This window comes from Nocardia sp. NPDC050412 (assembly GCF_044458825.1).
In the GTDB taxonomy this organism is placed as follows: domain Bacteria; phylum Actinomycetota; class Actinomycetes; order Mycobacteriales; family Mycobacteriaceae; genus Nocardia.
In genome coordinates, this window is record NZ_JBITIJ010000015.1 from 92,173 (window position 1) to 149,843 (window position 57,671).

The following is a 57,671-nucleotide window of genomic DNA, read 5'->3' on the forward strand; positions in this document are numbered from 1 at the left end:
CATTTTTTCTGCAGTGCGCGCGTGGGGGTGCGGTGGGCCGGGACCTCGTGCGGCCGCCCCCCCCCGCGCGGGCCCCCTGGCGCGCGCGCCCGCTGCGGATCGGGCGCCCTCGACCGAGTTCCCATGATGTCCGAATCGGCCAAACCACCTTCGGCCAACCGGACCCGCCTATCCCCCTGCCCCCTCCCCCGAAAACCCGAGCCCCCTTCGTCCCACCGCGCTGAATCGCCTCCGGCCACCCGAGATCCGGCCTCCGCCGAATCACCCTCGGACCCCTGTCGCCCCGATCCGGACTCGCCCTCCCCAGATTCCTCCGCCCCGGCACGACCGAGCCGTGCAGCGTTCCACCGCTCCCGATCTCGACCCGACTCGATTTCACCCGCCGAGAATCCGTCGCTCCCTCGATCGTCCTCGGACCACTGGCCGCGGCCCGACTCGGACTCGCCCGACCGGAAATCAGCAGCCTCCGGACCGAACTCGGACAACCAAGGACCGCCCGACCGGGAAGACCAAGAACCGGCATCCACCGAGTCACCCTCGGACCACTGCACCCGGCCTACTTCGGATTCATCCGAACGAAACCCGTCGGCGTCCGAGCCACCCTCGGACCACCGGCCACGCCCTAGCTCCGGCTCCCCCGAACGGAAACCGGCGGCCGCCAAGTCGATCTCGGACCGCCGACTGCGGTTCCGCTCGATACCACCCGGCCGGAGACCGGCGGCCTCCGAATCGCTCTGAGACCACCGCACCCGATCCGGCTCGGGCTCACCCGAGCCAGTAGAGGGCGGGATGGGTGGGCGGCCTGAGGCGGAGAGTAGTTCGTTCAGGCGGCGGCGAGCCTCGGTTACGGGGTCGGGCCGCGTTGGATCTGGTGCGGGCCGGGTGGGATTCGAGGCTGGGTGCCGAGGGGGCATCGGATCAGAAGTCGGCGGGGACCTCGGTGGCCGCGCCGTCGGCGGTCACGTCGGCGCCGATGCCGAGCTTCTCCTTGATCTTCTTCTCGACCTCGTCGCGGATGTCGGTGTTCTCCAGCAGGAACTTGCGGGCGTTCTCTTTGCCCTGGCCGAGCTGGTCGCCCTCGTAGGTGTACCAGGAGCCGGACTTGCGGATGAAGCCCTGCTCGACACCCATATCGATGAGCGAGCCCTCCTTGGAGATGCCCTGGCCGTAGAGGATGTCGAATTCGGCCTGCTTGAACGGCGGCGAGACCTTGTTCTTCACGACCTTCACGCGGGTACGGTTACCGACCGCATCGCTGCCGTCCTTGAGCGTCTCGATGCGGCGCACATCCAGGCGCACCGAGGCGTAGAACTTCAGCGCCTTACCACCGGTCGTGGTCTCGGGCGAACCGAACATCACGCCGATCTTCTCGCGCAGCTGGTTGATGAAGATGGCGGTGGTGCCGGAGTTGTTCAGCGCACCAGTCATCTTGCGCAGCGCCTGGCTCATCAGACGCGCCTGCAGACCGACGTGGCTGTCACCCATCTCGCCCTCGATTTCCGCGCGCGGGACCAGCGCGGCCACCGAGTCGATGACGATGATGTCGATCGCACCCGAACGCACCAGCATGTCGGCGATTTCCAGCGCCTGCTCACCGGTATCGGGCTGGGAGACGAGCAGCGCGTCGGTGTCGACGCCCAGCTTGCGGGCGTAATCGGGATCGAGCGCGTGCTCGGCGTCGATGAAGGCAGCGACGCCGCCCGCGGCCTGGGCATTGGCCACCGCGTGCAGTGCGACGGTCGTCTTACCTGAGGACTCCGGACCGTAGACCTCGACGATGCGGCCGCGCGGCAGACCGCCGATGCCGAGCGCCACGTCCAGGGCGATGGATCCGGTCGGGATCACCGAAATGGGCTGGCGCGCCTCCTCACCGAGACGCATGACCGCGCCCTTGCCGAAGCTCTTCTCGACCTGAGCCAGCGCCAGCTCGAGCGCCTTATCACGGTCGTACGCCTGTGGTGCCATATCCTGATCCCCTTTTCCGCCGGGTAAGTCTCGTTCGTGGTTGGCGCCCACATTAGAGGGCGGCACCGACAAGTTCTGACGACCAGCCTAGACGAACAGGTGTTCGAGTCAAGCGACGCGCCCGACAACACGCGCCCCGAATTCTCCGACACGGCAACCGCCGCGCTACGGCCGATCGCGGCCGATCGCAGCCCTTTTTCCGAGCGCTGAACCGATCTTCACCGCACCAGTGAAATCCGATCACTGTCCAGCAACGTCTGCGCCTGCTTGTACACCCGCAACGCGGGCGTCACCTCCACATCCGTGATCCCATCGAGTGCACCCAGCCGCTGCGTGACATACCGGTAGAGGTGCGCGGTATCGCGACACATCAGCGACGCCATCAGATTGGTCGGCCCGGTGGTCGCGGCAATGAAGACGATCTCCGGGTGGGTCGCCATCGCGGTGCCCACCGCCTCGAGATCCGCCGGTCGCGCGCGCAGCCACAGCGCCGCCCGCACGGCGTACCCCATCCGTTCGATCGCGAAATCGAGATCGAAGTACAGCACACGAGATTCGACGAGCTCGGCCATGCGACGCGCCACTCGCGTTGCGGTCCAACCGATTTCGGCGGCGATCTGGGCGTACGGCGCGCGACCGTCGCGACCGAGCAGCACCAGCATCGCCTCGTCCTGCGCCGAAAGTTCCACCGGCGCTTCCGGTCCCGTATCGGCCCGCCACAGTGGCCGCGTGCCGAGTTCGCGCAGTTGCGCCGCGGTGAACAGGTGCCCGAAATGCGGCCATTCCTCGTCGAGCGGGAAGCGGTGGATCACCTCGTGGGCCGTCAGTCCGATCACCTGACTGGCCTGGGGCAACGTCTGCATCAACAGCTTGTCGCGCCGCTCGACCGAGCGCGGCCTGCTCACGCAAGTCACCTCGGATCCGGTGGACAGCAGGGTCACCCAGCTCAGATCCGGAAAGCGGGCCAGCGATTCGGCCAGCCGCGCCGCCTTGTCCGGAGTCGACCGCAGCCGGATCACCCAGCGCGCATGCCCGAGCGGCACCGCGTTGACCTGCCCCGACACATGCAAAATGCCGCGCTGCCGCAGCGATCGGTAGCGCCGCGCCACCGTCTGTTCCGAAACCTCGAGGATGGCGCCGAGCTTGGCGAACGGGATGCGCGCATCGGTCACCAGCGCGTGCAGGATCTGCTTGTCGAGGACATCGAGTATGGAGGAATCCACGCCATCTTCGAATTGCACAGGAGGAATCTAACGCACATTGCCGTGTGACTATGTGGATATCAACGCCTGCCGCACTCTGAGTGTCGATATCATTCGAATCGCCTCGGAGGCTCCCGTGAGGAAATGGCTGCCCTTATTCGCCGCGTGCCTGGGCACGCTGATGCTGCTCATCGACGTCACCATCGTCAATGTCGCGCTTCCCGACATCGCCGCCGATCTCGGCACCGGCCTGTCCGGACTGCAGTGGGTGATGGACGGGTATGCGCTCGCGCTGGCCGCGCTGCTGCTGGTGCTCGGTTCACTGGCCGATCGGGTCGGTGCGAAGCGCGCTTACCTCGCCGGACTGGTGGTTTTCGCGCTCGCCTCGCTGATCTGCGGGATCGCCGATACCTCGGCGAGTCTCATTGCGGCGCGGGCACTTCAGGGCATCGGCGGGGCCGCGATGTTCGCGACCACCCTGTCGCTGCTGCACTCCACCTACACCGGCCGTGATCGCGGTGTCGCCTTCGGCGTCTGGGGTGCGGTATCGGGTGCGGCGGCTGGAATCGGCGTGGTGCTCGGCGGTGTGCTCACCGAGGCACTGTCGTGGCGTTGGATCTTCTTCGTCAATCTGCCGATAGCGGTATTGGCGATCGTTTTGACCGCGATCGTTTTCCAGCCGTCGCCGCGGCATGCGGATCGGGCCATCGACGTGCCGGGCATGCTGGCGTTCGCGACGGCCGCGACGGCGGTCACCTACGGTGTCATCCGCGGCGGCGAACACGGCTGGTCCGATGGTCCTACGCTGTTCGCACTGGCGCTCGGCGCGGTCGCACTGCTGGCCTTCGTATTCGTCGAATCCCGCAGTACTGCAGCGATGTTCCCGCTGGCCCTGCTCGGCAATCGCAACTTCGGGGCCACCCTTGTCTCCGCGTTCGGGCAGACGTTCGCGGCCTTCGCCGCCACTCCCCTGATTTCGCTCTGGCTGCAGCAGCAGTTGCATTTATCGCCCATGCGCGCCGGACTGGCCATGCTGCCGATGGCGGCGACGGCATTCGTGGTCGCCGGTGCATTCGGCAAACTGCTGCACGACGTTTCGCCGAAATGGACGATCGGCGCCGGCCTGGTGCTGGTCGGCGTCGGCACCGGGTTGATGACCATCATCGATATCGGATCATCTTGGGCCGCATTGGTTCCCGGATTCGTGGTGATCGGCGCGGGTATCGGCATCAACGCGCCCGCCCTTGTCGCGGTGGGGATGGCGGCGGTGCCGCCGCAGCAGGGCGGGATCGCCGCAGGTGCGGTGAATACCGCACGGCAGCTCGGCCTCGCACTCGGCGTCGCGGTGCTGGGCACCGTATTCCGTGAAGTCGCCGATGACAGTCGGCCGATGACATTGTCGCGGTTCGTGGATGGGTTGGATGCGGCGTTCGCAGTCGCGGCCGGAGTCGGAATCGTATTCGGCGTGATCGCATTCGGGCTGTTCCATCGTCAACGTCAGGTTGCCGACGTCCCGGCTCAGGCGCAGACCGTGGTCGTCTGAGCACCGAACCGGCGTCGCCCTCATCAGACCCGGCAGGCCGGGCACCCCACACGGGGTGCCCGGTACGAGCGCGCCGCACTCATCGATTACTGCTGCGGCAGAACGGATTCGTCACCTTCCGGGCGCGGGCCGAAGATGCGGCGTTCGGAGTCGTCGATGCGGACATCGTTGATGCTGGCCTCGCGCCGCGACATCAGACCTTCCGGGGTGAACTCCCACTGCTCATTGCCGTAACTGCGCCACCACTGGCCGGATTCGTCATACCACTCGTACTGGAAGCGGACCGCGATGCGGTTGCCTTCGAACGCCCAGAGATCCTTGCGCAGTGCGTACCCGTTTTCGATGGACCACTTTCGGGTGAGGAAATCGACGATGGCGGCGCGTCCGGTGAAGAACTCGTCGCGGTTGCGCCACACCGATTCCTCGGTGTACGCGGCGGCGACGCGCTCGGGATCCCTGGTGTTCCAGGCATTCTCGGCGGCACGCACCTTGGCCTTGGCAGATTCCAGGTCGAACGGCGGCAGCGGAGGTCGCATTTGCGATTCCCTTCTCGGGTATGAGGTCAGGGGTTGACCGGGGAGAGTTCGGCCGGACCCCAGCGGAGCTGGCCCGCGCCGTGGACTTCGACCACTTCCGTAATGGTGAAGTCGATCGAGCACTGTGCTCCGGCAGTGAAGGTTTCGGGTGCCCAGGACAATTCGGCGGTTCCGCTGAGTTGAAGGGTTGCGCCGGTGGTCCAGTCCGGGACCAGAATGCCGCAGCGTGGGTTCACCGCGATGTTCCCGAGTGTCATGAACATCGAATTGCCCTGATAGTCCGGCCATCTCAGCCGCGTAGGTGAAAGCACCTGCAGGAAATTGGGATTCCCGCCGCGATGGGAGGCATCGGCATTGCCACCGGTATCCGCGGTGGCGATGAAGAAGGCATCCGCCGCGGCGATCAGCGCGCGCTGTCGCGCATCGAGTTCCGTGCTATGTAGGGGCGCTGGTAGGTCGATATCGGGGCCATACGACTCGATCTGCCTGCGCGAGATGTACTTCGGACAGTTCGAATACACCTGATCGACGGTAATCAGCAACCCCGCCTCGGTTGGCACCGCCGATCCGTTGACGCGCATTCGCCTTCGCCGCTGCGGCTGCAGCGCAATCATGCCGATCCGGGCAGGACGAGTCAGCGCTTCATGTAATGGATCTCCAGCGGCCGGAAAGGCATCGATCGCGATCGTCCCGGCGTCGATGACATGCACGAACCCCGGCGGCCCGACCACGGCGCCTGCCCACACCCGTCCCTCGAGGTCCGTGGCGCCGATCACAACCATCGGTTGCTCAGCCAGGAAACCCGCTGCGATATCGGGGATATCGGCACGAATCATCCGTCCCACCCGATCGGCGATATGCGCCTGGCCCATTCGCTGCTGCACGGCGACCTCGCCCGAATGAAAGTGGCTCATCAGGATCCTCCTGACATGTTCAATAGCGTTCGGGCTCAGAAGAATCCACAGGTCGGAGCGGCACCGCTGGGCGCGGGAGCGGACTCGGCGCCCGTGGGTGCGTAGACCTCGAGGCGGATACCGTCGGGATCGGTGAAGAAGATGCCGCCCGAGGCGACGCCCTCGCCGTGCGCGACCACGCCATTGTGGGCAAAACTCACCGAGAGTTCCCGCAGCAGCGCCTCGATCGAACGCACCTGTTCGATGGTGTCGACCTGGAATGAAAGATGATGCAGGCCAGGGGTTTCGGCGGAGAACGTGCCGTTGGACTGCTGCCAGAGGGTCAGCACGAGCTTGCCGTTGGCGCCGAGGAAAGCCCAGCGCTTGTCGTCGTCGGCACTGGCAGCGAGCTGCTCGAAACCGAATGCGCGGCGATAGAAGTCCACCGATCGGTTCAGGTCGGAGACATTCAGGCCGATGTGCCCGGTAGCCAACTCGGGCGCGATAGCTGTCGTCATCGTGATCCTCCTCGGAATTTATAACTTCTCAAGATAGTTTTGACAGTTAGAACATAACGGGCGGCGATCTGCGCGTCAACCTCTAAACTCAAGTTAGCTAGTTAGAACGGTGGTGTTTGCGCTGGAGACGAAAAGGAGATCGTTACCCTCAGGTATGCCCGATCCACGCCCCCACCTCGGTGAACCGCTGGCACTCGACCTGCTGAACACCCGATGGAACCAGGACGGACCACAAGATCTGCTCACCGATGTCACGGGCCTCGGCACCTGGCTCACCACGGCCGGGCTCGACGATCGCGCGAAGGCGGACGAACGGACCCTGCAGGCGGCACTCGCCGCCCGCACCGCCATCTACGATGTGGTGAAACATGCCTCGCACACCGCGCTCAACGAAGTGCTCGACCACGGCCGGATCCGACGCACCCTGACCGATACCGGGCCCGCCGATATCGTCGACGTACCCGAAACCGCCTGGCTCCCCGGCTGGCTCGCCGCGGACAACCTGCTGGGGCTACTGGCCGAGGCACCCGACCGGATCCGCCAGTGCGCCCATCCGGACTGTGTGCTCTTCTTCTACGACACCTCGAAAAACGGCACCCGCCGATGGCATTCGATGGCGACCTGCGGCAACCGCACCAAGGCCGCACGCCACTACGCGAAAAAGAGCTGAACTCAGAAGAGTTCGTCGAGCAGTCGGTAGTAGTCCAGTCGCCACCGGTCCGGCTCGGCGAGCCCATAGGCAGCGTAGAACGCGCGCAATTCGTCGGAACCGAAATCCTCGAGCAGATCGCGTTGAGCCAGGGCCAGGTCGCGGTATCGATCCGCAACGCCCAAGCCACCGAGGTCGATCAACAGACCACCGGCCAGCACATTGGACGGAGTGAAATCACCATGCGCGATAACGAGATCCTCCTCCGGTGGACGATCGGCGAGCAGTCGTTGGTAGATCTGTTCCGGCGTCAGCCCTCGATTGTCGTCGTCGAAGTCGTCGACATCGACCAAACCCTCGAGCACACGGCGCCGCGCCTGCGCCAGCATGACATCCAACCTGCCATCGAACGGGCAATCGGCGACGGGAATGTCGTGCAGACGCCGCAGCAGTTCGCCCATGACCGCGCCCACCGATTCTGTCGGCTCGGCGGCCAGACTCGGCCGACCCGCGTCGGTGAGAACCAGGACATCTGCTTCGAACACAGCAATGTCCGGTAGTTGAAGCCCCTTGCCCCGCAACCAATTCAGCCGCGCATATTCGGCCGCGGCCCGCGGCCCCCGCTTGACCCAATACGCACCATTGACGTGCGCAACACCGCCGCTCATACCCTCGTGTTCATCCGACCAGGCGGGATTGTCACCCAGCACTGCGGCGACCTGCGGCGGCAAGGTCGTGGGCAGGTCGTCGAGGAAGTCGAGAGTGGTGCGCGTGGATTCGATCAGCTCGGCATCCCCCTCGACGACGCGCAGTTTCAACGCCTCGGTGAGCCGCGCCCTCGCCTCGGACATTCTGCCCTGTTCGGCGAGGGCCTTACCCAGGTGCTGCAGCGCGAAGGAAAGGACCTCGGAATCGCTGGCTCGGTCCACAGCTCGGCGATACAGCGTTTCGGCGGTGACGGTGTCACCCCAGTAGCGGTAGACATCGCCGAGGTTGATCCAAACCGACATCCGACGATAGTCACTATCGGCGAGTTCGAGGGCGCGATCGAGGTGATCGAGGGCCTCGGCGTAGCGGCCGAGCAGCATCAGCTCGATGCCGATCTTGCGGAATTCGGCGAAGTCGACCGGCCGCGACGCCGCGACGCGAGCGGCCAACTCCCCATGATCGGTGGGGATCATGCGCAGCCGCTCGTCGAAGCCGTAACCGTGGTCAGTCACCAGCGTGATCTCGGTATGTCGAAGTCGGTGCAGAGCGCACGCCACACGTCACGCGGGTCGATGCCCGCCTCGATGGCGGCGGCACCCGTCCGCCCACCCAATGCCGGGATGGTGTGGTCCCTGAGCAGCGCATCGCCACGGGCCACACCGAACTCGGTGTGCAACAGCTCCTGGAACTCGGTCAACCGCACCGTATTCAAGATACTCGCGCCGATGCGGCCGCTCACTCGGGCCGTTCGATCGGCGGGCGGGATCGGCTCGGAAATGGCCGAACAGGCGCTAGTGGGTCCGCACACTGAGCACGTCGTGACAGATGCGGATGGGGTCGACGACATCTGCGATACCCGCGGCTGCTCGTTGCGCGGCCGCCCGATAGCCGGGTGTATTGAGCAGGTCGAGGACCGCAGAGCGCACCGCATCAGCGGTCAGCGGTCGGACCAGGATCGAACTGCCTTGGCGGGCAGCGCGATTGGCCAGTTCCCACTGGTCGCCACCGCCGGGGACCGTCACGATCGCAACACCCGCGAGCAGAGATTTCGCGAGCAAACCGTGGCCACCGCCACCAACCACCACCGAGGCGTGCGTGAGCAGTTCGTCTTGGCGGCCGAGTCCAGCGGTTGCCCATGGCGGCAGATCGGCAGGCGGAGTGTCGAGCATGGAAATGGCCACCCGGACACCCGCTCCGTCCAGCGCGTCCAGCACGGTTTCGACCATGCCCGCGACACCGGTATGCGCGGTCGACGGCGCCACCATGACCAGCGGCTCGTCGCCGGGCGGTGGTTCGAGGATTTTCGGAGTGGGCTCCCACAGCAGCGGGCCGACGACGTGGGTGTGCTCGGGCCAATCGGGGCGCGGCACCTCGAGGGCGGGCAGGGTGGCGATCAGGCGGGCCGCCGGACCCGGATCGGTGGCGGGCAGTCCGACACTTTCACGGGCCTGCTCGCGCTGCCGCACACCATTGCGAATGGCGCGGGCGGTCATGGTGCGCAACATGCCGTCACGCAGGCGGCCGCGCACCCCCTCCCCAGGCGCGAGGCCACTTCCGATGGGCGGCAATGCTTTCGACGGTAGATACAGCGGATGCGGCGATAGCTCGACCCACGGCACCCCGAGTCGCTCGGCAGCCATCCCGCCACCCGCGGTCAGCACATCCGACACAACGAGCTCGGGAAGCATCGCGCTCAAATCGGGCAGGATTTCGGTCGAAATATGCGCCGCGCGCTCATGAATGCGCTGACCGGCATCGCTGTCGTCGTCGACCGTGCGCGGCGCGAGCCCCTTGAGTCTGCGCACCGCGACGCCCGCCCGCTTGGCGGCGTCGAACCAACGCGGTCCGGTGAACAGCACCGGATCGTCACCGGCGGCCAGGAACCGTTCGCACAGCGCCAGCGCCGGAAAAGCATGGCCGGGATCCGGCCCGGCAACAACGGCAACACGCATGCGGCCAGCCTGCCACATCGATCTCGGAACTCGGTGCGACGCCGATCGGGTTCGGGAGAGCAACCGATGTGCCCCGCGCCAGCGTTCATCGAAATACCATTCGGACGCAACCGGAATGCCTGCTGGTCCGCACCACTCCGCCTGGATAGACCGATTTCAACACTTCCCCACCCATCCGTTACCCTTGCTCAACAACACCGGTCCGGGTGGCGGAATGGCAGACGCGCTAGCTTGAGGTGCTAGTGCCCTTTATCGGGCGTGGGGGTTCAAGTCCCCCTCCGGACACAGACAAGACGTTACGTCACCCGTTCTACCTGCGGTTATGCAGAAAGGATCAGGTGACAGCTTCGAGCCGAATCAGTGCATAACCGCAGGTGGGGAACTCTGTGGGGGTTCAATTCGGGTTCAGCTGAGAGAATCCTGAGAAACCGACACGTCGGCCAGGGGAATCATGGACAGTCATATCACGGAAGTCGTTCCGGCTCTGGGGAAGTCGGTTGCGGCCTTCACAATCTGGGATACGGCGGTCCCGCTCGCTACGCCGATCAGAAGGGGGCTTTATGCGGAACGCTCGACCGTCCCTGGTCGACGCTCACACGCCGGTCGCATGACAGGCGAGATCAACGGAACTCAGCGTCGTCGTCCCGCACCGATCAGGTCAGCGCGTCCGTCGAGGCATCTGCAATCATATCGACGGACGCATTGCGTGGTATCTGCTCAAACGCCTCAACCGCCGCCTCGAGGAACTCGGCGTATCGGCGTGCCCAATCCCGAGCGCCGACGTTGTACGAGTGTGCTGCGGCAACGCTCGCGCCACCCATGGCGGCTCTGTTCCGAAGCCGAAGGAGTTCGGTCCACGTTTTCTCGAGAGAGTAGGGAGTGCCTGGCCACAACTCTCCTCCACCGATGCTTCCCATTATCCGTTTCAGGTCGTGCGCGATGCGAATCATGGTCTCCGCAGGCTCGGACTCGATCGTCCGCAGGACCGAGGAATCGCTATACGAGAAGTCTTTCAACGCACTCCGACCTCCGACTCGCTTGGAATTCTAGGAACTCAGCCGCCGGAATCCTGCCTACCGCCGCCACCTGGGGCGCGACCTGGATGATGCGCAAGCGTTCCGGGCCGGTTGTTTGGGCGTCAGGGGGCTCCGAATCGGGGATGTTGGAGGCTTGCGAGTCGAGTTCAAGGGGCTCCACCAGTGGTGGTGTGTCCGCAGGAACTGCGGAGACGTCGCGGGCGAAGTCCTGGGCTTGGCGCTCCATCTCGGCCTCGGTGCCAAAGGCTGCGACCCTCAGTCTCTGCACCTACGCCAGCATGGCGCGTGCTGGTGAGGAATTGTCAAACCCTGTGGATTCGGTGAGTTTCAGGCGACCTCCGTTCCGGTGGTGTCGGCCGCGCCGGCTGTCGACGCTGGTGTGATGTCGCGGGGGCGTTCGAGCAGCTTGCCCTTGTGGAAGAGCGCGCCGGCACGGACGAGGGCGACGAGTTCGGGTGCGTTGACCTTGCGCCAGCGGGTTTGGGCGGAATCGATCAGCTTGTAGGCCATAGCGATTCCCGCCGCCCGCGAGCCCGGCCCCTTGGTGACCTTGGTCCGAAGACGAACGGACGCGAAGGTCGATTCGATGGGGTTTGTGGTGCGCAGATGGATCCAGTGCTCAGCCGGGTATCGGTAGAACTCGAGCAGCACATCGAGGTCGTCGACGATCTTCGCGACTGCTTTGGGATATTTTGCGCCGTAGTCGATTTCGAACGCTTTCACCGCCAGTTGCCTCTTGTCGATGTCCTCGGCCATGTAGATATCCTTCATGGCCGCGACCGCCCCGGGACGGTGGTCGAACTGCCCGATGTCGAAATAGTCGCGACGATGGACGCCTCGACAATGAACTTCTCCGGCTATAATATAGTGGGCGCTCAGTTTAATAACTGGAAACGCGGCAGGACGCGAGACAGGAAGGGTTCCCTACCGGGACGCCGGACCGATGACGACCCTGACGCCGGAACCGTGCCGGCCCGGACGCTAGTTAGACGAAATCAACGAGGTCACAATGGAATTCGATGGCAAGGTAGTTGTCGTCACCGGAGGCAGTCGAGGGTTGGGCCAAGAGATGGCCCAGGCCTTCGGCGCCGAGGGCGCCCACGTTGTGGTGACGAGCCGAAAGGTCGCCGACTGCGAGGTGGTGGCGAAAGCCGTCGAAGCGCTGCACGGGCGGCGGACACTGGCCGTGGCGTGCAATGTCAGTGAGTGGGCGCAGTGTGACACCCTGATCGACAGCGTGTACCAGGAATTCGGTCGGGTCGATGTGCTGGTGAACAACGCCGGACTGTCACCGCTGTACCCGTCGGTCGATCAGGTCACCGAGGCGTACTTCGACAAGGTGATCGGCGTGAACCTGAAAGGTCCCTTCCGGTTGGCATCGGTTATCGGTGCACGGATGGCGGAGAGGGGCGGTGGCTCGATCGTCAACATCTCCTCGATCGAGGCGATACGCCCGGATCCCAATGCGATTCCTTACGCGGCCGCCAAAGCCGCGCTGAACAACCTCACCGAAGGCTTGGCACAGACGTTCGGGCCGACCGGCGTCCGAGTCAACGCGATCCAGTGCGGGCCCTTCCTCACCGACATCTCCCAGGCGTGGACCGACGAAATGCGGGTGCAGTTCGACAGCCAGGCGGCGCTGCGCCGCTGTGGAAAGCCTGACGAGATCATTGGAGCGGCATTGTATCTCGCAAGCGAAAAGGCATCGTTCTGCACAGGTGCCGTACTTCGGCTCGACGGCGGGGTCCGATGAGCAGCGTCTGCGCGACCGCGAGCTTCGGGATTCCCGGGGTCGAGTTGTCCGCACTCGCCGGCTGGATGGATGCCAATGGCCTTGGGTGCGGGCCATTAACCGACATCCGCGCCATCGGGGGCGGCACTCAGAACATCATGCTGCGATTCACCCGCAGCGCACGGGAATTCGTACTGCGCCGAGGCCCGCTACATCCGCGCGCGACGACCAATGACAACCTGCGCCGGGAGATGCGGCTGCTGGCGGCGTTGGCCGACACCGCCGTGCCACATGCCCGGCTGATCGCCGCGTGCCTCGACGAATCAGTGCTGGGCGAGTCGGTGTTCTACCTCATGGAGCCGCTGGCCGGTTTCAACGCAGCGGTCGAGTTGCCCGTACTGCACGGCTCGGACGCGGGCGTTCGCTATCGGATGGGACTCGCGGCCGTCGACGCGCTGGCAACACTGAGTACGGTCGACTACAAGGCGGTGGGGCTGGCCGATTTCGGGCACCCCGAGGGCTTTCTCGAACGTCAGGTGCCGCGCTGGCTGCGCGAACTCGAGTCCTATGCACAGCTGGACAATTACGACGGACACGGCCTGCCCGTCGAGTCGGTGGCCGAGTGGCTTACTCGCAACCGGCCGTCCAGCGGCCCGATCGGGATCATGCACGGCGACTACCACCTCGCCAACATCATGTTCGCGCCCGATGGGCCGCAGGTGGCGGCGATTGTGGACTGGGAGATGTGCACGATCGGCGATCCGATGCTGGATCTGGGCTGGCTGCTGGCGACTTGGCCGGAGCCGGATCGGCGGATCGACATCATCGGCTCTGCACTCACGGGCGCAGGCGGACTGCCGCCCGCGTCGGAACTCATCCGACGCTACGGCGAACGCACGGGCCTCGATGTGTTGGCCGCAGACTGGTACGCCGTGCTGGCCTGTTTCAAACTCGGAATCATTCTGGAGGGCACCCATGCGCGGTCGTGCGCCGGGCTCGCCTCCGTCGATGTGGGGCAACGGCTGCACACCAATGCGGCGGCTCTGTTCGCCCGAGCACACCACCTGATCGACCACAACTGATCGTATTCACGAATCGAGGACCGATATGGCATGGGATTTCTCCACTGACCCCGAGTTCCAGAAGAAACTGGACTGGATCCGGGACTTCATCCGCGCCGAAGTGCTTCCGCTCGAGACTCTGAGCCTGGATTGGGCGCAGCTGCGCCGTGCCATCGCACCGCTGCAAGAGCAGGTGAGGCAGCAGGAGTTGTGGGCCGCGCACCTGGACCCGGAACTGGGCGGCCAGGGCTATGGCCAGGTCAAGCTCGGGTTGATGCACGAGATCATCGGCTCCAGCTGGGTGGCACCGCTGGTGTTCGGCAATCAGGCGCCGGATTCCGGCAACAGCGAAATCCTCGCCGCCGCAGGCACTTTTGAGCAGAAGGCACAGTACCTGGAACCGCTGCTGGCCGGCGAGAAATACTCGGCCTTCGCGTTGACCGAGCCCGGCCACGCGGGTTCTGACCCGACTCGCCTGTCTACCACGGCCTTGCGCGACGGTGACGACTGGATCATCAACGGCCACAAGTGGTTCGTCTCCAACGCCTCGACGGCGGATTTCATCATTGTCGTCGCCGTGACCGACCGGGAGGCCGAAAAGCACCGGCGCGCATCACAATTCATAGTTCCGATCGGCACGTCCGGGGTACGGATCGTGCGCGACCTGGCTACCATGGAACATCCGATCATCCAGCCGAACCACTACCCCTCGCACGCCGAGGTGCTGTTCGACAATGTCCGGGTACCGGCCACCGCGCTGCTCGGCGGCATCGGTGACGGCTTCCGCATCGCCCAGAAACGGCTGGGGCCAGGCCGCATCCACCACTGCATGCGGTGGATCGGGCAGGCCAAGCGGGCCTTCGACATGATGTGCGAACGCGCCGCCTCGCGCGAACTCCACAATGGTGTGCTGGCAGAAAAGCAGACCGTCCGGAACTGGATCGCCGATTCGGCTGCCGAGATCCAGGCCGCGCGCCTGATGACGTTGAACGCGGCATGGATGATCGACCAGCACGGTACCGCGGCCGCCCGCAAGGAGATCGCGTACATCAAGTACTACGGGGCGAAGGTGCTACACGACGTCATCGATCGCGCGATCCAGGCACACGGCTCACTCGGCTACTCCGCCGACTTGCCTCTGGAAGGGATGTACCGGTCGGCGCGCGCGGCGCGCTTCTACGACGGCCCCGACGAGGTACACCGGGACAGCGTCGCCAAGCTGATCCTGCGCAACTACACGCCTCCGGCGACAGGCATTCCCACCGAGCACCTACCCACTCGTCGGGCCGCGGCCCAGCAACGGTTCGCGGAACTGCTCACCGCCACCGCCGGCTGAGCGCTCAGGCCGAAGAAGCGGCAAACGAGTAGCTATGCGGCCCCAGGCGCGATGATTACGCACGCGAACCTGAACGCGCTTTGCCTGTCACTCATCAGTGCTTTTGTCCTGCCGACGCGCCGATGTGGTCTCGGTCGCGATACCGCTGTTCCACTCTGGTGGCATCGGATCAGCGGTCCCACGGCTGTTCTTCGGCGGTCCGACGGTGAAGCTCGGCTCCGTGGGCGTGGCGACCTCCGCAGTCGAGGTGCGGGTCGGACCGGGCCCGCCGCAGCTGCTGGCTTGGCGAACCGCAGTCCTAGCGACCCAGGCCGTCGATGACCATCGCCTGGAACTCCCCCACGATCTCATCGATGCGCTGACCGCGGCCGGGCCGGTACCATTGCGCGACCGAATTCATCATTCCCAGTAGGCCATTGGCCACGATGCGGTTGGCGCGTGTGAGCTCGCCCGCGCGGTATCCCTGTTCGAGCACACCTTCCCAGCAATCCTGGACTTCTTGCCGCAGCGCCTGTAGTTGCCGCATGTGCTCCGCGCTGAGGGCGTCCGCGTCGCGCATCTGAACAAGCACTTCACGCTGATGCCGCACGATGATGCGGACGTGAGCGTCGATGAGCTGGCCGAGCTTCTCGACCGGGGTGGCGTCTGCGGTGACGACCTGCTGCGCCCCTGCCAGCGCCTTCATGGTGTAGCTTCGCAGGATCTCCCACAACAGCTCTTCCTTGCACTTGATGTGGTAGTACAGCGCACCGGGCTGCAGGTCGGTCCGGTTCCCGATCTCGGCGACACTCGTGGCGTGATAGCCCACCGTGGAGAACAGCTCGATCGCCACCTCGAGAATCCGCTCCCGCGTCGCCTCGGTACTACTGGCCAGACTGCCCCGGGGTCGGCCCCGACGTCGAGGACCGCCGCTAATCGACTGATCAGGTGCACTCACGAGTACACAGTCTAGGTGGCTGGTGTCGAACGGCCTTTTCGATGATCACGCGGCCTGGTGGGTGCAGGTTCGGCTGGTCTTGGTGATCGTTGTCGCTGATCGGTTGTGTCCTGTTGTGCCCTTTGTTGTTTGGGCGTCGGTCACGAACTGTGGCCGGGTATGCCTCAGGCGCAGGCCGGCGTGCAGCCGTTGCTGGTGTGGCCGATCCCGAGCATGCGAGACGTGCGAGATTGACCGCGGCGGTCAGTAGAGCGAAGTCGGCGCTGATCTTGGCTCGCCGCGGACGCAGGCGCGGCGTACGAAACCAAAACCGGGTCAGCGGTTCGGGTCGAGCACGATCTTGCTGACGTCCTGGTCGCGCGACGCGTAGAGGGTGTAGGCCTCGGGCCCCTGACTCATCGGCATCCGGTGCGAGACAACGTCACCCGGCCGGATTCGGCCGCTGCTCGTCAATCTGAGGAGCACGGGTAACTCCGCTTGCACGGAGCACAGTCCGATGGCGAATTCCAGCTCCTTCACTTGGGCGTACTGCATCGGAAACGGCAGTGCAGGACTCTGATTGACGCCGATGACGCTGACTCGGCCACGGACCCGGACCAGCTTGACCGCCAGCACGATGGTCTCATCGGAGCCGACGGCGTCGATGACGGCATCGAGGCCGGTTCGGCCGACGATCAACCGTACTTCGTCGCGAACGTGCTCACCCGCTGCGAGTGCGGTGGCGCCCATGGCCTGCGCCCGACTGCGACGCGACTCCACGGGGTCTATGCCGATGACGTTCGCCGCACCCATCGCGAAGGCGCACTGGACACTCATGAGCCCGACGGGCCCAAGGCCGATAACGACGACGTTGTCACCGGGAGCGATCCGGGCGCGCCGACATCCGTACCACGCCGTCGGTGCGTTGTCCGTCAGCACGATCGCGGCTTCGTCGCTCACGTCATCGGGCACGGCGACGAGGTTGCGGGCGGCATGGGGCACGAGCACCTGCTGGGCTTGCGTGCCCTGGAGCTTCGGACCTATTCCGTAGCACGATTCGCTCCAATGCCCAGACTTTGTTAGGCAGGCGGCCACCCGACCGGCGCTGCACTCGTCGCACGTCGCACAGCCGACGGAAGCAGGGATGAGCACCCGGGTTCCGACAGCCAGATCTCCCGAGTCCCGACCGGCTCGACTGATGATGCCGAGCGCCTCGTGGCCAACCGTGTAGCCGATGGCGTCGCTGAATCCGTGACCGTTCCAGATGTGCAGGTCGCTGCCGCAGATCCCCGCCGCAACAACGTCGACAATCGCCTGATGCGGCTCGATGATGGATGGTTCGGGGGCGTCGGCGAAGGCGATGTCCCGAGGGCCACGGTAGACAAGAGCCTTCACGGAGTGCCGCCGTCCAGTCCGAGCATCGCCAGGCTGCCAGCAGTCGCTGCGTCCGTGGGCAGGACGAAAGCAGCCGCGTATAGCTTTCCACCCAATTTCTTACTCCGAGTTCTTCTGAAAGTCGGTGCTATCAATCACGATTGGTTGAGCAGGGCGTCCGGCTACGACACCGCGACTCGGGCACGCGTCGCGGCGAATTCGAGTGCTGCCGACCAACTGGCGCGCTCGGCTATCAAACGGCGGTATTTCATGATCTCGCGCGGTTCGTTCATGGTCAGCACTCCGGCCAGGCGTTCGCCACTGCGGTACAGCGCCACGAATCGGCCGTCGTTCACGTCGCCACAGACGACGCGCACTTCGCCCTCATCCGGCACGCCGACGAACTGGATGCGACTGTCGTACCAGTCGGACCAGAAATATGGCACCGTCGTGTACGCCGAGAGGGGATGCTCGCCGAGCGCGTTCCGCGCCGCGATTGCTCCCTGTTCCGCAGCACTCGTCCAGTGTTCGAGCCGCATCTCGCGGCCGAAGAGGCTGTTGCGCCAACGCGCGACATCGCCGGCCGCATAGACGTCGGGCACCGAAGTCCGCAGATACTCATCGCAGATCACACCGTTGTCGACGCGAACGCCTGAGCCGGCCAGCCAGTCGGTGGCGGGTGTGGCCCCGATGCCGATCACAACCAGGTCCGCGTCCAGGACGGTGCCGTCCGCCAGCCGGACCCGCTCTACCGAGCCTTGCCCATCGATCGCGGAAACGCCTACACCGCAACGCAACTCAACACCATTGCGGGTGTGCAGGGAGCTACACGCCGGACCCATCCGCTCACCCACCGCCCGCACCAGCGGCACCGGAAACGCCTCGACGATCGTGACATCGAGTCCCCGTTTGCGGGCCGCGGAGGCCACCTCCGAGCCGATGAAGCCGGCCCCTACGACCACGGTCCTGGCTCCGGCATCCAATGCCGACCGCACGGCGCGCGCGTCATCCAGAGTGCGCAGGGTGTGGACACCCGACAGTCCCTCGGTTCCGGGGAACGAACGCGCCGTAGCTCCCGTCGCGATGACCAATGCGCGATAGGGGTACTCGGAGTCGCCGACTTCGACGACTCTGCGCTCGGTACCGAGTCGCGTCGCCGGTGCTCCGAGGACGAGTTCGACGCCGAGCTCGCCCGCGAGCATCTGCTCGGTGCGAAAGTGCGTCTCTTCCGGTTCCGCGTTGTCCAGGAACGCTTTCGACAGTGGGGGCCGATCGTAGGGAAGATGCTTCTCGGCTCCGATCAGAGTGATCGGACCGGTATAGCCGCTCTTGCGCGCGCCCTCGACGGCCCGCAACCCGGCCAGCGAGGCTCCGACGACGACAAGCGGTGCTGTGGCGCGGGCTGGGCACACGGTCACTCCTCCACCAGCGTCAACGCTTCCGTCGGACAGCCCTCGCACGCCTTCTTGACATCGTCCAGCAGCCCGTCGGGGACGGTGTCGCTCAGCAGGACGAGCTCACCTTCGTCGTTCACTTCGAAAACAGTCGGTGCGAACGATTCGCAAATGCCCAGGCCGGTGCACTTCGTCCGGTCGAGTTCGATCTTCATGTCGTGCCTTACTTCAGGGGTTCTTCTGGGTTTCACCGGCATGTGCCGCAGTCAGCTCCGCGACGATCTCCAAGACGTCGTAGGACCTGTTGTCCCGCTCGGAGGATCGCAGCGCGGTGAACGCTTCGTCGACATCCGTTGCACGCGCGTCGAAGTACTGGCGCGCATTGACGTGCGTCGCGATCAGGAATCTCTCGGCTTCGACACCATCGAATGCCATGCCGGCCACCGCGGCCGCATCCATGCCGTGCGCCAACAGTGCACGTGCGAGCTCATTTTCCGGGATCGGCCCGCCGAGTTCGCGGGGCCGTTGCGCCCCCGAACGCCACAGTCCGGTCGAGACCAGCCCCGGAATCATGGTGCTGACGCCGACATGCGGCGGCATTTCACGCCGCAGGACATCGGCCAGGCCCAGCACGGCGTGCTTGGTGGCTGTGTAGAAACCATTGCCGGGAAAAGGAATTCCGATCGCGTGCTCGGAAGCGGTCACCAGCAGCCACCCTGGGGCGGCGGCGGCGACCATCCGGCGACCGAACGCGCGCAGCGTTGCCCAAGTGCCGGTGACATTCACCGACAGCGCCCAATTCAGATCCTCGGGTTTCGCGTCGAGCAGCGGTGCCGACGGAGTGTTGACACCCGCGTTGGCGCACACCAACCCCGGCGTGCCCAGTGTCCGCTCCACCTCGTCGGCGAGCCGCTCCACGGCCGTGACATCGGAGATGTCACACGCGAACGGGACCACCGGCACCCGGTATTCGGAAATCCTCTGCGCGGTGGCGTTGGCCGCGAAGGAATCGATATCGACGACTACTACTGCGGCGGCTTTGCGCACAACGGCTGCTTCGGCAAGCGCTGCCCCGATACCGCTACCAGCACCGGTGACGACGACGGTCCGTCCTTCGAACTTCACAGCTTCACCGCCACGAATTTGGTCTGTGTGTAGTGATGGAGGGCCTCCATGCCCTTCTCGCGCCCGTAGCCGCTGGACTTGTAGCCGCCGAACGGCCCTTCGACGAGACCGGCCTGCCATTCGTTGACGTAGACCTGCCCGGCCTCCAACTGCGCTGCGACCCGATGCGCTCGCGACAGGTCCTTCGTCCAGAGCCCAGCAGCGAGGCCGTATTGCGAGTCATTGGCGATCCGCACTGCGTCCTCCTCCGATGAGAAAGGAATCACGACGAGTACTGGGCCGAAGACCTCTTCGCGAGCGATCGTCATATCGTTCGTGACCCTGGTGTAGACGGTCGGTTGCACCAGCCACCCATCTCCGACCGCCGCGCCACCGTAGGCCAGCGTGGCCCCGTTCTGTTCGGCAACCCGGAAATAGGACAGCACCTTTTCGAACTGCGCCTCTGTGGTCATCGGACCGTAGGTCTGCCCGGGCTTGATCTGTTCGAGGCCGGTGACCAACGCTTCCACGAATCGGTCGTGGATCTCCTCCGCGACCAGCAGACGGGTTCCGGCACTGCAGATCTGGCCCGCGTTGAGAACGAAGGCGTTGATCGAGCCCTTGACCGCGGCCGCCAAATCCGCGTCGGCGAACACGATATTTGCGGACTTCCCGCCTAGTTCCAGGGTCAGAGGCAGAATCCGGTCGGCGGCGATGTGCGCGATCTCGCGCCCGGCGCGTACCGAACCCGTGAACGCGACCTTGCTGACCGACGTATGTTCGACAAGGGGTCGGCCGACATCCACGCCGGTTCCGGTGACCACATTGAGCACACCGGGTGGCAGGCCAGCGGCAGCTGCGATTCGAGCCAGTTCCAGCGTGGTCGCCGAGGTGAACTCCGACGGTTTGGCGACCACGACGTTGCCTGCGGCCAATGCGGGTGCGATCGCCCGCGCGGCCTGGTTCAGCGGCGCGTTCCACGGTGTGATCACGCCGACGACGCCGAACGGCTCACGCAGGGTATAGCCGTGCACCCCTGGGCCTAGATCGATGATCTCGCCTCCCGGCAGATTCGCCAGCCCAGCGTAGAAGTCGAAATAGGCTGCGACTCCTTCGATCTCGATGGGAGTCTGCCAATCCGGCTTGCCCGATTCGGCCGACTCGAGTTCGGCCAGGCGAGCTGATTCGTCGCGCAACCCCGCCGCGATCGCTGCCAGAATTCTGCCGCGCTCCCCCGGCTTGCGGAATCGCCAACCCGGTAGCGCCGCGGTTGCGGCCTCCGTCGCCGCATTCACATCCGCTTCGGTACCAGCGGCGATCTCGCACACCACCGCATCGGTGCCGGGGCGGGTCGATGTCAGGTGTTCACCCTTGACCGGCGCGGTGTCCACTCCGCCGATCCAGTGCCCGTACTTCTTCACAACGCCACCGGTGCCGGGCACGCGCCGTACTCGACAGGCATTTCCGTCAAGGCGTTGAACCAGATGCTGCGCAGACGGGTGACTGGGCCACTCACATGCACCTGCGGGCGGGCGGTCAGTAGTTCCTCCAGAATCGTCCGCATCTGCAACCGTGCCAGCGTAGTGCCCATGCAGTAGTGCGGTCCGGCACCGAAGGACAAATGCTGATCGGCATTGGGCCGCAGAATGTCGAACCGGTCCGGATCGGTGAACACCTCTTCATCCCGGTTCGCCGAAGCGTAGGACAGGTAAACCTTGTCGCCTTCCTCGATCCGAACACCGTGCAGCTCGAAATCACGAGTCGCGGTGCGCCGGAACTGCACCACCGGCGGCGAGAAACGCAGCGTCTCTTCAATAGCGTTCGGCAACCGCCCCGGCAGATCGTCCAAGAGCACCGCGCGCTGTTCGGGGAATTCGCTCAGCAGGCGGATTACGTGCGCGGTTGTGTTTCGGGTCGTTTCGTGACCGGCAATCGACAGGGTGAGGAAGAACATATTGATCTCGAAGTCGGTGAGCCGCTCGCCGTCGATATCCTTGTTGGCGTAATTGCTCAGCATGCTGCCGTCGGGATTCTTTCGCTTTTCCTCGACCAGTTGATGGCAGTACCCGAACAGCTCCATCGCAACCTGGAGTGCATCGGTGTCGGGGTCTTCGACCGCGGCGATGGCGTTGCCCCATTCGAAGAACTGCTTCCAATCGCTCTTGGGTACACCCATCAGTTCAGTCAGGGTCATCATGGGAAGTTCGGCGGCCACGGTGAAGACGAACTCGCCGTCATCGGCGTCACGAACGCGGTCGATGATCCGCTTGGCGTGGGATTTGATCATCGGTTCCAGCTTCGCGATGTTCTTGGGAGTGAACCCGGCCGACACCAGCTTGCGGTAAGCCGTGTGTTCCGGGTGATCCTTTCCCATCAAGCCGGTCCGTTGACCTTCCAAGGTGTGCGGACTGCCAGGCGGGGCATCTGGATTGGGGTCGTAGAGGACCGGGCCGCCCAACCAGGACGAGAACAACTCTGCATCTCGTGAGGCCATATTCACATCCTGGTACTTGGACAGCACCCAGAATCCGCGATTCATCGGCATGGCACCGCCGATCGGCTTATCCGGAGGCGGATTCCAATGCACCGGCGCCTCGCGGCGCAATGTCGCGAAGTACTCGTACGGAGGCATGCCCACCTCGAGTAGCTGGTCCGGGTCGGCGAGATTGACGTCGCCGGGCTTGAAAGTCATTTATCTTCCTCCGAATTTTTCTGCTTCATATTCCTGACGGAGTCGACTACGGCTGCTGTGAATTAGCCGAGGTTATTGCTCGGGCCATGCCCGCCCCTAGGGGAGCAATACCGGACATGTCGGAGAGACACCCGGTGCCGTGATCGCCGAATTTTGTCGCGAACCCGCCGTCGAGAGACTGCTAGCGAGACGTCGACGCGCGGTGTTCGGCGTACGCGTCGATCGCTTCCACCTCGCTGTGAGTCATGTCACCTAGCATGACTTCAAAAATTATTTTGTCAACCACTAATTTTTTTCTGCCACTGTTTCCCCAGCTCAAGTCGGTAAAGCCGATGCTGGCGCACACACCCGGGCACTGAACCGCTAGCAGCGGACCAGCGCACCGCAACAACGCGACCATATCGCTGGAACGACGAGGACCGGGCTCGCGGCTGCGGAACCGGTCCACTCATCAATCGGTCAGGACACGGTGACCGTCACCGATTCGACACCGGGCATGGATCCGCAGCCCACCGCCGCATCCAGCTCGCCGACCGGCTACGCACCCAGGCGAGCGGCGCCGAGCCGGGTTCGCGTCGTCTCGATCATATGGTCGAGCGGCGGCACCGGATCGAATGCTTCGGGGTCCAACCTCCACTGGTAGCCGACCCCGCGCAACATCGCAACGACGACCTGCGCTTCCACCACCGGATCGACGGCCGCGCGGATCGAGCCGTCGGCGATTCCGCGTCGAATCTGTCCGGCGAGCACTTCCCAGGTCTCCCGGTGCAGCTCGACAAAGCGCTCCCGCAACTCCTGGCCAGGCCCCAGCGCTTCGAACATCAGGGCATAGAGCACCCGCAACGATCGGCGGTCGAGCCGGTACTGATCCCGGATGCCTTCCAGCAAAACCATCAAACCGTCGAGCCCCGAAAGACCTTCGGCCCGAGGCGTGATCGTCGTAATCGTCCAACGCCTGACGATTCGATCGACCAGCGCCTCGAGCAACTTCGTCTTGGAACCGAACCGCGCGGTGGCAAGGCTGCGGCTGTAGCCCGCACGCTCACCGACCGTGGCCAGGGTCATGCTCGCATACCCGCCTTCGGCGACCAGTTCACCCGCCGCTTCCAGCAGCAACCGCGTGGACAGCTGCGAGCGCGCTTGATGCCCGTTGAGCGACTCGACCTCAATATGCATCAAAAAATTGTAGCTGACTAACCAATTTTTTCGGCCCCACGATCTACACCTACCGGCAGCAGCGCATCGACCAGCAGGCCGAGGTCATCGAGGGCTCGATCCACGGCAACATCCTCGGGATCGAGCATCGCCTGATAGGCAGCACCACGCAGACCGCCGACCACCAGGCGGGCCACCGCCTGGGCATCGACGTCGGACCCCACCGTCCCCTCGGCCATACCCGATTCGATGACGCCACGCACCGAAGTTCGCAGATCGCGGTGCAGTTCGAGCATGCGCTGCTGTAGCAGCGGGACCGGCAGCAACGCCTCGAACATCAGGATGTAGAGCGCACGCATCCGGTTCGGCGAACGAAGCCAACTGGACTTCAGCTCGGCCAGCATGGCCCGGATCGCGACCGCACCGGTCGTACCGCCGATGACCTCACGCAGCGACCTACCCTGCCAGTCGACGACCATGCGTTCAACCAGCGCCCACAGCAGCCCTTCCTTCGAACCGAACCGTGCGGTCACCAGCCCGGGGCTATAGCCCGCGCGGACGCCGATCGCCGCCAGCGTCATGCGCTCGTAGCCGCCCTCAGCGATGAGATCCGCCGCCGCGTCCAGGAGTCGACTGGTCGACAGTTCCGAACGCGCCTGCTTCGGGGTGGGCAGGTTGCGATCCACACGTGCCACAGTGATCCTCCATGCTCGCCACCTGCGCTTGCGAGGGGCGATATTCCCATTCGATCTCCGCATCCTACTGATCACCCACCTCCTCAGGCTTGCTGACCTGCGCAGAAGAAAATTAAGTTGTCAGCTAGATAATTTTTTCGTAGAGTCATGGAACCGCTCCGGTGTGCTCCAGCCCACATCGGATTCCGATGGTCCCGCTTACGTCAGTCTGGGCCTACATCGCCACAACAGTTCCCTACGAAGAGGTAGGTCCCCAATGACCTCAGAGGCAATGGCCGCTTGGCAGGCCGTACGCACTCAGCTCGACGACGTCCTCGAAAGCCTCAGCGCCGACGAGTGGCTGCTGCCCTCCGCCTGTGCCGGCTGGCGAGTGCGCGATGTGATCGCCCACCTGGGCGCCAGTGCGCGAGCCGTCCTTGATCCGTTGCCGGAGCCTGCCGACGCTCCCCCGCTGCCCGAGAACAGGGAACGCCAGCACGACGTCGCGGTGGCTCGTCGCCACGGCTGGTCGGTCGATGAAGTCGTCGACGAATACCGCACCTACAGTCCGAAGCTGGTCGAGCTGGTGGGTTCATTCCAGGCCGAACCCACTGCGTCCCAACCCTTTCCGGTACCGGGACTGGGCGTATACCCGATGCATTCGCTGGCGAACGCGCAGGTGTTCGACTATCACTGCCATCTCCGCCACGATCTGCTCGGACCCGCCGGCCCGCTCCAGCGCAGCCTGCCCGAACCGGAAGGCGAAATCGTGCACGCTGCGGTCGTCTGGATGATGCTCGGCTTGCCGCAGATGCAGGGCAATGAACTCGACGACACCGTCACCGTTCCGATCACCTTCCGGTTCACCGGGCCGGGCGCGAGCGAATGGACCGTGCACCGGCCCGACCCCGCGGGCGGATTGGTCGTCGAGGAGCACGGCAGCGCCGACGTCATCGTGACCTCGGATGCGGACGCCTTCATCGCCTGGGGCACCAAACGCCGTGGCTGGCGGGCGGATTGCATCATCTCCGGCTCGGATTCGCTCGCCGCGGTCCCGTTGCTGGACGCGCTGAACATCATCTAGCGGCGGGACACGCCCAGAAAGGATCCCGCGTGGATTTCGATGACACACCGGCCGAGGCCGAATACCGGCGCCAAGTCCGGAAATTCTTGAACGCTCACCATGATGAGCTGGTCCATGGGGACGGCGAGTACCTCAATGAACCGGGCGTGGAGAACATCGACGACTTACGCCGTACGCAGGCACTGCTCTACGACGCCGGATATGTGGGCGTCACCTGGCCGATCGCGTACGGCGGCCGCGGCGGCACGGCCATGCAGCAGGCCATCGTCACCCAGGAATTGGCCCTAGCCGCGATCCCGGCCCTCGCCAACTTCGTCGGCCTGGGCATGTGCGGACCCACCGTGCTCGCCCACGGCACAGAGGACCAGAAGGCACGCTACATCCGACGGCTACTCCGCGCCGACGACATGTGGTGCCAACTGTTCAGCGAGCCCGGTTCGGGTAGCGACCTCGCCGCACTTCGCACCACCGCGGTCCGGCAGGAGGACGGCACGTGGCGGGTGGACGGGCAAAAGGTGTGGAACACCCGCGCGCAATACTCCGCGTACGGCATCCTGCTGGCTCGCACCGACCACACTGTCGCCAAACACCGCGGACTCACGATGTTCGTCGTCGACATGCGCGCACCCGGTGTGACGGTGCGCCCGCTCGAGCAGATGAACGGGGACCATGAATTCACCGAGGTGTACCTCGATGGCGTGGTGATTCCGGATATCGAGCGGCTCGGTGCGGTGAACGATGGCTGGCGGGTCGCGCTGACCACGCTCATGAATGAACGCCTGGCTGTCGGTGGTGGTGGCAACGAGGTCGGTGTCCGCCTCGAAGCGCTGATCCAGCACGCCCGCGAGCGCCTGCCCGGGTTGCCCGGCGATACGCAAGTGCTGGCCCGCCAAGCGCTTGGCCGGGTCGTCGTCGAATCGCTGGCGACGCGCTACACCGGCTATCGGCGTCTGACCGCCATTGCACGCGGCGAGATCCCGGGCCCGGAGGCCAGTGCAGGAAAGCTCTCGGCCGTGCGCACCGCGCGCGCCGGCGCCGATCTCGGAGTGCGGCTGCTCGGTCCGGAGGCCGTCTACGGCCGAACTTCGAAGGGTGAGTGGCTGTGGCCGACCGCCCAGGCATCGGTGCCCGGCACGGCCATCGCGGGCGGCACCGACGAGGTCCTGCGCAACATCCTCGGCGAGCGAATCCTCGGACTGCCGCCCGAACCTCGGACGGATACGCAGCCAGTCTCGGCAAGTAAGGGAGGCCGATCGTGAACTTCGACCTCGACGACAACCAGCGCGAATTCGCTGCGGCCGCGAAGGAATTCTTCGAAGGGCAGGACTGCCTCGCTCATGCCCGCGCCCTGCTGAAGGAACCCGGCGAAGCCCGCCCGGGACTGAAGAGCCTGGCGCAGCTGGGTTTCTATGGGCTCATGGCACCCGAGTCCGCCGGCGGGATCGGGCAGTCCATCCTCGACGTCGCGGTGGTTGCCGAACAAGCCGGGCGGGTGCTGGCCGGTCCGTCACTGGTCACCGCGGCGCGGGCCGCCGTCCTGCTGGACGGTGACACCGAACGACTGGCCGCGCTCGCGGACGGGTCGGCCGCGTATGCCGTGCTCGACGGCTCACCGGAAGGCTCGGCGCCCTCGATCGACGCGCGTATCGCGACCGAATTCCTCGCTCTGGACGGTACAACCCTCGTCGTGGGGACCGGTGAGCCGATCGCCGGCGAACCGATCGATGCCACCCGAGGATTGGCCTCGGTGCGGCTGACCGACCGAACCGTGCTACGAACCGATGCCGGACAGCTGTGGGAACGCGCCCGCCAAATCGCGACCGTGATCCTCGCCGCGGAAGATCTCGGCGCCGCCGATCGCGTCGTCGAGATCGGTGTCGAATATGCCCGCACCCGAACAACTTTCGGCCGTGCGATCGGCTCCTACCAGGCGATCAAACACCGTCTGGTCGATGCCTGGGTCGATGTGGACCAGCTCCGCTCCCTGATGTGGTGGGCGGCGTGGGCCGCCGATCACTCCCCCGAGGACTTGCCACTGGCCGCCTCGGCGGTGAAGGCCTATAGCTCCCGTGTTCTGGAGGAGGTGACTGAAACCTTGATCCAGCTCCACGGCGGTATCGGCTTCACCTGGGAGCACGACGCGCATCTGTTCTGGCGACGCGCCAAGGTCGACCGTCTATTGCTCGGTGACGAAGCCGAGCACCTGGACCGTGTCGCTCTTCTGACCCTAGAAACTCGAGAAGAGACCCTCCTATGAGCGATCCGGATTTCACCTCCTTCCCACTGGCCCCGAAGGGCAACAAGTTCGAAGATTTCACCGTCGGACAGAAGATGACCCACCACTGGGGCCGAACCCTGACCGAAGCCGACAACACCTTGTTCTGCACGGCAACCTGCAACTGGCTGCCGCAGTATCTGAACTCCGAATTCGCCCGCAGCTACGGCCATCCGTCGACCGTGGTACATCCGATGCTGGCGCTGTGCACCGTCGTCGGGCTGTCGGTGGAAGACCTCAGCGAGGCAGGGGGGCCGTTTCTCGGGGTGGAGGACTGCGTCTTCCACGTTCCGGTGTACCCCGGTGACACCCTGACCGCCCGGTCCGAGGTGCTGGACAAACGGATCTCGGCCAGTCGGCCCGGGGTCGGCATCGTCACCTGGCGAACCGAAGCACACAACGACCGCGGTGAACTGGTCCTCGACTTCAAGCGGACCAATCTCGTCGAGCAACGGAAGCTGCGGTGAGCGCCGCCACCGCCCTGGAACGCAGCGGCCCACGGCGGCCCTCGGAAGACGTTGCGCCGCAGAACAAAGCTCGACGATCCACCGACCGTCTCCTATCGAAAGAGGCCCGATCATGAGCCGATCCGATGCCGATCTACTCGGGGCCACCGGCTGGTTCGAAGACTTCGCCGTGGGTCAGCGCATTCGCCATGCCCGGGCGGCGACCATCGACGAGGTCGAAGGCGCATACCTGTCCAAGCTGGCGATGAATACCGCGCAGGGGCACTGGAATGAGCACTACCTGACGGATTCGCCGCTCGGCGGCGGCCGCCTCGTCTTCGGCCTACTGACCGCATCCATGGTGTTCGGCCTGGCATCCCAGGACACCGCTGAACACGCGCTTGCCGAATTGGGTTGCACCGCACTGCGGTTCCGTGCACCCGTACACCACGGCGACACCATCGAGGCCTTCACCGAGGTGCTCGCCACCACCGAAGCCCCCGATCGCGACGACGCAGGCGTCATCCGGTTCAAACACTGGGGTCGCCGCCAAGACGAGACCGTGGTCTTCGAAGGCGAGCGAACTGTCCTCATCAAACGCAAGAAGCATTGGAGCTGACCATGACCGCCACCCGACCGAATCGCCTGCGCCGCAGCGAACTGTCCACCCCGGGCACCAGCCCCAAGATGATCGCCAAGGCCGCCGCCAGCGACGCCGACCTGGTCTTCCTCGATCTCGAGGACGCGGTGGCGCCGAACGCGAAGGTGGGCGCCCGTGCGAACATCATCGCCGGGCTCAACGACCTGGACTGGGGCACGAAGGTACGCGCCTACCGTGTCAACGGCGTGCACACCCAGTGGTGCCACGACGACATCATCGAAGTCGTCACCGGTGCGGGCCCCAACATCGACGTGATCATCGTTCCCAAGGTGAAGTCGCCGCGCGATGTCTGGTTCGTCGACGACCTGCTCACCCAGTTGGAGCACAAGCTGGGTCTCGAAGTCGGCCGCATCGGCATGGAACTGCTCATCGAGGAGACCGAGGCACTGGCCTGCGTCGAGCAGATCGCCGCCGCCTCACCACGGCTCGAAGCGCTGATCCTCGGCATCGGCGACCTGTCGGCCAGCCAGGGCGTGCGCGCCAGTCACGTCGGAGTTGCCGATGAGGGCGAGGTCGGCGCCTACCCCGGCGATATCTGGCACTTCGCCCGTACCCGGATGATCGTGGCGGCGCGCGCCAACGGCATCGACGCCATCGACGGCCCCTACGCCCACTTCGCCAACCCCGAGGGCTACCGCCGCGACGCGAGCTGGGTCGCCACCCTCGGCGGCGTCGGCAAGTGGTGCATCCACCCCAGCCAGATCGCCATCGCCAACGACGTCTTCGCCCCCACCGAAGCGGAGATCAAGACCGCGACCGAGATCGTCACCGCGGTCCAGGACGCCGAGGCGCAGGGAATGGGCGCGGCGAACTACAACGGGATCATGGTCGACGCCGCTACCACCCGGGTCTTCGAGACCACACTGGAGCGCGCGCGCCTGTGCGGGCTGCTCTGATCCGGCCGATACTGAAATCAACACCGAGGTGGTGAACGTCATGCCAGGACCGCTCGAAGACGTGCGGGTCGTCGATCTGACGGCCATGCTGGCCGGCCCGTACGCGACCATGCTGTTGACCGATCTCGGCGCGCAGGTGGTGAAGGTCGAACCTCCACAGGGCGACACCACTCGGACGGTCGGGCCGTACCGGGAGGGTGACTCCCGGGACGGCCTGGCCGGATATTTCCAGTCGGTCAACCGAGGAAAACGCAGTGTCGTGCTCGACCTCAAGACCGAAGAGGGCAAGGGCAAGCTCCTCGAACTGGTGCGCGTCGCCGACGTCGTCGTCGAGAACTACGCCGCCGGGGTCATGGACCGGCTCGGGCTCGGCTACGAAGTTCTCCAGCAGGAGAATCCAAGGCTGGTCTACGCGACCCTGCGCGGATTCGGAGATCCGCGTACCGGCGACAGCCCCTACAGGAGCTGGCCCGCATTCGACGTGGTCGCCCAAGCGATGGGCGGATTCCTAGGAGTCACCGGCACGCCCGACGGAACACCGATCAAGTCCGGCCCCGGCATCGGAGACCTGTTCCCGGCCACACTGCTGGCCGTGGGCATTCTGGCCGCACTGCATCACGCGCGCCGGACCGGCGAGGGACAGTTCATGGACGTCGCCATGTACGACGCTGTGCTATCGATGTGTGAACGCACCGTCTACCAGTACTCCTACACTGGTAACGTCCCTGCGCCACAAGGCAATACGCATCCGCTGCTGTGCCCGTTCGACATTCTGCCCACCGCCGACGGTTGGATCGCATTGGCCGCCAACGACAAACAATGGCCCATCATCTGCGAAGCTATGGGTCGCCCGGAAATGGCCGTCGACGCGCGGTACACGTCCAATTCAGCTCGGGTTCGCCACCGTATCGAGGTCAGGTCCGCCTTGGAAGAGTGGCTCGCCACTACGACGACGAAAGAGGTCGTCGACGCCCTCGGCGGGAAGGTGCCGATCGGTCCCGTGAATTCGATCGCCGACATCTACGCCGACCCGCACACCGCCGCGCGGGAAATGCTCGTACCGATCGAACAACCCGGCAGCGACACCCCGGTTACCGTCGCCGGTCAGCCCATCAAACTGACCCGCACACCCAGCCGGGTCTACGGGCGCGGCCCACTGCTCGGTGAGCACGATGTCGACGGCATCATCGCCGAGTGGAACCTCGCTTGACGCCATCCGCAAACCTCCTGTCCGACACAAGGATATCCACTGGGCGAGGCGATCTCGGCGCACAACCAACGGAGCAGACCGATGCCCGAGGGCCACGTGACTGGAGGCCGGAAAGTCACGACCCCGGGCCATCAGATCGGTCTGTTCGCCAGTGGCGCACAGGATTTCTGGTGATCACCGGCGGCGTGAGAACATCACGCCAGTACCCGTGTCCACCCTGACGTGTTTCCACCTGAAAGTGGCCATTGACAGGCGGGCGCCCGCCGTTTCTCGTTGCGGACCCGCGCGTCCAACTGCACCAGCGGCACGGCTAGGCCGGGCGGGAGAAGCCCTCGGGCGGTGCGCCCTCGGCGAACAGCATGGCCACCCGGGCCTTGTCCTTTCGTATCTCCCGGGCCCGCCGGTACTCGGCGGAGTCGTACCACTCCCGGATCCGGTCCATGTCGGGAAACTCGATGACCACGAACCCGGAGGAGTCCCAGGTGCCTTCGACGGGCTTGGGCGCGGGTCCCGCGACCAGGTAATGGCCGCCGTGGTTGAGGATGGACTGCTGGGCCACGGCCGCGTAGGCCAAGCCGGCCTGCTCGTCGAGCACATCGAAGTTGACGATGACGTAAGCGGGCGTGAATTTCCCCGTCCCGAACTGCGGGTAGAGCGCGCCGATGCCTCCGGACAGACCCGCGAGCACGGTCTTGCTCGTCTCGTCGGCGATGATCTCGAGGGTGCCGGCGGCGACACCGTCGAGGGCGATGCGCGCGATGTCGGCTGGGTCGGCCTTCGGCGCGTCGAGGCCGGCGGTCATGTCGGTGTCCATGTACCCGACGTGCAGCGCCGAGACCCGGGTGCCCTGCGGGGCGAGTTCCTGGCGCAGCCCGTTCGTCATCGACCAGGAGGCCGACTTGGCGGCGCAGTAGGCACCGAACTCGGGGTGGTTGATCCAGGAGGCGACCGACAGGATGTTCAGCACCGCGCTGCTCTCGTGAGAGCCGAGCTGGGGGGCGAATGCCCGGGTGACCGCCAAGGTGCCGAGGTAGTGGGTGTCGATCTCCAGGCGGATGTCCGTCAAGTCGCCCGTCAGCAGCGACGCGTAGGTGGCCGAACCGGCGTTGTTGACCAGGATCGACACGTCGCTGGCCGTCTCTGCCGCGGCGGCGATGGAGGCGGGGTCGGTCACGTCGAGGGCGATCGGCTTCACGCCGTCGAGGTCGACGGCTGCGGGATTGCGGGCTGCTGCGTAGACGGTCGCGCCCCGGTCGCGCAACTGCTTTGCCAGGTGACGTCCCAGGCCGCGGTTCGCCCCGGTGACCAGTGCGGTCTGTCCTTCGATCTGCATAAGAGCACTCCCTGCTGGATAGGATTTTCCAACTTAGACCCTCTGAGTTGGAATGGTCAACTCAGGGTAGGCTTGCGGCATGGGCAGGATTCCGAATGACAGTTGCGCTATCGCCCGCAGTCTGGAGGTGCTGGGCGAGCGCTGGACGTTTCTGATCCTGCGCGAGGCCGTGGCGGGGTCGAGCCGATTCTCGGAGTTCCGCAGCGGGCTCGGTGTGGCGCCGGACGTTCTCACCGCACGCCTGAACACGCTGGTCGCATACGGCGTGATGGAGAAGGTGCCCTACCGGGAACCGGGAGAGCGGGCTCGCTTCTCGTACGTGCTCACGGATGCCGGCCGGGAACTCCTCGTCGTCCTGCTGGCCCTGCAGCAATGGGGCGACAAGCACCTGCCGTGGCCGGACGGGCCGAGCATCCTGCGCCGGGTCGCGGGCACCGAACGACCGGTGCATGTCGGGTTCATCGACGATGACGGAAACGAAGTCGACGAAAGCTCCATGGCACTGATTCCGACGGCCGCCTCCCCCGGCCGGAAGTAGCGCAGCTTTCAGATCAGACGCGACCCTCCAGGCTCCATGACCGGACGCGAACGAACGAGGCAGGCCTTGCGGCCCGCTCCATGCAATTCGGAGCAGGCGGCCTTCGCCGGCGGCCGCCGCACCTGACGGCTGGCCGGCCGCTGGTCCCGCAGCGCCGTCTATGTCCGGCGTCCGCTGCGGATGTCCCCGGCTGCGCCTCCTTGACCGGTCTGGTTCGCCGGTCGTATGGCAGCCCGTCTCGTCGTCACATGCCCCGGCGTGCAATCAGCCCGGTCCGCGAGGGGACGCACGGTTGTTTCTGCTCACCTGCCGCGCCCCTTTGCCTGTGCGGGATCTCGCACGTGATGCACACCGTCATCCCGCGACAGAACCTGCCCGAGCCGCCTGCTCCCGCACGGCAGGCGTACGTGCCATCTGGCGGGTGGTAGTAAACTCAGCTAGACGGTCCAGGCCCCAGGGCGTCCGGAGAACGCGGATCGCGTGCGCAGCCTGTCCGAACGCGGCTTGCAGCAGCCTCAGGGAGTCGAACTCGATCTCGGCAAGCACGTCGCCGAGAATTTCTGAGCCTCTTGGGCGTTTGTGCCGTCACCCGGCAGCCATTGTTCCCCGTTCTCGGCCTCCAGTCGACGATTGCGTTCGGTGGCAGCCTCCAGACGTTGCAGCAGCGAGGTGTCGGACGCCCGTTGCCGATCTGGGATCGTCCGGGTCGCAGACGCGGGACGGCGACCGACTCGAAGCCGCTCGATCTCAGCTTTCAGGTCGGGCTGGTTATAGAGCGAAGACCTGGAGACGCCCGCTTCACGGGCGAGGGTCCCGAAGGTGATCGGGCTGCTGGCGGCGTCCATCCGCCGCAGAGCGGCGGTCGCGTGTCGGCGGGTTGCCGCAGCTCGTCCACGGGCTGAGGCAACGATCAGGTGAGAGTTGTCAGCCGGCATCCGCGGCCCCCTCGATCTGGTCCCGGCCGTCTCCCAGCTCCCCGATCATACGGTCGAGGTTCTCGGCGAGCTGCTGGTTCATTTCGGCGATGCGTGCGTGACCGTAGCTCTTCGCGTTGTCGATCAAACGACGCCATCCGCAAACCTCCTGTCCGACACAAGAATTCATCCACTGGGCCCGGCGATCTCGGCGCATATCCAACGGAGTAGTAGACCGATGCCCGACGACTACGTGACCGAAGGCCGGAAAGTCACGACGCCGGGCCAACAGATCGGTCCGGTCGCGACGGGGTATACCGGCATGTTGGGCGACGGATTCGATTCGCTCATTGCGCTCGGATACCTCGAGCTCGGCCCCAACAGTTCCGAGTTCGGGCACCACACCGCGACCGGGGTTGCAGCGGGATTCCCCCAGCCTGACATTGACTCGCGACAATTACACGCTGGTTCCTGGGGTGAGGATCGCGGCCAACTCCTCGAATGATCAGGACGGTCGTGGAATCCGTCGCTCGGTGCCCTCTGCGATCCAGGCTGCGATCTGGGTGCGGGAGGTGAATCCGAGTTTGGTGAGGATGTGTTCCACATGGCCCTGCGCGGTGCGTTGCGAGATTACCAGTTTGGCGGCGATCTGCTTGTTGGTGAGCCCTTCGGCGATGAGATCTGCGACCTGCCGCTCGCGCCGGGTCAGAGGTACCCACGGACCCGACGTATGCGACGTGTCGATGAACTGCTCACCGAGGGCATAAGACACGGCTTCGTCCATGCCCATCGCTTGGCCGCGCCGAATGGCCGAATCGTATCCACGTGACCCGAGGGCGGAGCGCGCTAGTCGCACACATTCGTCGTGATACTGCGGCATCGGGACAATGCTCGCAGGGTTCCCCACGGACCGCCACAGTTCCTGCACAGCCCCGAGCAGCACTGCCGCACGCTCAGTGTCACCGCTGTCGACAGCTATCCAGGCCAGCGGGTCGAGACTCAACGCCGCATTGACGGGGCTGCCCATCCGGCGGTTGATTCGCAAGGAATTTTCGACCAGCTCGATCGCCCTGGACCAGTCACCTTCCAGCCAGGCGGCAATACCTATGTCGCGTAGCGCGGAGGCCCGGAACAGCGATTCGCCGCACGCCTCGGTAATCGAGAGCACTTGCCGGTGATACTCCACCGACCGTTTTGCGTCGCCGGCCATTTCATGAACCCAACCGAGCCCGGTCAGAACAGCAACGTAGAGGTATCCACTCCGATCGGAGCGGAAGATCTCGGCGGCTCGTTCGAACGAGGTGGAAGCCGCGGCAAGCTCACCGCGATAGAACTCCAGGACGCCGGCGCCATAGGTGATCAGCGCCTGGGTCATCGGGGTTGGAGCCTGTTCGGCGAGCACCCGCCCCTGCTCGAGCAAGGTGGCGCCCGCCTCCAAGTCGCCGTGCATCGCAGCCAGGGCACAGCCGACGTACAGCGCTTTGACACGGTCGGGTATGGACTGTCGGGCGGGATGGGTGAGCACCCGCTCGATCCAGGATCGAGCCTCGCCGTATTTGCCGCGGAAACTCCAGAACATAAAGAGCGCGCTGGTGATCCGCAACCCGGCTTCGGCCGCCTGCTCACTGTCCTCGGCCAGGCAGTATTCGAGCGATTCGCGCAGATTCGGTTGCTCACGCTCGAGCCTGGCCAGCCAGTAGGGCTGCCGGTCACTGATCCAGCCCGACTCCGCGTCCAGCGCCAACCGTTGGTACCAGTCACGATGCCGACCACACATATCAGCGTATTCGCCGACCTCCTGCAGCTTCTGCCGACCATAGTCCCGCAACGTCTCCAGCATCCGAAACCGCACCACCCCCTTGTCCTCGACCCGGATCAGGATCGACTTGTCCACCAGCGAGGACAACACATCCAGGGGACTGTCCGCCGCCAGATCGGCACCACAGACATCTTCGGCGGCGTCGAGTTCGAAACCGCCGGCGAACACCGACAACCGAGACCACAGCCGCTGCTCGGACGGGGTGCACAAGGCATAGCTCCAGTCCACACACCAGCGCAGGGTCTGCTGCCGCGTCGGCGCGGTACGGCTGGCGCGGGTGAGCAGCGTGTACCGGTCGTCGAGGCGCTGCAGGATCTGCTCGGGCGACATCGTGCGCACCCGGGCCGCCGCGAGCTCGATCGCCAACGGCAGACCGTCCAGCCGGGCGCAAATCCGAGCCACGGTGGCCTTGTTGTCCTCCGTGAGCTCGAACCCCGGCACCACCGCGGTCGCGCGGTCGGAGAACAGAGTCACCGCTTCATAGCGGGCAACTCCCCGCCCCGACACCTCCCCATCCGGGTCCGGCACCGGTAGCGGCGACACCCGCAACACCACCTCCCCGGCAATGTCCAGCGGTTCGCGGCTCGTTGCCAGAATCTGCAAATTCGGACAGGACCGTAGCCACGTCTCGACCAGCTCGGCCACCGCCGCCGCCACTTGCTCGCAATTGTCCAGCACCAGCAGCGACTCCCGGCCGGACAAAAACTCGACCACCACCTCCCGCAGCGGCCGCGCCGACTCATCGCGCAAACCCAAGGCACCTGCCACCACCACGACCAGCAGCGCAGGGTCGGACACGTCGGCCAACCCGACCAGCCACACCCCGTCGGCGAACTCCCGGCGCACCGTAGAAGCCGCCCGCAGCGCCAGCCGTGTCTTGCCGACCCCGCCGATCCCGGTCAACGTCACCAGCCGCAACGAGGCCAGTAAATTCTTCACCTCCGCCACCTCGGTGCGGCGGTCGACGAAACTGGTCAACTCGAGCGGCAAAATACCAGCGCCGCGGTGATCCAACGGCGGTACCGCAGGCGGGCACCATCCCTGCGGCGGCGACTTCCGACCTCGATGCTGCAGGCTCGGTTCGGCCTGCAGCGCCATCTCCTCGACCGCGAAGCCGTGGCGGCGCTGTGCCTGCCGGATGGCCTCCCCGAGCGCCGCCACCGACGGCCTTTGCTTCGGATCCCGGCTCATCGCCGTCGCCACCACCGCGGACACGTCCTCGGCAATGCCGCTCTCACGCAGGTCCGGCACCGGCTGCGTGGAGACCCGCAGGAACTGGGTCACCACGTTCTCCCCGCTGCGCCGCTCGAAGGCCGCATGGCCGGTCAATGCGCAAAACATGGTGGCGCCCAACCCATAGACATCCGTGGCGGAAGTGGGAGCCTCGCCCTCGAGCACCTCGGGGGCGGTGAATGCCGGCGACCCGGTCAAGATCCCCGATTCTGTCTGAAACCCCCCGGAGATCCGCGCGATACCGAAATCGGTCAACGCCGGCTCGCCATAGTCGGTCAGCAGAACATTTCCCGGCTTCACATCGCGATGCACAATGCCCAACCGATGCGCGCTCTCGAGCGCCCCGGCGATCTTCACCCCGATCCACAACACGGCCTCGAGCCACAACGGACCGTGCTCTCGGATTTGCGTATCCAGAGAACCCAACGGGTGGTATGGCATAACCAGAAACGGGCGCCCCTGCTCGGTGGTACCCGCGTGCAGCATGGTGACGATATTCGGATGCCCGGTCAGCCGGCCCATCGCTTGCTGCTCCCGGAAAAACCGCGCCCGATTCTGGGTATCCAGCTCGGCGGTCAGGATCTTCACCGCCACCGTTCGGTCCAGCTCCGCCTGCGTGCACCGAAATACCACACCGAAACCACCCCGCCCGATCTCCTCTGCGTCGGCGAACCCGGCCGCGCTCAACTCCTCCGTGACCAGCTCGAAGCCGTCACGGACTGTCCGAAAAGGATCATCCTCGGCCATCGGCTGTGTACCATCCGCCGGCACGTCCCTTGCACTGGGCAACGCGCGTTAACTCTTCGTTAATAGCGTATCCCTGCAGCATCGGCGGTAGGGCCGAGGCGTGACTATCGCTGCCAGTAATCGGATCTGCTGGCGGCCAATCAGCTATCGCCGATGTACGCACGTCCTATTTCTGCAATGGATGAGGGAGGCATTTCTCTGGCGGCCGGCATGATCGCGAGGACCCGTATGGTAACGATAGCTTCGACGTAATCCCTTATGCGAGTAGCGATTTGAGTAGAAGTACCGTAAAGGAATAGTTCGTCTATGAGCTCGTCGGGTATTGCGGCCCGCGCGATCACCGGCCCGCCATGCCCGCCACATCGGCTCCAATTGTTCGCCCCGGCCCAGCTAGCGGTGAAATCCGCGTATACCGGCACGTTCAGGTAAGCCGCGATGTCCCGCCGGGCGGTTGCGCGCACCGCGTTCAGATCTCTACCGGGAATGACGAATAGCCGCGCCACGATGTCGGCCACGTAGGTGCCGGGGACCTCGACACACATCACTGGCCCCGGATCGGTGGTGTCGAAGGCGAAGGTGAAGAATGAACAGCAGCCCGTTTCCCGGACGGCCAGATCACCACCGGCCGGTTCGGCGTCGACGGCCACCAGCAGATCCAGCCGCGTCCGGTCCGGCCGGCGGCTCACCGACTCGGCGAAGAACCTGTCGAACTCCGCGACCCGGATCGGTTGCTCAGCGGTGGGCAGCGTGCACGCATCCGGTACCCCAACACACTCGTACAGAACGCGATTCGGACATTCAAGATGCGGCCCGAAGGAGCGATAGGCGATCAGAACGACGAGCGGGAACAGAATGGAGTCGAGACTCCGTACCATACTCGACACGCCCCGCCAGAAACACGAGCCTGCGACAACCGGACCAGAACCGTCACGCCCCCGCTATTTGCCGATGACTAGCAGTTTTCGGTGTTGCAGGAGGTTGGCGTACTGGTCGATACCCTCTCCGGACACAGACAGTACGCCAACACCTGGCCGTGGGTTCGTCTCGGCCGTAACCGCGTGGTCGTAGTGGTTGTAGGTGAGTTTCAGCCCTAGTTCGCGGTATACCTCCAGCTTGTCGCCGGGGTCGGCAGCCCGCAGGATCGCCAGGATTCCACCGAGTGCATCGACCAGTTGACGGATTTCGTCGCGGCTCATTCGTTGAGCGGGGACGGCGTGATTCGTCGCGGCGGTAAGTTGAGCGGCCAGGACGGTCCGTTCGCGGTGTATGTCGCTGCTCCACTCGGCGACCATCGTGGGGTCCGCACCGGCCTCTAGAGCGGCGCGATGTCTGGCGAGTTTGCGCCGCCCTCCCGCGCACGACCAACTGCCGTCCCGGACGGAGCCGGGCGCCCGTAACCACATCGCCGCACAGTGCCGCCATATCCCCGGCCAAGCGGTGACCATCGGTCCCGGACCACACCAGCACCCTGACCGGCCGTTCCGGGTTCTCCCCCTACGGCCACCTCAGTCGATATCTCGATCGCCGTTGCCGTCGGCGTATCGCCCGCGCTCGGAGTCGATGGGTCGCGCGACCACCCTGCCGCCAGCTCGACGGCGATCCACCGAAGCGACGGTGTCGCCGCGTCCTGCGGTGATTTGCGCGACGTTGGCCAGCGCATCGGTGGGCAGCCCGGTCGCCGGATCGCGGTGCAGATAGCCCTGATGCGTGGCCTCGACGCCGGCGAAGTTCGGCGAGTCGGGGAACTCGGCGGGAATACGTTTGCCGCCGAATGCCTCAGTGGCGGGGTCGATGCCGAGGCCGAGCCACGGGTTGAGGCGGCTCCACGCGCCGGGCTCGTCCGCTCCGAACATGGTCACCAGATCGCGCCACGATGCGGCGACATAGACATTGTCGGCGCCGATGCCCAGCTCTGCGGCATGGCGAACCGAGGCCGCTCCTGGCGAGCCCGCGGCGATTGCCGAGCGGACCAAGCCGGCGAACCTGCCGTACCTGCCCGCATAGAACATCGTGACCGAACCGTAGCTGTGCCCGTACAGCCGGATGGCAAGCCGATCAGCAGCGGCGGTCCCGGCCAGAGTTCTGGTGGCATGGAATGCCGCGATGTCACACAGCAACCGGTCCCCGCCCACGCGTGCGCGGCGCCGGAAGGCGGCCTTCGCATAACCGGTCTTCACCGGCCCGGCCGGCGCGTCGTATCCGATCCAGATGATCGACGCCAGCTCGAGCGACGGATCTACCCGCAGCGTTTCCTCATACAGGTTACGCAGCGGCTTGAACTGGTAGGCCAACGAGGAAGACGTCGTATTCGTCCCGGGCACATGCCAGTTCACCGTGTGCGCGGTGTCCACATTGCCGAGCGCGACAACGGCCTTCCCTTTGCCGTGGAAGGCGGTCGAGTCGTAGGACAGGACATGCACCGGCGGACTGCCCGGTACCTTCGTGGCCTGTCGGTCCAACTCTCGCAAGTGATTTCGGGTGCGGACCAGGTTGCCGAGCTGCTTCCTCTCAGGGTCGGTGAGGCCGGTCCGCGTCCAGTTGAGCAGCCTCTGGTCCGCTGGCTTGCGGGCTAGGAACTCGCCGAGATCGCGGCTGATCGACAGCCGGTTGGCGTGGTCGCGGATCGTGGCGGGAAGGCCGTCGGCGTTGCCGATCGGGTGTGGGTAGACCTGGATGAGTGCCTGTTGCGCAGCGCTCAACGCACCTGGTTCGGCGGGGTCGCCCAGCGAGTTCCACCACTCGCCGTTCTCGGTCGCGCGGCGTCGTGCGGACCACGCTGGCAGGCGATACCCCCAACGCAGCAACCTATCCGCGTTGTCGAAGCCGCCGGCACGTAGCGCCTCGTCGGCCAGCTGCCGCTGTTCGTCCTCGAAACCGTGATCCGCAGGCAACGAGCGCCAGTAGCCGCTCGCATCGTCGGGCACGGAGTCCTCCGGATGCCCTGGTTCCTCGGACGAGGCGGTCGCTGGATGGGTGCCGCCGGGGACGATGGGGCCGCCTACACCTGGCTCGTCAGCAGACAGCCCGTCCTGGTGCAATCGGCCGTCGGATCGATCCGCAGTCGCCGACGAGGAACCTCGACGGACCCGCCTGGACCGTTTGCCCGACTCCGGTGGGTCCTGCCGGTCCATCCAATTCAAGACCGCGTCCAGACATTCGTCCGCCGTGTACGTTTCGTATTCCGCGAGATGGGGTCCGCGCTGGAATCCGCTCTCGTCGATACCGTTTTCGTCTACGGCCGGAGTTCCCGCACGGGTCGCGATCCACCCCGCGACGTGCCGGACGATGTCGACCGCACGCAAGGCGCGCACGGAACCGTCGGGTTCGAAGGTGGCAGGCGACGTCGTCGGTGCGAACCGGTTGACCAGGAGTTGGCGTTCGGCGGCGGTGAGTTGGTCGAGCGCTGTGTGCAAGTCAGCGGGACTGGCCTCGGCCAGCGCTGTGGCCCACAGCGCCATGGACCGGTGGTGTGCGGCCGCAACGGTGCTCACCCATCGCTGAGCCGCGATGAGCGCCATACTGCGGATCATTGGTGTACCCGCTCCCACTCGCAGCTGGTGTAGCGCCCCTCGATGAGTCGAACTGAGCCCTTGGACAGCGGATTCCATCTGCTCTGGGCTTGCCTCGGCCAGCAGTTGTCGCGGATCCGGCTGGTCGGCACTCATCAAGGCGGCGTACATGGCCGCTCGGAAACGGTCGAACTCCGATGTCGTGGACGGCAGGTCGCCAAGTTGGCGTGCCGCAACCTGCCGTGCCTGCTCATTTCTGATCTTGCGGCGGAGACTGGCCAGGTTCGCCTGCACATCGAGCACGGAAATATCCAGTGCCGCCGCTACCTCCTCGTGTCTCATACCCTGTTGCACCCGAGCGAGAACGTTGGTCTCGCGCAGGGTGAGCTGGAACGTGCTCGGCGGATTGTCGGCGGGCCGCTCGGGGATGGGCGACGGATATGCGCGGTGTTGGTGGGCTGGGTGTGGTTCGTCGATTCCCTTCCGCGACCAGGGCGTCGTCCGTCCAGGTGTGGGTTGCCGTGGGGTCTCGTCGTGTTCGTGTGGCCTGCTGCCGATCAGTCCACTCGAACCATCCGGATCCGGCTCTACAGGTGCGGGCAGATCGACCTCGAGATCCGGCGTGACCCGCGGCGGACGCCCCGTGGTCACGTACTCGTGGATCGCCCACTGCGGCGACCCGACCGCCGCGCCATGAATGTCCGCCTCCGCGAACCCGACAGCGAGCGCTTCCAGGTCGTTGAATACGGTCTTGGCTTCGTTACCGAAGGCGTACTCCGGCAGTCGAGCGAACCAGGTCCACCAGTGCTCGTCGATCAGGCCGAGACTCGACAGCTGTGAATGGGTCTGCGAGAGCACTTGTTGCAGATTTTTCGACAGCCCCTCCATGGCGTCGATCGCGTGCACGAACTCGTGCACGGCGTCGTGATGAAATGGCCTGTCGCCGACCGGATTCAAGCCGAACTCGAGCAACCGGATCCCGCGTTCGACAGCCTCTGTCGGCCTGGCCGCATCGCGCAGGCTGAACTGCATGCTCCGACCCGCCGTCGCGGGGTCCGCATCGTAGGACGTTCTGGCGCTGGTGCCCTCGGAGTCGGTGTAGTCGATGCGCAGTTCGCGAATGTTGGTTCGGCCCGGGAACCTGGTGAGCATCTCATCCAACCCACCGAGAATCTCCTCGACAACATGAGCGGGCACATCCGGATGATCGAATCCGGCCATAGCCACATGCGGATACATGAGGGTGAATGCCTCGACCAACCGCGCCTTGGCCCGCGCCGCTTTATCGAGCCCCGCGCGATGCGTTATCTCGCCCCAGGTAAGCCCGGCATGTCGCTCAACCTGCGCCAACGCCGCCATATACCTACCATGGATATCGAATAGCACCTCTCGATGTTGCTTGGGCATCGGAAAATTCGAGATCCACTCTTCGAGGTAGGACACCGCCTCTCGAATGGCCGCGACATCCCACGTCGGCATAGCGTGGTCCAGCCACACCTCACGGCCGTCGACCCGCCGCACGAACGATGACGCGAACACACCGGCGGGCGTCGCGTCGACGTCGGATCGGGCACGTCCGCCCATCACCTGGTTGTCGGCCACACTCCACTCGCGCGCCGTGCGGTGAGTCCTGGTCACCGCATCGAATAGGCCGAGCATTGTGGCCGAGGACGAGCCGAGAACCTCCGGGTCCACACCCTCGACACTGTCCCCCGGCCGCCCCGGGGTGAGCTCCCGATAAATGCGGTCATCTTCCAGGTTCAGCATCGCGTGGGCGACCGGAGCACCCATGATGGCGGCGACCTCGGTCTGCAACACCTGCACAAGAGCGTCTATCGGATCGGCATAGGTTTCCATGAACACCCGCAGGCCATTGTCGAACATCACCTCCTCGACCCGAATCCCTGGCGCCCCCTCTACCACAAAGCGTTCGGCCATACCGGAATTCAGTCCGGCCAGCACCAACTCCTCGAAACCGGGACCAGCGAACGCGCGCTCCCCAGGCGAATCCTCGAACGGCCTGCTACCGATCAGCCCGCGCGGACCGCCCTCGTCCGCCGCCGGTCGGTTGCCGACGCGGCCGCCCGGTTTCGGGCTGCCTTCGCCCGGCTCCGTATCGCCGCTTCGCGCGGGTGGTTGATCCGGCTCGGCTCGCGTGGTCCATGGTGTCCGCGGTGCCGGGCTCTGTTCGCTCGCCATCGCATGCGCGGATCCACGCTCGAGGTCCGGCCGCGAATCGTCCTCATGTGGCCTGCTGCCGATCAGACCACGCGCACGGTCCGAGACCGGACGATCGACATACGGTGGAAGATCGACCTCGAGGTCCGGCGTGACCTGCGGCGGACGCCCGGTGGTCACGTACTCGTGAATCGCCCACTGCGGTGAACCGACCGGCACACCATGAATGTCGGCCTCAGCGAACCCGACAGCAAGCGCCTCGCCGTCGTCGAATACGGTCTTGGCTTCGTTACCGAAAGCGTACCGCGGTAGCCGAGCGAACCAGGTCCACCAGTGCTCGTCGACCAAGCCGAGCCTCGACAACTGTGAATAGGTCCGCCCCAGCACCTGTCTAAGGTTCTCCGAGAGCCCCTCCTTGGCATCGATCGCATGGATGAATTCGTGGACGGCATCGTGGTGGAATGGTCTATCGCCGATCGGATTGATCCCGTCCTCACGCGATCGGATGCCCAATTCCACAAACGGCTCCGGCCTGGCCGCATGGTGCAGGCTGAAATGAATCCGCTGGGTTCGACCCGCCGCCACTACGCGATCTACATGCCAAGACGTTCTGGCACTGGCTTTCGGATCGCCGAGGTAATCGATCCGCAATTCCCGGATATTGGTCCGGCCAGGGAACCTGGTGAACATCTCGTCCAGCCCACCGAGGATCTCCTCGACGACATGGGCGCGCACATGCGGATGGTCGAACCCCACCATCGTGAGATACGGATACTTCAGGTTGAACACCTCGACCAACCGCGCCTTGGCCTCCGCATCGTCATCGCCCCATTCGTCGTTGAGCCCCGCACGATGCAACATGTCCCACGGGGTGGGCACGGCGTGCCGTTCGATCTGTGCCAGCGCCGCCAAGTACCCGCGGTGGATGTCGAGCAGCACATCTCGGTGTTTCTCGGAAGCCGGATAGCTTTCGATCCACGATTCGAGGTAGGTCACCCGCTCGCGAATGTCCTCGACCGCCCAGCTCGGCAGGGCGTTGTCCAACCACACGTCACGGCCATCGATCCGTTTTACGAATTTCGCCGCGAACACACCGGTCGGCGTAGCGTCGACGTCGGATCGGGCGCGCCCGCCCATCACATCGTCGTCCGGACCCATACTCCACTCTTGCCCGGTCCGATTCGTCCTGGTCACTGCATCGAACAGGCCGAGTAGCACGGCCGAGGACGAGTCCAGAATCTCCGGGGGCAGGACATCGAAGCTGTGCCCGGGGCGCCCGTGGGGCGTGAGTTCCCGATAAACGCGGTCGTCGTCCAGGTTCAGCATCGCGTGGGCGACCGGAGCACCCATGACTGCGGCGACCTTGGCCTGCAACACCTGGATATCCGCTTTTATCGGATCGGGATACCTCTCCGCGAACACCCGCAAGCCGTTGCGGAACGTTACCTCCTCGACCTTCAGCCCCGGCGCATCCTCCACCACGAACCGTTCCGCGATACCGGAATCCAGGCCCGCCAGCACCAACTCCTCGAAGCCGGGACCAGCGAACGCACGCTCACCAGGCGAATCCTCGAACGGCCTGCTGCCGACGAAACCGCGCTCACCCCCCACCGGTCGGTTGCCGCTGAGGCCACCCGGGGTCGGCCCGCCCTCGCCCGGCCCGGGATCAGTGCTCCGTACCGGCAGCTGATCCTGCGCCGCCACCACCTCGCCCGTCGGAGTGAGCGTGGCCGGATCCCGCTCGAGCCGCAACGCCTTGATCCGCGCAGCATCCGAGTGCGAATCGTCCTCATATGGCCTGCTACCGATCAGATCACTCGGACCTCCACCTTCACCCCCGATCCGTCGGCTGTCGGTGCCATCCGGTTCGGCATCGCTGCCGCGTATTGTCGGCTGATCCGGCTCAGCCTTCATCTGGTCCCCCGGTATCGGATCCTGTTCGCTCGCGGTCACCTCGGCGGAACCGTGCGGATCGAACACAGAACGTAGCCGCGCGACACACTCGGCGAGAACCTCACCCGCCGACGCGACCGTCAACCCCAACCGCGCGGCCACGTCGGCCAACGGCTCACCCTCCACCAGATGCAGCATCACCAACCGCTCAGCGGTATCAGGTTCAGCCAAATCCGCCAGCGCAGCGCGAACTGTCGTCACGAAATCGGTATCGGAAAACCCTGTAGTAGCAGCCGGATCGGCTACGTCTCGACTCAGCTGTCCGTCTTTGCCCTGGACCGGCGCATTCAATTGCGCGGCGGGCCGAGCCAGAATCTCCCGCGCCAATACGACATCGGCCACCGGGTAACTCACCGCGCGCGCAATCGCCGCATCGTCGTGTACCTCGCCCGCGGCAACCATCCGGTCGATCTGCGCTCTTACTGTGCTGACTTTCTTCAGGGTGGGATTGTCGAGATCCGGGAACGCGCGCGCGAGATGGTATCGGAGAATTGCTCTCCTACCGCCGCCCCAGGCATGGGCGGTGAACGACGCCGAGGGGACGTGGCTGTCGATCGCGCTCAGAATTCCCATCCACGCGGCCTGCACCGCCTCATCGCGGATATCTGGAGATTCACGCCGCGCCAACGCATCCGGAACCCACGCAACCGTGGCGCAAATCTCGTCCCGGATCGTCTTCTCCTCAGATGAACCCACCCGGCTGACCACATATCGATGGAAAAGAGCTACTTCCTCCCGGTCACCGGAACGCTCATAGCGACCCGCATAGAATTGCTCGACCGCCTCCAGCAACACATCACCACCCACACCCAACGCCCCACAGAGCTGCCGCAATCTTCGCACCGGCGGAAAACGCGTTCCGAGTTCGACGGCGGAAATGTAGGGCTGGGACATCCGCGCCCGACGCGCAAGCTCTTTCTGCGTCATCCCGCGCTCGAGTCGCAGCTCCTTGATCCAACCACCCAGCAATGTATGCGGAGGGGGATTGATATCGAGGTCTGGATAGAAGTAGCGGGTGGCGGCCCGTAGGAGTTCGTCACCGACCCCCAGGACGTCGCAGATCCGCCGGAACAGCGCGAATTCCGGCCTGTTCCTTCCGGATTCGATATGAGACAGATCCGAGCTGGACCCGATCGCCTTCGCAACCTCGCTTCCGGACATGCCCTGATCGTGTCGCAGCGCCATGAACCAGCTACCGGGTAACGCGGGATCGTGCGCGGCAGGATCGATATCGGGATTGACACCTCGATAGAAATGGCGAAAGGCGGCGGCGAGTACTTCCGGCGCAACTTCCAGCGCCCGGCAGATCTGACGGAAGACCATGAGTTTCGGAGTGTGCCCGCGCTCGATTCGACCGACAGATTGTTCCGGTATGCCCGCGGTGCGGGCCAGCTCGGCCTGAGACATGTCCCGGTCATAGCGCAACGCCGCAATCCAACTTCCGGGCAACCGCGGGTTGTGCGCGGCGGGATCGAGACCGAACTCGATATCCCGATAGAACTCGCGAGCCGCCTCCGCCAGCGCTTGCTGCCCTACCTCCAGAACGCGCGCAATCCGCAAGAACAGACCAGGCAGCGGGTACACGCCATTCTCTATTTCCGTGATGCTCGTCGGCGCTATATCGACTGCGCGTGCGAGATCCGCCCTGGTCATGCCCTTGCTGTTACGAAGAGCCGCCACCCAGCTACCCAGCGAATCATGGGCGGCCACAGCGGTTCCCACCTCGACGCCCCGATAGAATCTCCGGATAGCGTCGGTCACAGCCTCGCCATCGAGCCCGAGTGCCCGGCAGATCCGCTGAAAGTTGCCGAGCCGTGGCTTCGATTTCCCGCTCTCGATAGTGGACAGCGCGCTATTCGTCAGGCCCACGGCTTGCGCGAGCTGTTTCTGCGTCATCCCCCGCTCGAGTCGCAACGCCTTGATCCACGCACCCCGCGCGGCATCCGAGTGCGAATCGTCCGCATATGGCCTGCTGCCGATCAGCCCACTCGGGCCGCCCGAATCCGGATGATCCTCATGCGGCAGGAGATCGACCTCGAGATCCGGCGTGACCCGCGGCAGCCGACCGGTGGTCACGTACTCATGAATCGCCCATTGCGGCGAACCGACCGCCACGCTGTGAATGTCCGCCTCGGCGAACCCGACAGCGAGCGCCTCCGCATCGTTGAGTAGCGTCTTGGCTTCGTTGACGAAGGCGTACCTCGGCAGTCGCGTGAGCCAGGTCCACCAGGACTCCTCGATCAGGCCATGATTCGACAACTGTCCCCAGATCTGGGACAGCATCCGTTGCAGGTTCTTCGACAGCCCCTCCACGGCATCGATCGCATGAACGAACTCGTGCACGGCGTTGTGATGAAACGGCCTGTCGCCGACCGGATTCAAGCCGAACTCGAGAAACCGGATTCCACGTTTGACAGTCTGTGCCGGGTTGGCCGCATCGCGCAGGCTGAACCGCATACTGAGTGTCCGGCCCGCCGCCGTGGGGTCCGCATAGTTGTGCGTTCTGGGGCTGGTGGCCTCCCAGTCGGTGTAATCAATCCGCAGTTCGCGGATATTGGTCCGGTCCGGGAACCTGGTGAACATCTCATCCAGCCCACCCAGGATCTCCTCGACGACATCGGCGGACACGTCCGGATGATCGAACCCCACCACCGTGACGTGCGGATAGTTCAGCGTGAACACCTCGACCAACCGCGCCTTGGCCTGCGCTTGCGCATCGAGCCCAGCGCGATGCACTCGCTCGCCGAAGGTAGCCACGGCGTGCCGCTCGACCTGCGCCAGCGCTGCCACATACCCAGCGTGGAGATCGAGCAGCGCCGCTCGGTGTTCCTCGGGCATCGGAAAATTCGAGATCCACGTATCGAGGTGCGACACCTGCTCCCGAATGGCCGCGACCTCCCACGTCGGCATGGCGTGGTCCAACCACACCGGACGACCGTCGATACGCCGCACGAACAACGACGCGAACACACTGGTCTGCGTGGCGTCGACGTCGGATCCGGAACGTCCGCCCATCACCTCGTTGTCGGCCACACTCCACTCCCGCGCCGTCCGGTGCGTCCCGGTCACCGCATCGAACAAGCCCAGCCGCTGGGCCGAGTCCGAGCCCAGAACCTCCGGGTCCACAACCTCGACGCTGTCCCCAGGTCGCCCCGGGGTGATTTCCCGATAAACGCGGTCGTCTTCCAGGTTCAGCATCGCATGGGCAACCGGAGCACCCATCATGATGGCGAGCTTGGTCTGCAATGCCTGCACCAGCGCATCCATCGGTTCGGCATACGTCTCCTTGAACACCCGCACGCCGTTGTCGAACGTCAATTCCTCGACCCGCACCCCCCGCGCATCCTCGACCAGGAACCGTTCCGCAATACCGGATTCAAGCCCCGCCAGCACCAACTCCTCGAACTCCGGACCAGCGAACGCACGCTCACCAGGCGAATCCTCGAACGGCCTGCTGCCGATCAGCCCACCAGGAGCGCCGTCACCAGCCTCGGGATCACTGGTCCCTACCGGCAGTTGATCCTGCTGCGCCACCTCGGCACCTGCAGTGAACGCACCCGGACCCCGCTCACTCGCGGTCGCCTCGCCCGTTCTCCCCGAGTCGAACGCATCGCGCAGCCGCGCAACAGCATCGGCGAACACCTCACCTGCGGTCGCGACCGGTAACGCCACTCGTTGAGCAACCTCGGCCAAGGGGACGCCCTCCACCAGATGCAGCATCACCAACCGCTCCGTGGCATCAGGATCCGCCATATCAGCTAGCGCGGCGCGAATCATCATCGCGAAATCGGTATCGGAAGCCCCTGCGGAGGCAGCACGATCGACCATTTCCTGATGCAATCCGTCCGTCCCCCCGATCGGAGCATCCAGTTGTACGGTGGTCCGCGTCAAAATCTCCCGCGCCAGCATGACATCGGCCATTTTCAATCGTGTCGCGCGGGCAATTTCCGTGTTGTCGAGAGTTTCACCAGCAGCAACCATTCTCGCCATTTGTGCTCTCACCGCGTTGACTTTCCGCACGGTGCGATTGTTCAGATCTGGGAACTGATGGTTGGAGCGGTATCGCAAAATTGCTCTGCTACCGCTGGCCCAGGCATGATGGGCGAACGACGCGGAGGGGAAGTGGTTGTCGATCGCGCTCAGAATCCCCAGCCACGCGGCATGCCCCGCCTCGTCTCGGGTATCCGGAGACTCACGAAGCGCCAACGCATTCCGAACCCACGCGAACCTCTTGCAGATCTCGTCCCGGACTTCCCTCTCCTCCGGCGAACCCACCCTGCTCACGACATATCGATTGAACAGGTCTACTTCATATCGATCAGCGGACGGCCCGAAACGACCCCGATCGTAGAATCGCTCGACAGCCTCCAGCAACACATCACCACCGACCCCCAACGCCGCACAGAGCTGCCGAAACTTCCTCAACCGCGGACGAAAACGTTGGTTTTCGATCTGGGAAATGGAGTCCCGAGGCATCCGCGCTCGGCGCGCAAGCTCGCCGCCCGACATACCTGCGTCATTACGCAGCGCCGCAATCCAGCTTCCGGGCAACCCAGGGCTATGCGCAGCAGGTTCGATATCGAGATTGATATCCGAATAGAAGTGACGCATGGCGGCCCGCAGCAGTTCGTCACCGACCCCCAGCACATCACAGATTCGCCGGAATACCGCGAACCTCGGCCTGCTCCTTCCGGATTCGATCCGGTAGAGATGGCCCGCACCGGAACCGATCGCCTTCGCGACCTCGCTCTGGGACATGTCCCGGTCATGCCGCAGCGCCACGAACCAACTACCGGGCGACGCCGGATCGTGCGCGGCCGGGTCGGTATCGAAATTGAGATTCCGATAGAAATGGCGCGCGGCGGCAGCGAGTACTTCCGGCGCAACTCCCAGTGCCCGGCAGATCCGCCAGAAGACGAACGAATTCGGAGAGTGTCCGCCCTCGATTCGGCTGGCAGATGTTTCCGATATGCCCGCGATCCGTGCCAACTCGGCGCTGGACATGTCCTGGTCATAGCGCAGCGCCGCAATCCAACTTCCGGGCAACCGTGGGTTGTGCGCGGCGGGGTCGAGACCGAACTCGATATCCCGATAGAACTCGCGAGCCGCCTCCGCCAGCGCTTGCTGCTCTACCCCCAGCACTCGCGCAATCCGCAAGAAGAGGCCAGGGCGCGGACGCTCCCGGTTGTTCTCGTAGACCCCGATGCGCACAGGGTCCACACCGACCGCGTGTGCAAGGACCGACTGGGTCATACCTTTGCTGATACGGACAGCGCGCACCCAGTCACCAGGCGACTGATGGGCAGCTACACCGGTATCCAGCGGGACATCCGAATAGAACTGTCGGACAGCGGCGTTCAACGCGTCGTCGTCGAGCCCGAGTGCTCGGCAGATCCGTTGAAAGGAGCCGATCCGCGGCTTCCGCTGCCCGCTCTCGATTGCGGGCAGTGCGCTGTTCGCCAGGCCCGCCGCTTGCGTGAGCTGTTTCCGCGTCAAACCCCGCTCGAGCCGCAACGCCTTGATCCACTCACCCCGCGCAACATCCAACTGAGGACCAGGCTCCGCACCTGGCCTGCTACCGATCAGCCCACCCGAATCCGGACGATCCACATGCGGCGGAAGATCTACCTCGAGATCCGGTGTGATCCGCGGCGGACGCCCACCGCTGACGTACTCATGGATCGCCCACTGCGGCGTGCCGACCGAAACGCCGTGGATGTCCGCCTCGGCGAACCCGACGGCCAGCGCCTCTTCCACGGCGAGGCCCGTCTTGGCTTCATCAAGGAAGGCGTACTCCGGCAGTCGAGTGAGCCAAGTCTGCCAGGACTCGTTGATCAGGCCCGATCTCGACAACTGTGACCAGGCCTGGGACAACACCTGTCGCAGGTCCCTCGAGAGCCACTCCTTGGCATCGATCGCGTGCACGAATTCGTGAACAGCGTCGTGGTGAAACGGCCTGTCGCCGACTGGATTCCACCCGAGTTCATGCGCCTGGATACCGAGTTCGACAGTCTGGTCCGGTCTGGCCGCAAGACCCAGGTTGAAGTGCATCCGCCCTCGACCCGCCAAGTCGAGGTCCCGATAATAGTGTGTTACGGCGCTGGTGTACTTATCGCCGAGGTAATCGATGCGCAGTTCGCGGATATTGGTCCGGTTCGGGAACCTGGTGAACATCTCATCCAGGCCACCGAGGAGTTCCTCGACGACATGCGCGCGCACATCCGGGTGATCGAACCCCAGCATCGTGACATGTGGATACTTCAGGCCGAACGCCTCGACGAACCGCGCTTTGTCTTTCGCTTCGTCATCCAGTCCCGCGCGATGCCGTATCTCGACCGGGATGCGCACAGCGTGCCGTTCGATCTGCGCCAGCGCTGCCACGTACACACCGAGGACGCGGTGCAGGGCATCTCGCTCTTCCTCGCGGATCGGGAGTTCAGAGATCCATGATTCGAGGTACGTCGCCTGCTCGCGAATGACAGCGAGTTCCATTCTCAGCATGGCGTGGTCCTGCCACACTTCACGGCCGTCGATACGCCGCACGAACATCGCCGCGAACATATCGACCGACGAGGAGTCGAAGTCGGGCTGCGAGCGTCCGCCCGCCACCGTGTTGTCCGGGCTCACACTCCACTGTCGCGCTGTCCGGTTCGTCCTGGTTACCGCGCCGAACAAGCCGAGCCGCCGGGCCGAGTCCGAATCCAGAACGTCCGGGGCCACGATGTCGACGCTGTCCCCGGGCTGCCCAGGGGTGAGTTCCCTATAGACGGTGAAGTCGTCCAGGTTCAGCATCGCGTGGGCGACCGGAGCATCCATGATGGCGGCGACCTTGGTATCCAGTTCCTGGAGAAGCGCGAAGATCGGCTCGGTATACCTCTCCCTGAACACCCGCAGGCCGGTGCCGAACGTCACCGACTCGACCGTCACCCCCGGCGCATCCTCCACCACGAACCGTTCCGCGATACCGGATTCCAGGCCCGCCAGCACCAACTCCTCGAACCCGGGACCAGCGAACGCACGCTCACCAGGCGAATCCTCGAACGGCCTGCTACCGATCGGCCCAGCCGGACCTCCGGTCCGGCCGGTCGCCGGTCGACTATCGAATCGCGCGTCGTCCGCGGCGGCCGACGCCACTTCCTCCGGAAGACCCCGCTCCTGCGTCCACCGATCGGAGCGATCGCCCGGATTCTCCGATGGCCGGCCGCCGACCTGATCACCGGGTGCCCGGTGTTCGATGCCCGGGTCTCGGGTGTCGCCTGTGTCGGCCTTCATGCTTTTCGCGAGTGTCCGCGCGTTGGCTGTGGTCGCTTCTGCCCGGTGAAGGTGGGCGAGGATGTCGAGGAGGGGCGGGCTTGTTTTTGTCCGCTCGGCTCGGATGTTGTGGACGAGCCGGCGGGTGTTGTCGGCGGCGGCGCTGTCGATGTGTGCGCGCACGTCGGCGCTGCCGACATGTTCCCTGGCGGCCTGCTCGGCCTCCTCAGGTGCCATCCCGTGCCGGTTCACCAGAGTGGTCTGGCGCCCATTTCGAGCGGTCGCTTCTTGTCGCTGTCGGTATTCCTCGTAGCACGACATAACAAATCGCTTCGCGTCCTGCGCGATAACCGGACTCGATTCGTCACGGCCGATCAAAGCGAAGGCCTGCTGCAGACTCCGCGCGTTCGCCGTATTCGCTTCGGCTCGATACAGGTCGGCGAGACTGCCGGGAAGATTGATCTGTACCCGATCGGCAGTGCGATGCATGTCGAGGATGAGTTCGCCGACGCCCTGAGCGGCGGCGTCGTCGATGGCGGGGCGCGCTTCAGCGCTGCCCACGTATTCCCGGGCGGCCTGCTCGGCCTCCTCAGGTGCCATCCCGTCCCGATTCACCAGAGCGGCCCGGAACCGCTTCAGAAGGGCGGCCCTTTGTTGCTGTCGGTATTCCTCGTAGCACCTCATCACGAAACGCTGTGCGTCCCGCGCGATGTCCGGGCCGCATCGGAGGCCGGCCACCACGGCCAGGGCCATCTCGAGCGCCGCCGGCGTGGCCGAGACCGCCTCTGGTTGCTGCCCGGTTTCGAGTGCGGGCTCGGCCGGGTCGGGGGTGTCGTGCGGGCGGCTGCCGACGCGGGCGGGTTCGGCCGACGCGGAAATGTCCGACTTGTGGGGCGTGTGCGCGTTGGTCCGCGACGGGAGATCAGGTGTGCCGTAGTCATTTACCGGCCGGCCTGGCTGTATCGAGTTGATTTCCCGCACCAGTTCTGTACTGACCTCGACGTCCTGAGACGGGGGTAGGGTTTCGGCGGCGGCGACTGCGTTGCGGTGCGAACTGGCGACAAGGTGACCGTCGGCGTCGAAGTCGATGGTCTCGAATCTGCGTTGGTCCGGGGATAGTCTGTCGATGAACTTTTGCTGTTCGTCTCGCCAGTCATCGAACGGGACGGCCTTATTCAGCAGCGTGCGGCGGCTCTGGAGGTCTTTCGGGTCGTAGTCGGTGTTGTTTCGGCCGTCTCGGGAGGCCGCCAGGTCGACGACGACCAGTTTCGGACGCTCACCCGGCTTGCTGTCGTTGACCAACAGCACCATGTGGTTGTCGGCGGCGGTGCTGCCGTGATCCTGGGTGTCCTTCCATTTGTAGACCAGGACTGCGATGCCTCCCGGCCGGGCTTTCAGCGATTCGGCCACCTTCTCCAGTGATCCGGCATTTTCGAGTGGGGCGCCGAACACCTCCTCGACAACGTCACGGCCGTGGCCGGCCAGTTCGTTGGACAGCGGCTCGAAGCGGCGTGCGGTCAACACGCGCATGCCGGTCACGGCGTTGTTGACGCAGCTGTTGGGGCTGCGGCGGTGGATCCGCACGACCAGGTCGAGCAGGGCCGCGGTGGCCAGATAGTGCGATGCTGCGGCGATAACCTCCTTCCCCACGGGATTTTCGGCTACCGGGCCTCCGGTCGCTGGGTCGTCGACGACGGCGGCGTTCTCCGAGTCGCCCGGTGTCGCCGGGTGCTCGGCTACTCGATTCACCGATTCGGAGTGCATTGGCGGGGAGGCGGTGGCAGGGGCGACCGGTTGGCGGGTGGCCTCGGTGGCCCGGTGGTGCTCGACTGCGTCGCCCAGGACGTCGCGGGCTACGGCGGGGGTGATGTCGGAGACGGGGTAACCCAGCGCTTTCGCCAGGTTGGCGCCGGCTTCCGTCAGCGCGGGGTCGATCATGCGCATGCCTTCGGCGCCGTCGATGTCCGCGGTGTCCCAGCCGAGTTCGGCGGCCAGCCGGTCCCGCTGCGGAATCAGCAGGTCCAGTGCCTGCTCATCGGTGAGCTGCGGGTACCGGGCAGCCGTCGCAGGTTCGGTTGCCTCGACCTGTTGGCGCAATGCCTCCACCGCGGCGGCCGGCAGACCGGCTTGGACCAGCAACCGGCCCAGCGGATCGCCTGCGCCGTCGTGGTCGAACGCAGCAGCGGCGTCGGCAACGGTTGACGTCGGAATCCCCAGCAGCCCGGCCAGGCGCGCGGCCTGGTCCGGCTGCTCGAGGTCCGCGCGGTCTGGGAAGTAGCTCGCCTCGGCGGCGGCGAGAACGGCGGCCGGGTTGTCGGTGAGATACGCGTGGTGGCGGATGAAGTCGGCGGTGGCGTGGCGCAGAGCACGCTCTTGCAGTCCGGGCACCAGCGAGCGGAGATTGTGGCCGGCCTCGACCAGGTTGTTGCGGTTTTCGGGAGTGGGGTCGGCGCGGTGGGCTTCGGCCACTTGTTCGTAGCGGACCGCCGCCGCGCGTACCCCGTGCAAATGCATAGCCTTGCGGATCAGCGCGTCCTGCGGCGACATCAGCGCCTGCGCGGACCCACGGTCCCCATTGCGGGCGGTGCGGTTCTTGGCCTGCTCATGGATGTAGGACTGCTCGGGGACTTCGGTCATCCACACGAACATGCCGCCCTTGGCCTGCACCGCCTCCGACACCGCGATATCGACACCACGCTGTCCCTGCCGGTTGATCACCAGGATCTTGCCCTGCTCACCGGCGGTATCGAAGATCTTCTGCAACTGGCCTTCCCACCCGGCGCCCCACCCGGCGATCCGGTCGGCGTCGACCGCCTCGATCGCCTCTCGCGGCACACCCTGGCGCACCAGCGCCTGCACCTGCCTGTCGACCAGGTCGTTGCGATGACACAAGATTTCCTGGGACCTGCCCCGGCCCCCCTGCCACACTCTGTGCGCGCCTTCGGCGATAGCGCTCAGCTTGACGCGGGTGTTCGCCACCACCTCGGGGGCACCCTCCATCAACCGCTGCTCCCGAGACCGGTCGACCTGGTGCGCTTCCTCCAGTCCGTAGATCTTTTCCAGCACGGGGTTGAGGTCCGCGAGTGTGCCGGAGGCGCCGGTGACCTCATCGAAGAACCGGTCCTCCGGTCGACCACCCGTGCGATAGATTTCGGCGGCGTTGATCTTCTGGGCCGAGTCGGCGTCGGCGCGCACCACGATCTGGTGCTGCTCGGCGCTCATCCTGATGGCTTCGGCCGCCCGGATCTCCTTGGCCTCGACGGCCTGAGCCAGGCTCGCCTTGCCCTGCTCGGCACTCCACCGTGATTCGCTCGAGGTCTTCGGGTTGCGTTGCAGACCGTGTTCGCCCTGATCGATGATGACGATCTTGCCCGCATCCATCACGTAGTGGGTGCTCTTGCGGCAGGTGAACTCGGCGGCAGCGGCCATCTCGAGCCGCGACAACCCCAACCCTTCAAACCATGGTTTCCCGCCCTGTAGCGCCTCGACCTTCTCCCTTCCCACCGGCGTCAATTCCGCCCGACCGTCGTACCAGAACTCGACCTCAGGAGTTCCGTCGGAATATTGGCCGACTTCTTCGGTGATCCGTGTGAGACCGAAATCCTCATGCGACAACGTCCCCTTCGCCAGCGCGTCGGCGAGGAAATCGTGTGCGGCGAACACCTCCCGTGAAGTCGCCTCTGGTGCGGCCTGCTCCACCCCTTCCGACCGGAGAAACAGCCTCTCACCACGGTCGATGATCCCGTCCATCTCATCGATCAACGCGTGGCGCGGCGGCCGATGACCGGCGTTGCACAGATGCCCGACCGTTTCGCCGGTGGCCACCACGACCGCCGGCCGACCGCCGGTGACCGGCCCGAAACCGTTCTGCTGGTCGGCGCGGAACACGTCGATCCCGAAATCGGTCAATAGGTGCTGGTACCTGGTGAATTCCCGGTGGGCGAGCCCGTCGGTCGTCGTCACCAAAAGACACTCCCCGTGACGCACTGCCCGCTGCATCGCCGCCGCCATGAACATCAGTGACTTGCCCTCGCCCGGCTTCATTTCGACCGGACGTTTGGCCAGCGCGTGCACCCCCTCCGCCTGCTCGACCCGCAATACCATCCCGCCTGGCACCGCGTCGCTGATCGTGCCGCGCCGAATGATCTCCGCCGTCGCGATCATCGACTTCTGTGCGTCGTTGTCGAACAATCCGGCCTTCAACACTTCGTCCGGAAGGTTGCACAGCCGCAGCTGCTCCGGAACGTGGTCACCGGAACCGGCGTGGAAATCGGCCAACAACTCGACCGCCTGATCACGAGCGCTCGGCGACGACGAACCGGCACTGTCGACCGAATCCGCAGCTGGGCCGGAGGACACCTCGTCGCCCGTTGCACCCGCCAAGACGCTCCGCTCCGCCACGGGAGCGTGGGGAGCGTGCTCCTCCTTTCCTGCGGGAGCGTGCTCCTCCGTCCCCGGCAACCGGTGTTCACCGGCCGCCGCCGTTTCGGGCACGTCGCGGGTACCAGGGGCCGGGCGGGCATCAACGGGGGTCTCGTGGCGGGTTTCAGCTCCCGCAGCACTCACCTTCCCGTTGTTGCCGTGCTCGTGACTCCCTGATGATCGGTGTTCACCGGCGACGGGTGTTTCGGCCCCAGTGCCGATCTGACGGGCCGGGGTGCTCGTCGAAACCGTCGGCGCCGCCGACGGTTCCCCACCGGCCTCGACCGGTCGCGGCGCTGTCGCATTCGTACGGGAAACCGCTTCGCCCCGCTGCGGTCCCGCCACCGGCGCACCCGTCTCCGAACGCACCGCCGGCGCCGCGGAGTCGAGTCCGACCGGAGCACGGCCAGTCGCGTCATTGTGTGGCATCGAGCCCGATGCTGCGGGCGACCGCGATTCGCCGGACTTGACCGGCGCGGTGTTCCCGTGCGCACCGGCCGTGGACACCTCCCCCCGCGCGTCCCCGGCAGCCACCGTATCCGGAGCAGCCGCCCACGCCGCCTTGGCGACCGCCCACGCCTGCTTCGATTCCGCGGACACTTCGACCGGCGGGAGAGCAGGTGTCGGCGACGCGGTGCTGCGCATGACCGAGGGCAGGTCGGGCCGGGTGAAAGCCCCACCGCCGTCGGTCACCGCCGGCGCACTCGATCCCGGGTGAGCAGCGGCGTGCGCGTGCACCACCCCAGCGAAACCGCCGTTGA

At 65.2% G+C, this 57,671-nt stretch carries 39 protein-coding genes, 1 tRNA gene and 1 pseudogene (1 of these 41 running past the window's edge); 15 read left to right on the forward strand and 26 right to left on the reverse strand.

Annotated elements, in window-relative coordinates:
• Window positions 1–918: 918 nt before the first annotated feature.
• Window positions 919–1,965 carry a recombinase RecA gene (gene recA, locus ACIBI6_RS33160; protein ID WP_364343058.1) on the reverse strand — a complete coding sequence of 349 codons (1,047 nt, stop codon included), beginning with the start codon at window positions 1,963–1,965 and terminating at the stop codon, window positions 919–921.
• 218 nt (window positions 1,966–2,183) lie between these two features.
• Window positions 2,184–3,206, reverse strand: a complete 1,023-nt coding sequence (locus ACIBI6_RS33165) for an Lrp/AsnC family transcriptional regulator (protein ID WP_364342077.1) — start codon at window positions 3,204–3,206, stop codon at window positions 2,184–2,186.
• 97 nt (window positions 3,207–3,303) lie between these two features.
• Here ACIBI6_RS33165 and ACIBI6_RS33170 point away from each other — a divergent pair, with 97 nt between their 5' ends.
• The gene (locus tag ACIBI6_RS33170; RefSeq protein WP_396958856.1) at window positions 3,304–4,710 is read left to right on the forward strand and encodes an MFS transporter; all 1,407 of its coding nucleotides are present in this window, start codon (window positions 3,304–3,306) and stop codon (window positions 4,708–4,710) included.
• 86 nt (window positions 4,711–4,796) lie between these two features.
• On the opposite strand, the gene ACIBI6_RS33175 is transcribed toward ACIBI6_RS33170, so the two are convergent.
• The 3 genes from ACIBI6_RS33175 to ACIBI6_RS33185 are packed head-to-tail and all read right to left on the reverse strand — an operon-like array spanning window position 4,797 to window position 6,657.
• Window positions 4,797–5,246 carry a nuclear transport factor 2 family protein gene (locus ACIBI6_RS33175; RefSeq protein WP_396958857.1) on the reverse strand — a complete coding sequence of 150 codons (450 nt, stop codon included), beginning with the start codon at window positions 5,244–5,246 and terminating at the stop codon, window positions 4,797–4,799.
• A 26-nt stretch (window positions 5,247–5,272) separates the two neighbouring features.
• Entirely contained in the window at window positions 5,273–6,160 is an 888-nt protein-coding gene (locus ACIBI6_RS33180) for a pyridoxamine 5'-phosphate oxidase family protein (protein ID WP_396958858.1), read from the reverse strand.
• A 35-nt stretch (window positions 6,161–6,195) separates the two neighbouring features.
• Window positions 6,196–6,657 (reverse strand): VOC family protein, encoded by a 462-nt coding sequence (locus ACIBI6_RS33185; RefSeq protein WP_364342089.1) that lies wholly within the window; start codon window positions 6,655–6,657, stop codon window positions 6,196–6,198.
• Between the two features lie 154 nt (window positions 6,658–6,811).
• Between ACIBI6_RS33185 and ACIBI6_RS33190 the strand changes: the two genes are divergently transcribed.
• A complete protein-coding gene (locus tag ACIBI6_RS33190; RefSeq protein WP_396958859.1) occupies window positions 6,812–7,327 on the forward strand; it encodes a CGNR zinc finger domain-containing protein in 516 nt (171 codons plus the stop codon).
• A gap of 2 nt (window positions 7,328–7,329) precedes the next feature.
• On the opposite strand, the gene ACIBI6_RS33195 is transcribed toward ACIBI6_RS33190, so the two are convergent.
• From ACIBI6_RS33195 to ACIBI6_RS33205, 3 genes are all read right to left on the reverse strand, one after another.
• Window positions 7,330–8,526: a phosphotransferase gene (locus tag ACIBI6_RS33195; RefSeq protein WP_396958860.1), complete on the reverse strand. Its 1,197-nt coding sequence runs from the start codon at window positions 8,524–8,526 to the stop codon at window positions 7,330–7,332.
• Window positions 8,523–8,717, reverse strand: coding sequence for a DUF3046 domain-containing protein (locus tag ACIBI6_RS33200; RefSeq protein WP_364342098.1), 195 nt, complete (start codon window positions 8,715–8,717; stop codon window positions 8,523–8,525). The genes ACIBI6_RS33195 and ACIBI6_RS33200 overlap by 4 nt, the downstream gene beginning before the upstream one ends.
• 88 nt (window positions 8,718–8,805) lie before the next feature.
• On the reverse strand, window positions 8,806–9,966 hold the full coding sequence (locus tag ACIBI6_RS33205) for a glycosyl transferase (RefSeq protein WP_364342101.1): 1,161 nt from the start codon (window positions 9,964–9,966) through the stop codon (window positions 8,806–8,808).
• 200 nt (window positions 9,967–10,166) lie between these two features.
• Between ACIBI6_RS33205 and ACIBI6_RS33210 the strand changes: the two genes are divergently transcribed.
• Window positions 10,167–10,251: transfer RNA gene (locus ACIBI6_RS33210), tRNA-Leu, on the forward strand.
• Between the two features lie 1,079 nt (window positions 10,252–11,330).
• On the opposite strand, the gene ACIBI6_RS33215 is transcribed toward ACIBI6_RS33210, so the two are convergent.
• Window positions 11,331–11,888: a transposase gene (locus ACIBI6_RS33215; protein WP_396958894.1), complete on the reverse strand. Its 558-nt coding sequence runs from the start codon at window positions 11,886–11,888 to the stop codon at window positions 11,331–11,333.
• A 124-nt stretch (window positions 11,889–12,012) separates the two neighbouring features.
• On the opposite strand from ACIBI6_RS33215, the gene ACIBI6_RS33220 reads away from it, so the two are divergent.
• From ACIBI6_RS33220 to ACIBI6_RS33230, 3 genes are read left to right on the forward strand one after another with little or no spacing between them, the layout of a single operon-like run.
• Entirely contained in the window at window positions 12,013–12,756 is a 744-nt protein-coding gene (locus ACIBI6_RS33220; protein ID WP_396958861.1) for an SDR family NAD(P)-dependent oxidoreductase, read from the forward strand.
• Window positions 12,753–13,817, forward strand: a complete 1,065-nt coding sequence (locus ACIBI6_RS33225; protein WP_396958862.1) for a phosphotransferase family protein — start codon at window positions 12,753–12,755, stop codon at window positions 13,815–13,817. The genes ACIBI6_RS33220 and ACIBI6_RS33225 overlap by 4 nt, the downstream gene beginning before the upstream one ends.
• 25 nt (window positions 13,818–13,842) lie before the next feature.
• Window positions 13,843–15,132 (forward strand): acyl-CoA dehydrogenase family protein, encoded by a 1,290-nt coding sequence (locus tag ACIBI6_RS33230; protein WP_396958863.1) that lies wholly within the window; start codon window positions 13,843–13,845, stop codon window positions 15,130–15,132.
• Between the two features lie 298 nt (window positions 15,133–15,430).
• Here ACIBI6_RS33230 and ACIBI6_RS33235 read toward each other — a convergent pair whose 3' ends face one another.
• The 9 genes from ACIBI6_RS33235 to ACIBI6_RS33275 form a co-directional block, all read right to left on the reverse strand.
• Entirely contained in the window at window positions 15,431–15,964 is a 534-nt protein-coding gene (locus tag ACIBI6_RS33235) for a TetR/AcrR family transcriptional regulator (protein ID WP_396958864.1), read from the reverse strand.
• Between the two features lie 420 nt (window positions 15,965–16,384).
• Window positions 16,385–17,443, reverse strand: a complete 1,059-nt coding sequence (locus ACIBI6_RS33240; protein WP_364342116.1) for a zinc-binding dehydrogenase — start codon at window positions 17,441–17,443, stop codon at window positions 16,385–16,387.
• A gap of 161 nt (window positions 17,444–17,604) precedes the next feature.
• The gene (locus ACIBI6_RS33245) at window positions 17,605–18,834 is read right to left on the reverse strand and encodes an FAD-dependent oxidoreductase (RefSeq protein ID WP_364342119.1); all 1,230 of its coding nucleotides are present in this window, start codon (window positions 18,832–18,834) and stop codon (window positions 17,605–17,607) included.
• 2 nt (window positions 18,835–18,836) lie between these two features.
• Window positions 18,837–19,031, reverse strand: coding sequence for a ferredoxin (locus ACIBI6_RS33250; protein ID WP_327098883.1), 195 nt, complete (start codon window positions 19,029–19,031; stop codon window positions 18,837–18,839).
• Between the two features lie 13 nt (window positions 19,032–19,044).
• On the reverse strand, window positions 19,045–19,941 hold the full coding sequence (locus tag ACIBI6_RS33255; protein WP_396958865.1) for an SDR family NAD(P)-dependent oxidoreductase: 897 nt from the start codon (window positions 19,939–19,941) through the stop codon (window positions 19,045–19,047).
• Window positions 19,938–21,362 (reverse strand): aldehyde dehydrogenase family protein, encoded by a 1,425-nt coding sequence (locus ACIBI6_RS33260; protein WP_396958866.1) that lies wholly within the window; start codon window positions 21,360–21,362, stop codon window positions 19,938–19,940. The genes ACIBI6_RS33255 and ACIBI6_RS33260 overlap by 4 nt, the downstream gene beginning before the upstream one ends.
• The gene (locus ACIBI6_RS33265) at window positions 21,338–22,612 is read right to left on the reverse strand and encodes a cytochrome P450 (RefSeq protein WP_364342130.1); all 1,275 of its coding nucleotides are present in this window, start codon (window positions 22,610–22,612) and stop codon (window positions 21,338–21,340) included. The genes ACIBI6_RS33260 and ACIBI6_RS33265 overlap by 25 nt, the downstream gene beginning before the upstream one ends.
• Before the next feature lie 537 nt (window positions 22,613–23,149).
• On the reverse strand, window positions 23,150–23,788 hold the full coding sequence (locus ACIBI6_RS33270; RefSeq protein ID WP_396958867.1) for a TetR/AcrR family transcriptional regulator: 639 nt from the start codon (window positions 23,786–23,788) through the stop codon (window positions 23,150–23,152).
• Between the two features lie 17 nt (window positions 23,789–23,805).
• Window positions 23,806–24,462 carry a TetR/AcrR family transcriptional regulator gene (locus tag ACIBI6_RS33275; protein ID WP_396958868.1) on the reverse strand — a complete coding sequence of 219 codons (657 nt, stop codon included), beginning with the start codon at window positions 24,460–24,462 and terminating at the stop codon, window positions 23,806–23,808.
• 256 nt (window positions 24,463–24,718) lie between these two features.
• Between ACIBI6_RS33275 and ACIBI6_RS33280 the strand changes: the two genes are divergently transcribed.
• The 7 genes from ACIBI6_RS33280 to ACIBI6_RS33310 all read left to right on the forward strand — a co-directional run bounded on the left by ACIBI6_RS33280 (window position 24,719) and on the right by ACIBI6_RS33310 (window position 31,013).
• Complete coding sequence (locus ACIBI6_RS33280; protein WP_364342139.1) at window positions 24,719–25,525, forward strand: maleylpyruvate isomerase family mycothiol-dependent enzyme; 807 nt, start codon at window positions 24,719–24,721, stop codon at window positions 25,523–25,525.
• 29 nt (window positions 25,526–25,554) lie between these two features.
• Window positions 25,555–26,784, forward strand: a complete 1,230-nt coding sequence (locus tag ACIBI6_RS33285; protein ID WP_396958869.1) for an acyl-CoA dehydrogenase family protein — start codon at window positions 25,555–25,557, stop codon at window positions 26,782–26,784.
• Window positions 26,781–27,782 carry an acyl-CoA dehydrogenase family protein gene (locus ACIBI6_RS33290; RefSeq protein WP_396958870.1) on the forward strand — a complete coding sequence of 334 codons (1,002 nt, stop codon included), beginning with the start codon at window positions 26,781–26,783 and terminating at the stop codon, window positions 27,780–27,782. The genes ACIBI6_RS33285 and ACIBI6_RS33290 overlap by 4 nt, the downstream gene beginning before the upstream one ends.
• Window positions 27,779–28,267 carry a MaoC family dehydratase gene (locus ACIBI6_RS33295; RefSeq protein ID WP_364342148.1) on the forward strand — a complete coding sequence of 163 codons (489 nt, stop codon included), beginning with the start codon at window positions 27,779–27,781 and terminating at the stop codon, window positions 28,265–28,267. The genes ACIBI6_RS33290 and ACIBI6_RS33295 overlap by 4 nt, the downstream gene beginning before the upstream one ends.
• A 112-nt stretch (window positions 28,268–28,379) precedes the next feature.
• Window positions 28,380–28,865: a MaoC family dehydratase gene (locus ACIBI6_RS33300; protein WP_364342151.1), complete on the forward strand. Its 486-nt coding sequence runs from the start codon at window positions 28,380–28,382 to the stop codon at window positions 28,863–28,865.
• A 2-nt stretch (window positions 28,866–28,867) separates the two neighbouring features.
• A complete protein-coding gene (locus tag ACIBI6_RS33305; protein ID WP_364342154.1) occupies window positions 28,868–29,803 on the forward strand; it encodes a CoA ester lyase in 936 nt (311 codons plus the stop codon).
• A gap of 40 nt (window positions 29,804–29,843) precedes the next feature.
• On the forward strand, window positions 29,844–31,013 hold the full coding sequence (locus tag ACIBI6_RS33310) for a CoA transferase (RefSeq protein WP_364342157.1): 1,170 nt from the start codon (window positions 29,844–29,846) through the stop codon (window positions 31,011–31,013).
• A 310-nt stretch (window positions 31,014–31,323) separates the two neighbouring features.
• Here ACIBI6_RS33310 and ACIBI6_RS33315 read toward each other — a convergent pair whose 3' ends face one another.
• Window positions 31,324–31,689, reverse strand: coding sequence for a DUF1330 domain-containing protein (locus ACIBI6_RS33315; protein ID WP_327101617.1), 366 nt, complete (start codon window positions 31,687–31,689; stop codon window positions 31,324–31,326).
• A pseudogene (locus ACIBI6_RS33320) lies at window positions 31,666–32,346 on the reverse strand (SDR family oxidoreductase); the annotation flags it as partial. The gene ACIBI6_RS33315 and the pseudogene ACIBI6_RS33320, both read right to left, overlap by 24 nt.
• 79 nt (window positions 32,347–32,425) lie before the next feature.
• Between ACIBI6_RS33320 and ACIBI6_RS33325 the strand changes: the two are divergent.
• Complete coding sequence (locus tag ACIBI6_RS33325) at window positions 32,426–32,884, forward strand: winged helix-turn-helix transcriptional regulator (RefSeq protein WP_396958871.1); 459 nt, start codon at window positions 32,426–32,428, stop codon at window positions 32,882–32,884.
• Window positions 32,885–33,399: 515 nt separating this feature from the next.
• On the opposite strand, the gene ACIBI6_RS33330 is transcribed toward ACIBI6_RS33325, so the two are convergent.
• Window positions 33,400–33,819 carry a DUF6262 family protein gene (locus ACIBI6_RS33330; RefSeq protein WP_396958872.1) on the reverse strand — a complete coding sequence of 140 codons (420 nt, stop codon included), beginning with the start codon at window positions 33,817–33,819 and terminating at the stop codon, window positions 33,400–33,402.
• The gene (locus ACIBI6_RS33335; protein ID WP_364342166.1) at window positions 33,809–33,946 is read right to left on the reverse strand and encodes a hypothetical protein; all 138 of its coding nucleotides are present in this window, start codon (window positions 33,944–33,946) and stop codon (window positions 33,809–33,811) included. Before ACIBI6_RS33335 ends, ACIBI6_RS33330 begins: the two co-directional genes overlap by 11 nt.
• Window positions 33,947–34,036: 90 nt before the next feature.
• Here ACIBI6_RS33335 and ACIBI6_RS33340 point away from each other — a divergent pair, with 90 nt between their 5' ends.
• The gene (locus ACIBI6_RS33340) at window positions 34,037–34,303 is read left to right on the forward strand and encodes a hypothetical protein (protein ID WP_364342169.1); all 267 of its coding nucleotides are present in this window, start codon (window positions 34,037–34,039) and stop codon (window positions 34,301–34,303) included.
• On the opposite strand, the gene ACIBI6_RS33345 is transcribed toward ACIBI6_RS33340, so the two are convergent.
• The 4 genes from ACIBI6_RS33345 to ACIBI6_RS33360 form a co-directional block, all read right to left on the reverse strand.
• A complete protein-coding gene (locus ACIBI6_RS33345; RefSeq protein ID WP_396958873.1) occupies window positions 34,304–37,597 on the reverse strand; it encodes a protein kinase in 3,294 nt (1,097 codons plus the stop codon).
• A 140-nt stretch (window positions 37,598–37,737) separates the two neighbouring features.
• Complete coding sequence (locus tag ACIBI6_RS33350; protein ID WP_364342175.1) at window positions 37,738–38,244, reverse strand: hypothetical protein; 507 nt, start codon at window positions 38,242–38,244, stop codon at window positions 37,738–37,740.
• Between the two features lie 291 nt (window positions 38,245–38,535).
• A complete protein-coding gene (locus ACIBI6_RS33355) occupies window positions 38,536–39,000 on the reverse strand; it encodes a hypothetical protein (RefSeq protein WP_364342178.1) in 465 nt (154 codons plus the stop codon).
• 102 nt (window positions 39,001–39,102) lie between these two features.
• Window positions 39,103–57,671, reverse strand: partial view of a helix-turn-helix domain-containing protein gene (locus tag ACIBI6_RS33360; protein WP_396958874.1) — the 3' portion only. It continues 937 nt past the right edge of the window; only the last 18,569 of its 19,506 coding nucleotides appear in the window; the start codon falls outside the window, past its right edge; the stop codon is at window positions 39,103–39,105.

Bases quoted from the DNA above. Each gene is read 5' to 3' on its own strand.
- ACIBI6_RS33265 (WP_364342130.1), bottom strand. From the start codon at position 22,612: ATGACTTTCAAGCCCGGCGACGTCAATCTCGCCGACCCGGACCAGCTA.
- ACIBI6_RS33180 (WP_396958858.1), bottom strand. From the start codon at position 6,160: ATGAGCCACTTTCATTCGGGCGAGGTCGCCGTGCAGCAGCGAATGGGC.
- ACIBI6_RS33185 (WP_364342089.1), bottom strand. From the start codon at position 6,657: ATGACGACAGCTATCGCGCCCGAGTTGGCTACCGGGCACATCGGCCTG.
- ACIBI6_RS33205 (WP_364342101.1), bottom strand. From the start codon at position 9,966: ATGCGTGTTGCCGTTGTTGCCGGGCCGGATCCCGGCCATGCTTTTCCG.
- ACIBI6_RS33175 (WP_396958857.1), bottom strand. From the start codon at position 5,246: ATGCGACCTCCGCTGCCGCCGTTCGACCTGGAATCTGCCAAGGCCAAG.
- ACIBI6_RS33300 (WP_364342151.1), top strand. From the start codon at position 28,380: ATGAGCCGATCCGATGCCGATCTACTCGGGGCCACCGGCTGGTTCGAA.
- ACIBI6_RS33250 (WP_327098883.1), bottom strand. From the start codon at position 19,031: ATGAAGATCGAACTCGACCGGACGAAGTGCACCGGCCTGGGCATTTGC.
- ACIBI6_RS33340 (WP_364342169.1), top strand. From the start codon at position 34,037: ATGCCCGACGACTACGTGACCGAAGGCCGGAAAGTCACGACGCCGGGC.
- ACIBI6_RS33230 (WP_396958863.1), top strand. From the start codon at position 13,843: ATGGCATGGGATTTCTCCACTGACCCCGAGTTCCAGAAGAAACTGGAC.
- recA (WP_364343058.1), bottom strand. From the start codon at position 1,965: ATGGCACCACAGGCGTACGACCGTGATAAGGCGCTCGAGCTGGCGCTG.
- ACIBI6_RS33280 (WP_364342139.1), top strand. From the start codon at position 24,719: ATGACCTCAGAGGCAATGGCCGCTTGGCAGGCCGTACGCACTCAGCTC.
- ACIBI6_RS33325 (WP_396958871.1), top strand. From the start codon at position 32,426: ATGGGCAGGATTCCGAATGACAGTTGCGCTATCGCCCGCAGTCTGGAG.
- ACIBI6_RS33295 (WP_364342148.1), top strand. From the start codon at position 27,779: ATGAGCGATCCGGATTTCACCTCCTTCCCACTGGCCCCGAAGGGCAAC.
- ACIBI6_RS33330 (WP_396958872.1), bottom strand. From the start codon at position 33,819: ATGCCGGCTGACAACTCTCACCTGATCGTTGCCTCAGCCCGTGGACGA.
- ACIBI6_RS33220 (WP_396958861.1), top strand. From the start codon at position 12,013: ATGGAATTCGATGGCAAGGTAGTTGTCGTCACCGGAGGCAGTCGAGGG.
- ACIBI6_RS33310 (WP_364342157.1), top strand. From the start codon at position 29,844: ATGCCAGGACCGCTCGAAGACGTGCGGGTCGTCGATCTGACGGCCATG.
- ACIBI6_RS33355 (WP_364342178.1), bottom strand. From the start codon at position 39,000: ATGTGGTTACGGGCGCCCGGCTCCGTCCGGGACGGCAGTTGGTCGTGC.
- ACIBI6_RS33305 (WP_364342154.1), top strand. From the start codon at position 28,868: ATGACCGCCACCCGACCGAATCGCCTGCGCCGCAGCGAACTGTCCACC.
- ACIBI6_RS33190 (WP_396958859.1), top strand. From the start codon at position 6,812: ATGCCCGATCCACGCCCCCACCTCGGTGAACCGCTGGCACTCGACCTG.
- ACIBI6_RS33225 (WP_396958862.1), top strand. From the start codon at position 12,753: ATGAGCAGCGTCTGCGCGACCGCGAGCTTCGGGATTCCCGGGGTCGAG.
- ACIBI6_RS33270 (WP_396958867.1), bottom strand. From the start codon at position 23,788: ATGCATATTGAGGTCGAGTCGCTCAACGGGCATCAAGCGCGCTCGCAG.
- ACIBI6_RS33345 (WP_396958873.1), bottom strand. From the start codon at position 37,597: ATGGCCGAGGATGATCCTTTTCGGACAGTCCGTGACGGCTTCGAGCTG.